This is a genomic window from Pseudomonas sp. McL0111, assembly GCF_052567255.1.
On sequence record NZ_CP199585.1, the window covers coordinates 2,095,221 to 2,152,281 of the forward strand.

At 59.9% G+C, this 57,061-nt stretch carries 50 protein-coding genes (1 of these 50 running past the window's edge); 27 read left to right on the forward strand and 23 right to left on the reverse strand.

Annotation, left to right across the window (positions count from 1 at the left end):
• From ACTWLJ_RS09475 to fdhA, 8 genes are all read left to right on the forward strand, one after another.
• Positions 1-253, forward strand: the end of a protein-coding gene (locus tag ACTWLJ_RS09475; RefSeq protein WP_445180656.1) for a TraX family protein. 464 nt of this gene lie to the left of the window's left edge; only the last 253 of its 717 coding nucleotides appear in the window; its start codon lies off the left edge, out of view; the stop codon is at positions 251-253.
• Between the two features lie 315 nt (positions 254-568).
• Entirely contained in the window at positions 569-1,822 is a 1,254-nt protein-coding gene (locus ACTWLJ_RS09480; protein WP_445180657.1) for a serine hydroxymethyltransferase, read from the forward strand.
• A 23-nt stretch (positions 1,823-1,845) separates the two neighbouring features.
• Positions 1,846-3,096, forward strand: coding sequence for a sarcosine oxidase subunit beta (locus tag ACTWLJ_RS09485; RefSeq protein WP_191489561.1), 1,251 nt, complete (start codon positions 1,846-1,848; stop codon positions 3,094-3,096).
• Between the two features lie 14 nt (positions 3,097-3,110).
• The gene (locus ACTWLJ_RS09490; protein WP_401216491.1) at positions 3,111-3,440 is read left to right on the forward strand and encodes a sarcosine oxidase subunit delta; all 330 of its coding nucleotides are present in this window, start codon (positions 3,111-3,113) and stop codon (positions 3,438-3,440) included.
• Positions 3,437-6,454 carry a sarcosine oxidase subunit alpha gene (locus tag ACTWLJ_RS09495; RefSeq protein WP_445180658.1) on the forward strand — a complete coding sequence of 1,006 codons (3,018 nt, stop codon included), beginning with the start codon at positions 3,437-3,439 and terminating at the stop codon, positions 6,452-6,454. The genes ACTWLJ_RS09490 and ACTWLJ_RS09495 overlap by 4 nt, the downstream gene beginning before the upstream one ends.
• 144 nt (positions 6,455-6,598) lie before the next feature.
• On the forward strand, positions 6,599-7,231 hold the full coding sequence (locus ACTWLJ_RS09500; protein ID WP_445180659.1) for a sarcosine oxidase subunit gamma: 633 nt from the start codon (positions 6,599-6,601) through the stop codon (positions 7,229-7,231).
• Between the two features lie 202 nt (positions 7,232-7,433).
• Positions 7,434-8,291: a formyltetrahydrofolate deformylase gene (gene purU / locus ACTWLJ_RS09505; RefSeq protein ID WP_401216488.1), complete on the forward strand. Its 858-nt coding sequence runs from the start codon at positions 7,434-7,436 to the stop codon at positions 8,289-8,291.
• Positions 8,292-8,464: 173 nt separating this feature from the next.
• The gene (gene fdhA / locus ACTWLJ_RS09510) at positions 8,465-9,664 is read left to right on the forward strand and encodes a formaldehyde dehydrogenase, glutathione-independent (RefSeq protein ID WP_401216487.1); all 1,200 of its coding nucleotides are present in this window, start codon (positions 8,465-8,467) and stop codon (positions 9,662-9,664) included.
• 61 nt (positions 9,665-9,725) lie between these two features.
• Here fdhA and ACTWLJ_RS09515 read toward each other — a convergent pair whose 3' ends face one another.
• The 3 genes from ACTWLJ_RS09515 to ACTWLJ_RS09525 all read right to left on the reverse strand — a co-directional run bounded on the left by ACTWLJ_RS09515 (position 9,726) and on the right by ACTWLJ_RS09525 (position 11,647).
• Positions 9,726-10,025, reverse strand: a complete 300-nt coding sequence (locus ACTWLJ_RS09515; RefSeq protein WP_445180660.1) for a hypothetical protein — start codon at positions 10,023-10,025, stop codon at positions 9,726-9,728.
• 315 nt (positions 10,026-10,340) lie between these two features.
• Positions 10,341-11,015, reverse strand: a complete 675-nt coding sequence (locus ACTWLJ_RS09520; RefSeq protein ID WP_401216486.1) for an anti-sigma factor — start codon at positions 11,013-11,015, stop codon at positions 10,341-10,343.
• Positions 11,012-11,647, reverse strand: a complete 636-nt coding sequence (locus ACTWLJ_RS09525; RefSeq protein ID WP_445180661.1) for a sigma-70 family RNA polymerase sigma factor — start codon at positions 11,645-11,647, stop codon at positions 11,012-11,014. Before ACTWLJ_RS09525 ends, ACTWLJ_RS09520 begins: the two co-directional genes overlap by 4 nt.
• Before the next feature lie 148 nt (positions 11,648-11,795).
• On the opposite strand from ACTWLJ_RS09525, the gene ACTWLJ_RS09530 reads away from it, so the two are divergent.
• Entirely contained in the window at positions 11,796-12,347 is a 552-nt protein-coding gene (locus ACTWLJ_RS09530) for a DUF2780 domain-containing protein (RefSeq protein WP_445180662.1), read from the forward strand.
• A gap of 14 nt (positions 12,348-12,361) precedes the next feature.
• Here the strand turns inward: ACTWLJ_RS09530 and ACTWLJ_RS09535 are convergent, their stop codons facing one another.
• Entirely contained in the window at positions 12,362-13,249 is an 888-nt protein-coding gene (locus tag ACTWLJ_RS09535; protein ID WP_445180663.1) for an acyltransferase, read from the reverse strand.
• 308 nt (positions 13,250-13,557) lie between these two features.
• On the opposite strand from ACTWLJ_RS09535, the gene rloA2 reads away from it, so the two are divergent.
• From rloA2 to creD, 4 genes are all read left to right on the forward strand, one after another.
• A complete protein-coding gene (rloA2, locus tag ACTWLJ_RS09540; RefSeq protein WP_401216482.1) occupies positions 13,558-14,064 on the forward strand; it encodes a retropepsin-like aspartic peptidase RloA2 in 507 nt (168 codons plus the stop codon).
• A gap of 72 nt (positions 14,065-14,136) precedes the next feature.
• Positions 14,137-14,817 (forward strand): two-component system response regulator CreB, encoded by a 681-nt coding sequence (gene creB / locus ACTWLJ_RS09545; RefSeq protein ID WP_445180664.1) that lies wholly within the window; start codon positions 14,137-14,139, stop codon positions 14,815-14,817.
• On the forward strand, positions 14,817-16,235 hold the full coding sequence (gene creC / locus ACTWLJ_RS09550) for a two-component system sensor histidine kinase CreC (protein ID WP_445180665.1): 1,419 nt from the start codon (positions 14,817-14,819) through the stop codon (positions 16,233-16,235). Before creB ends, creC begins: the two co-directional genes overlap by 1 nt.
• Positions 16,236-16,435: 200 nt before the next feature.
• Positions 16,436-17,806 (forward strand): cell envelope integrity protein CreD, encoded by a 1,371-nt coding sequence (gene creD, locus ACTWLJ_RS09555; RefSeq protein WP_445180666.1) that lies wholly within the window; start codon positions 16,436-16,438, stop codon positions 17,804-17,806.
• A gap of 263 nt (positions 17,807-18,069) precedes the next feature.
• Here creD and ACTWLJ_RS09560 read toward each other — a convergent pair whose 3' ends face one another.
• From ACTWLJ_RS09560 to ACTWLJ_RS09595, 8 genes are all read right to left on the reverse strand, one after another.
• Positions 18,070-18,699, reverse strand: coding sequence for a glutathione S-transferase (locus ACTWLJ_RS09560; RefSeq protein WP_445180667.1), 630 nt, complete (start codon positions 18,697-18,699; stop codon positions 18,070-18,072).
• 186 nt (positions 18,700-18,885) lie between these two features.
• Positions 18,886-19,065, reverse strand: a complete 180-nt coding sequence (locus tag ACTWLJ_RS09565; RefSeq protein WP_445180668.1) for a hypothetical protein — start codon at positions 19,063-19,065, stop codon at positions 18,886-18,888.
• Positions 19,062-20,192: a PepSY-associated TM helix domain-containing protein gene (locus ACTWLJ_RS09570; RefSeq protein WP_445180669.1), complete on the reverse strand. Its 1,131-nt coding sequence runs from the start codon at positions 20,190-20,192 to the stop codon at positions 19,062-19,064. The genes ACTWLJ_RS09565 and ACTWLJ_RS09570 overlap by 4 nt, the downstream gene beginning before the upstream one ends.
• A gap of 74 nt (positions 20,193-20,266) precedes the next feature.
• On the reverse strand, positions 20,267-22,705 hold the full coding sequence (locus tag ACTWLJ_RS09575) for a TonB-dependent siderophore receptor (RefSeq protein ID WP_445180670.1): 2,439 nt from the start codon (positions 22,703-22,705) through the stop codon (positions 20,267-20,269).
• 266 nt (positions 22,706-22,971) lie between these two features.
• Positions 22,972-23,946 (reverse strand): FecR domain-containing protein, encoded by a 975-nt coding sequence (locus ACTWLJ_RS09580; protein ID WP_445180671.1) that lies wholly within the window; start codon positions 23,944-23,946, stop codon positions 22,972-22,974.
• The gene (locus tag ACTWLJ_RS09585; protein ID WP_401216473.1) at positions 23,943-24,461 is read right to left on the reverse strand and encodes an RNA polymerase sigma factor; all 519 of its coding nucleotides are present in this window, start codon (positions 24,459-24,461) and stop codon (positions 23,943-23,945) included. Before ACTWLJ_RS09585 ends, ACTWLJ_RS09580 begins: the two co-directional genes overlap by 4 nt.
• Positions 24,462-24,686: 225 nt before the next feature.
• Entirely contained in the window at positions 24,687-25,394 is a 708-nt protein-coding gene (locus ACTWLJ_RS09590) for a 3'-5' exonuclease (RefSeq protein ID WP_445180672.1), read from the reverse strand.
• Positions 25,391-27,325, reverse strand: coding sequence for a DUF294 nucleotidyltransferase-like domain-containing protein (locus ACTWLJ_RS09595; protein ID WP_445180673.1), 1,935 nt, complete (start codon positions 27,323-27,325; stop codon positions 25,391-25,393). The genes ACTWLJ_RS09590 and ACTWLJ_RS09595 overlap by 4 nt, the downstream gene beginning before the upstream one ends.
• 259 nt (positions 27,326-27,584) lie before the next feature.
• On the opposite strand from ACTWLJ_RS09595, the gene ACTWLJ_RS09600 reads away from it, so the two are divergent.
• Positions 27,585-28,031, forward strand: a complete 447-nt coding sequence (locus ACTWLJ_RS09600; protein WP_401216470.1) for a response regulator — start codon at positions 27,585-27,587, stop codon at positions 28,029-28,031.
• A gap of 155 nt (positions 28,032-28,186) precedes the next feature.
• Here ACTWLJ_RS09600 and ACTWLJ_RS09605 read toward each other — a convergent pair whose 3' ends face one another.
• Complete coding sequence (locus ACTWLJ_RS09605) at positions 28,187-30,364, reverse strand: malate synthase G (protein ID WP_445180674.1); 2,178 nt, start codon at positions 30,362-30,364, stop codon at positions 28,187-28,189.
• A gap of 499 nt (positions 30,365-30,863) precedes the next feature.
• Here ACTWLJ_RS09605 and ACTWLJ_RS09610 point away from each other — a divergent pair, with 499 nt between their 5' ends.
• Complete coding sequence (locus tag ACTWLJ_RS09610) at positions 30,864-31,382, forward strand: glycine cleavage system protein R (protein WP_401216467.1); 519 nt, start codon at positions 30,864-30,866, stop codon at positions 31,380-31,382.
• A 103-nt stretch (positions 31,383-31,485) separates the two neighbouring features.
• On the opposite strand, the gene rarD is transcribed toward ACTWLJ_RS09610, so the two are convergent.
• The 5 genes from rarD to ACTWLJ_RS09635 all read right to left on the reverse strand — a co-directional run bounded on the left by rarD (position 31,486) and on the right by ACTWLJ_RS09635 (position 37,288).
• Positions 31,486-32,373, reverse strand: a complete 888-nt coding sequence (gene rarD / locus ACTWLJ_RS09615; RefSeq protein WP_445180675.1) for an EamA family transporter RarD — start codon at positions 32,371-32,373, stop codon at positions 31,486-31,488.
• A 203-nt stretch (positions 32,374-32,576) separates the two neighbouring features.
• Complete coding sequence (locus ACTWLJ_RS09620; protein WP_445180676.1) at positions 32,577-33,551, reverse strand: serine/threonine protein kinase; 975 nt, start codon at positions 33,549-33,551, stop codon at positions 32,577-32,579.
• A 166-nt stretch (positions 33,552-33,717) separates the two neighbouring features.
• On the reverse strand, positions 33,718-35,619 hold the full coding sequence (locus ACTWLJ_RS09625) for a PhoX family protein (RefSeq protein WP_445180677.1): 1,902 nt from the start codon (positions 35,617-35,619) through the stop codon (positions 33,718-33,720).
• 72 nt (positions 35,620-35,691) lie between these two features.
• On the reverse strand, positions 35,692-36,456 hold the full coding sequence (locus tag ACTWLJ_RS09630; protein WP_401216463.1) for a TOBE domain-containing protein: 765 nt from the start codon (positions 36,454-36,456) through the stop codon (positions 35,692-35,694).
• Positions 36,457-36,553: 97 nt separating this feature from the next.
• Positions 36,554-37,288 carry a ComF family protein gene (locus ACTWLJ_RS09635; protein ID WP_445180678.1) on the reverse strand — a complete coding sequence of 245 codons (735 nt, stop codon included), beginning with the start codon at positions 37,286-37,288 and terminating at the stop codon, positions 36,554-36,556.
• A 91-nt stretch (positions 37,289-37,379) separates the two neighbouring features.
• Here ACTWLJ_RS09635 and bioB point away from each other — a divergent pair, with 91 nt between their 5' ends.
• The 10 genes from bioB (at position 37,380) to ACTWLJ_RS09685 (ending at position 49,927) form a co-directional block, all read left to right on the forward strand.
• On the forward strand, positions 37,380-38,435 hold the full coding sequence (bioB, locus tag ACTWLJ_RS09640) for a biotin synthase BioB (RefSeq protein WP_401216461.1): 1,056 nt from the start codon (positions 37,380-37,382) through the stop codon (positions 38,433-38,435).
• 171 nt (positions 38,436-38,606) lie between these two features.
• Positions 38,607-39,785, forward strand: a complete 1,179-nt coding sequence (gene bioF / locus ACTWLJ_RS09645) for an 8-amino-7-oxononanoate synthase (RefSeq protein WP_445180679.1) — start codon at positions 38,607-38,609, stop codon at positions 39,783-39,785.
• Positions 39,778-40,509, forward strand: coding sequence for an alpha/beta fold hydrolase (locus ACTWLJ_RS09650; protein WP_445180680.1), 732 nt, complete (start codon positions 39,778-39,780; stop codon positions 40,507-40,509). The genes bioF and ACTWLJ_RS09650 overlap by 8 nt, the downstream gene beginning before the upstream one ends.
• Entirely contained in the window at positions 40,502-41,314 is an 813-nt protein-coding gene (bioC, locus tag ACTWLJ_RS09655; protein ID WP_445180681.1) for a malonyl-ACP O-methyltransferase BioC, read from the forward strand. Before ACTWLJ_RS09650 ends, bioC begins: the two co-directional genes overlap by 8 nt.
• Positions 41,311-41,991: a dethiobiotin synthase gene (gene bioD / locus ACTWLJ_RS09660; protein WP_445180682.1), complete on the forward strand. Its 681-nt coding sequence runs from the start codon at positions 41,311-41,313 to the stop codon at positions 41,989-41,991. Before bioC ends, bioD begins: the two co-directional genes overlap by 4 nt.
• A 106-nt stretch (positions 41,992-42,097) precedes the next feature.
• Positions 42,098-42,394 carry a pyrroloquinoline quinone biosynthesis protein PqqE gene (locus tag ACTWLJ_RS09665; protein ID WP_129395789.1) on the forward strand — a complete coding sequence of 99 codons (297 nt, stop codon included), beginning with the start codon at positions 42,098-42,100 and terminating at the stop codon, positions 42,392-42,394.
• A 277-nt stretch (positions 42,395-42,671) separates the two neighbouring features.
• Positions 42,672-44,477, forward strand: a complete 1,806-nt coding sequence (locus tag ACTWLJ_RS09670; RefSeq protein WP_445180683.1) for a phenylacyl-CoA dehydrogenase — start codon at positions 42,672-42,674, stop codon at positions 44,475-44,477.
• Positions 44,478-44,701: 224 nt separating this feature from the next.
• Positions 44,702-45,991, forward strand: coding sequence for a GGDEF domain-containing protein (locus ACTWLJ_RS09675; RefSeq protein ID WP_445180684.1), 1,290 nt, complete (start codon positions 44,702-44,704; stop codon positions 45,989-45,991).
• Between the two features lie 89 nt (positions 45,992-46,080).
• The gene (locus ACTWLJ_RS09680) at positions 46,081-47,877 is read left to right on the forward strand and encodes an acyl-CoA dehydrogenase C-terminal domain-containing protein (RefSeq protein ID WP_445180685.1); all 1,797 of its coding nucleotides are present in this window, start codon (positions 46,081-46,083) and stop codon (positions 47,875-47,877) included.
• 271 nt (positions 47,878-48,148) lie between these two features.
• Complete coding sequence (locus tag ACTWLJ_RS09685; protein WP_445180686.1) at positions 48,149-49,927, forward strand: acyl-CoA dehydrogenase C-terminal domain-containing protein; 1,779 nt, start codon at positions 48,149-48,151, stop codon at positions 49,925-49,927.
• Between the two features lie 227 nt (positions 49,928-50,154).
• Here ACTWLJ_RS09685 and ACTWLJ_RS09690 read toward each other — a convergent pair whose 3' ends face one another.
• Entirely contained in the window at positions 50,155-51,084 is a 930-nt protein-coding gene (locus ACTWLJ_RS09690) for a LysR family transcriptional regulator (RefSeq protein ID WP_401216452.1), read from the reverse strand.
• 169 nt (positions 51,085-51,253) lie between these two features.
• Between ACTWLJ_RS09690 and ACTWLJ_RS09695 the strand changes: the two genes are divergently transcribed.
• Together ACTWLJ_RS09695 and ACTWLJ_RS09700 are read left to right on the forward strand one after the other, a co-directional pair.
• Entirely contained in the window at positions 51,254-52,537 is a 1,284-nt protein-coding gene (locus ACTWLJ_RS09695; RefSeq protein WP_445180687.1) for an aspartate aminotransferase family protein, read from the forward strand.
• A 203-nt stretch (positions 52,538-52,740) separates the two neighbouring features.
• Entirely contained in the window at positions 52,741-52,899 is a 159-nt protein-coding gene (locus tag ACTWLJ_RS09700; protein ID WP_003228885.1) for a YqaE/Pmp3 family membrane protein, read from the forward strand.
• Positions 52,900-53,050: 151 nt separating this feature from the next.
• Here the strand turns inward: ACTWLJ_RS09700 and ACTWLJ_RS09705 are convergent, their stop codons facing one another.
• Genes ACTWLJ_RS09705 through pqqC form a run of 4 tightly spaced genes read right to left on the reverse strand, consistent with a single transcriptional unit; the run spans position 53,051 to position 56,996 of the window.
• Positions 53,051-54,862, reverse strand: coding sequence for a prolyl oligopeptidase family serine peptidase (locus tag ACTWLJ_RS09705; RefSeq protein ID WP_445180688.1), 1,812 nt, complete (start codon positions 54,860-54,862; stop codon positions 53,051-53,053).
• Positions 54,828-55,964 carry a pyrroloquinoline quinone biosynthesis protein PqqE gene (pqqE, locus tag ACTWLJ_RS09710; protein WP_401216492.1) on the reverse strand — a complete coding sequence of 379 codons (1,137 nt, stop codon included), beginning with the start codon at positions 55,962-55,964 and terminating at the stop codon, positions 54,828-54,830. The genes ACTWLJ_RS09705 and pqqE overlap by 35 nt, the downstream gene beginning before the upstream one ends.
• 7 nt (positions 55,965-55,971) lie before the next feature.
• Positions 55,972-56,247: a pyrroloquinoline quinone biosynthesis peptide chaperone PqqD gene (gene pqqD, locus ACTWLJ_RS09715; RefSeq protein WP_401216449.1), complete on the reverse strand. Its 276-nt coding sequence runs from the start codon at positions 56,245-56,247 to the stop codon at positions 55,972-55,974.
• A complete protein-coding gene (gene pqqC / locus ACTWLJ_RS09720; RefSeq protein ID WP_445180689.1) occupies positions 56,244-56,996 on the reverse strand; it encodes a pyrroloquinoline-quinone synthase PqqC in 753 nt (250 codons plus the stop codon). The genes pqqD and pqqC overlap by 4 nt, the downstream gene beginning before the upstream one ends.
• Between the last annotated feature and the right edge of the window lie 65 nt (positions 56,997-57,061).

Consider the following 57,061-nt stretch of genomic DNA (forward strand, 5'->3'; position numbering starts at 1 on the left):
GTGGTATTTCGGCCTGTTGCCGGGAATGCTGTGTCTGGCAGCCAATCAATGGCAGGTGCTGTTTGACTCGGCACGGTTCGGTAACAGCGTTGCCATTCTCGGCATTGCGACATGCCTGTTTGCGCCATTGCTCGGAATGTTCCTGTTGCGACATGCCAAATCCCTCCATCCCCCTGCGATGCGCCGCTGGGCGTACGCCCTCTATCCCGCGCATTTCCTCCTCCTTCTCGCCCTCCGTCATCTGATCAGCTGACACTTTCTCTGTGGCGAGGGAGCTTGCTCCCGCTGGGCTGCGCAGCAGCCCTAAGTCCTGAGAATGTGGTTTGTCAGGCATACCGTATGTAGAGGTTTTGCGACGGCTGCGCCGCCGAGCGGGAGCAAGCTCCCTCGCCACAGAGGACATTGTGTGCCTGAGCTTTTCAAACCATGTCGTAAACGCACCTTTGCGTGGCGTCCGTAGGCATTTGAGCTGTCTGCGCCGGTCATACCATCGCATCAAAGGGCACTGTCGCAAGACCGCTGCCTGACCAAGACAAAATGGCGCACCGCCGCCGCTGGGAGAGACGCGATGTTCAGCAAGCAAGACCAGATCCAGGGTTACGACGATGCACTGCTGGCGGCGATGAATGCCGAGGAGCAACGTCAGGAAGATCACATCGAGCTGATCGCGTCAGAGAACTACACCAGCAAACGCGTGATGCAAGCGCAAGGCAGCGGCCTGACCAACAAATACGCCGAAGGTTATCCGGGCAAGCGCTACTACGGTGGCTGCGAGCACGTAGATAAAGTCGAAGCGCTGGCCATCGAACGCGCCAAGCAACTGTTCGGCGCCGATTACGCCAACGTCCAGCCGCACTCCGGCTCTTCCGCCAACAGCGCGGTGTACCTGGCGCTGATCAATGCGGGCGACACCATTCTCGGCATGAGCCTGGCCCACGGCGGTCACCTGACCCACGGCGCCAAAGTGTCGTCCTCGGGCAAGCTGTACAACGCCGTGCAGTACGGCATCGACACCAGGACCGGGCTGATCGATTACGACGAAGTCGAGCGTCTGGCCGTCGAGTGCCAGCCAAAAATGATCGTCGCCGGTTTCTCGGCCTACTCCAAGACCCTCGACTTCCCGCGTTTCCGCCAGATCGCCGACAAGGTCGGTGCGCTGCTGTTCGTCGACATGGCCCACGTCGCCGGTCTGGTCGCCGCCGGTCTGTACCCGAACCCACTGCCGTACGCCGACGTGGTCACCACCACCACGCACAAAACCCTGCGCGGACCGCGTGGCGGGCTGATCCTGGCCAAGTCCAACGAAGAGATCGAAAAGAAGCTCAACTCCGCAGTGTTCCCCGGCGCTCAGGGCGGCCCGCTGATGCACGTCATCGCCGGTAAAGCCGTGTGCTTCAAGGAAGCACTGGAACCTGGCTTCAAGGTTTATCAACAACAAGTGATCGACAACGCCCAGGCGATGGCGAGCGTGTTTATCAAACGTGGCTACGATGTAGTGTCCGGCGGCACCGACAACCACCTGTTCCTGGTCAGCCTGATCCGTCAGGGCCTCACCGGCAAAGACGCCGACGCCGCCCTTGGCCGTGCGCACATTACCGTCAACAAGAACGCCGTACCGAACGACCCGCAGTCGCCATTCGTGACCTCCGGTCTGCGCATCGGCACCCCGGCAGTGACCACGCGCGGCTTCAAGGTTACCCAGTGCGTGACGCTGGCCGGCTGGATCTGCGACATCCTCGATAACCTCGGCGATGCCGATGTCGAGGCGAATGTCGCTCAGCAGGTTTCGGCTCTGTGCGCAGATTTCCCGGTTTATCGCTGAGTGCGGTTTTGGAGTAAATGACTATGCAACGCTATTCGGGCTTCGGCCTCTTCAAACACTCCCTCAGCCATCACGAAAACTGGCAGAAAATGTGGCGCACGCCGACCCCGAAAAAGGTCTACGACGTGGTCATCGTCGGCGGCGGCGGGCACGGTCTGGCGACGGCTTATTACCTGGCGAAAGAGCACGGCATCACCAACGTCGCAGTGGTCGAGAAGGGCTGGCTGGGCGGCGGTAACACCGCACGCAACACCACCATCGTCCGCTCCAACTACCTGTGGGACGAGTCGGCGCACCTGTATGAACACGCGATGAAATTGTGGGAAGGCCTGTCGCAGGATCTGAACTACAACGTGATGTTCTCCCAGCGTGGCGTCTACAACCTGTGCCACACCTTGCAGGACATCCGTGATTCCGAGCGTCGGGTCAGCGCCAACCGCCTCAACGGCGTCGATGGCGAGTTGCTCAACGCTCAACAAGTGGCCGACGAGATTCCGTACCTCGACTGCTCGAAAAACACCCGCTACCCGGTAATGGGCGCAACCGTTCAGCGTCGTGGTGGCGTCGCTCGTCACGATGCCGTGGCCTGGGGCTTCGCGCGTGCCGCCGACGCCCTCGGTGTGGACTTGATCCAGCAGACCGAAGTGATCGGTTTCCGCAAGGAAAACGGCGTGTGCATCGGTGTTGAAACCAACAAGGGCTTCATCGGCGCCAAGCGCGTCGGTGTGGTGACTGCCGGTAACTCCGGGCACATGGCCAAACTGGCCGGTTTCCGTCTGCCGATCGAATCCCACCCGCTGCAAGCGCTGGTGTCCGAGCCGATCAAACCGATTATCGACAGCGTGATCATGTCCAACGCCGTGCACGGTTACATCAGCCAGTCCGACAAGGGCGACCTGGTGATCGGTGCCGGTATCGACGGTTACAACGGCTACGGCCAGCGCGGTTCATACCCGGTGATCGAACACACCATCCAGGCCATCGTCGAGATGTTCCCGGTGCTGTCGCGAGTGCGCATGAACCGGCAATGGGGCGGCATCGTCGACACCACGCCGGACGCTTGCCCGATCATTTCGAAAACCCCGGTACCGAACATGTTCTTCAACTGCGGTTGGGGCACCGGCGGCTTCAAGGCTACACCGGGCTCGGGCAACGTGTTTGCCGCGAGTCTGGCCAAGGGTGAAATGCACCCATTGGCCGCACCTTTCTCCATCGACCGTTTCCACAACGGTGCGTTGATCGATGAACACGGCGCTGCTGCGGTTGCCCACTAACAGGAGAAATCCCCATGTTGCATATCTTCTGTCCTCACTGCGGCGAACTGCGCTCCGAAGAGGAATTCCATGCATCCGGCCAAGCGCACATCCCGCGCCCGCTGGACCCCAACGCTTGCACTGATGAAGAGTGGGGCGACTACATGTTTTTCCGCGATAACCCGCGCGGTCTGCACCACGAGTTGTGGGACCACGTCGCCGGTTGCCGCCAGTACTTCAACGTCACCCGCGACACCGTGACGTACGAGATTCTCGAAAGCTACAAGATCGGCGCCAAGCCACAATTCACCGACAAGACCGACAGCCCGAAAGCGGCCGCCACGGCTCTGGGAGAGAAGGTATGAGCCAGATCAATCGCCTGTCCAACGGCGGACGGATCGACCGCAACAAAGTGCTGAGCTTCACCTTCAACGGTCAGAGCTATAAAGGTTTTGAAGGCGACTCGCTGGCCGCCGCATTGCTGGCCAACGGTGTCGACATCATCGGTCGCAGCTTCAAGTATTCGCGTCCACGCGGCATCTTTGCTGCCGGTGCCGAAGAGCCGAACGCGGTGCTGCAGATTGGCGCCACCGAAGCCACGCAAATCCCTAACGTGCGCGCCACGCAACAGGCGTTGTATCAAGGTCTGGTCGCGACCAGCACCAACGGCTGGCCGAGCGTCAACAACGACATGATGGGGATTCTCGGCAAGGTCGGCGGCAAACTGATGCCACCGGGTTTCTACTACAAAACCTTCATGTATCCGCAGTCGTTCTGGATGACTTACGAGAAGTACATTCGTAAGGCAGCCGGCCTGGGTCGCTCGCCGACCGAGAACGATCCGGACACCTACGATTACATGAACCAGCACTGCGACGTGCTGATCGTCGGCGGCGGCCCTGCCGGTCTGGCGGCGGCACTGGCGGCTGCGCGCAGCGGCGCCCGGGTGATTCTCGCCGATGAGCAGGAAGAGTTCGGCGGCAGCCTGCTGGACTCCCGCGAAAGCCTCGACGGCAAGCCTGCCGTGGAATGGGTCGCCAGCGTCATCGCTGAATTGAAGAACACCCCGGACGTATTGCTGCTGCCACGCGCCACGGTCAACGGCTACCACGACCACAACTTCCTGACCATTCACGAACGTCTCACCGACCACCTCGGTGACCGTGCGCCAATCGGCCAGGTGCGTCAGCGCATTCACCGGGTTCGCGCCAAACGTGTGGTGCTGGCGACCGGCGCCCACGAGCGTCCACTGGTCTATGGCAACAACGACGTGCCGGGCAACATGCTCGCCGGTGCAGTCTCGACTTACGTGCGCCGCTACGGTGTCGCGCCGGGCAAAAAGCTTGTCCTCAGCACCAACAACGATCACGCCTACCGCGTGGCGCTGGACTGGCTCGACGCCAGTCTGCAAGTGGTGGCCATCGCCGACGCCCGCAGCAATCCGCGTGGAGCATTGGTGGAAGAGGCGCGTGCCAAAGGCATTCGCATCCTCACCGGCAGCGCGGTGATCGAAGCCCGTGGCAGCAAGCACGTGACCGCTGCCCGCGTCGCCGCGATTGACGTCAAGGCGCATAAAGTCACCAGCCCGGGCGAATGGCTCGACTGCGACCTGATCGCCAGTTCCGGCGGTTACAGCCCGGTGGTTCACCTGGCTTCGCACTTGGGCGGCAAGCCGATCTGGCGTGAAGACATCCTCGGTTTCGTACCGGGCGAAGCACCGCAGAAGCGCGTGTGCGTCGGCGGCATCAATGGCGTCTACGGTCTCGGTGATTCGCTGGCCGATGGTTTTGAAGGTGGCGCCCGCGCTGCCAGCGAAGCCGGTTTCGGTGTGGTCGAAGGCACGCTGCCCAAAGCCCTCAGCCGTCTCGAAGAAGCCACGCTGGCGCTGTTCCAGGTGCCGCACGAAAAAGCCACTGCACGGGCGCCGAAGCAATTCGTCGACCTGCAAAACGACGTGACCGCCGCCGCCATCGAACTGGCGACCCGCGAAGGTTTCGAGTCGGTTGAACACGTCAAACGCTACACCGCGCTGGGCTTCGGCACCGATCAGGGCAAGCTCGGCAACGTCAACGGTCTGGCCATCGCCGCCCGTTCGCTGAACGTGACCATCCCGCAGATGGGCACCACGATGTTCCGTCCGAACTACACGCCGGTGACTTTCGGCGCCGTGGCCGGCCGTCACTGTGGGCACATCTTCGAGCCGGTGCGTTACACCGCGCTGCATCAATGGCACCTGAAAAACGGCGCCGAATTTGAAGATGTCGGTCAGTGGAAACGTCCGTGGTACTTCCCGAAAAACGGTGAAGATCTGCACGCCGCCGTTAAGCGCGAATGCCAGGCGGTGCGCGACAGCGTCGGTCTGCTTGACGCCTCGACGCTGGGCAAGATCGACATTCAAGGCCCGGATGCCCGCGAGTTTCTCAACCGTGTGTACACCAACGCCTGGACCAAGCTCGACGTGGGCAAGGCTCGTTACGGCCTGATGTGCAAAGAAGACGGCATGGTCTTCGACGACGGTGTGACGGCGTGTCTGGCCGACAACCATTTCGTCATGACCACCACCACCGGCGGGGCGGCTCGCGTTCTGCAATGGCTGGAGCTGTACCACCAGACCGAATGGCCGGACATGAAGGTCTACTTCACGTCCGTAACCGACCACTGGGCGACCATGACCCTGTCCGGGCCGAACAGCCGCAAGCTGCTCAGCGAAGTCACCGACATCGATCTGGACAAGGATGGCTTCCCGTTCATGACCTGGAAAGAAGGTCTGGTCGGCGGCGTGCCGGCGCGGGTGTTCCGCATCTCGTTTACCGGTGAGCTGTCGTACGAAGTCAACGTCCAGGCTGACTACGCGATGGGCGTGCTGGAAAAAATCGTCGAGGCCGGCAAGCAATACAACCTGACCCCGTACGGCACTGAAACCATGCACGTTTTGCGGGCCGAGAAGGGTTTCATCATCGTCGGCCAGGACACCGACAGCTCGATGACCCCGGACGACCTGAACATGGGCTGGTGCGTCGGTCGCACCAAACCGTTCTCGTGGATCGGCCAGCGTGGCATGAACCGTGAAGACACCCTGCGTGATCAGCGCAAACAACTGGTCGGCCTGAAGCCTATCGATCCGAATGTATGGCTGCCGGAAGGTGCGCAGTTGGTGTTCAACACCAAGCAGGCGATCCCGATGACCATGGTTGGCCACGTGACCTCCAGTTACGCGCACAACTCACTCGGTTATTCGTTTGCCATGGCCGTGGTCAAGGGCGGTCTGAAGCGCATGGGCGAGCGGGTGTTTGCACCGCTGGCGGATGGCCGCGTGATCGAGGCGGAAATTGTTTCTTCGGTGTTCTTCGATCCGAAGGGTGATCGCCAGAACATTTGATGGTCTCGAGTCCTGTGTGGGGGCTACCAATCGCTAGCAGGCTAGCTCCCACAGAGAAACCCGGTCGAATGTGGGAGCTAGCCTGCTAGCGATGGCGTTAGCTCAGCCACTACAGGACCCAACAGAATTCAGCAAAGGTGCTTTATGACCACAGCCAATGTTTACCAACAACGCCCGACCACCGGGGCCAAGGCCGAGTCGTCGCTGCACCATGCCGACCTCGCCAGCCTGGTCGGCAAGGGTCGCAAGAACGCCGGCGTGATCGTGCGTGAGAAAAAACTCCTCGGCCACCTGACCATCCGTGGCGATGGCCACGATGCCGCGTTCGCCGCTGGCGTACACAAGGCGCTGGGCATCGAACTGCCGGGCGCGTTGAGCGTGATCGTCAAAGGCGAAGCCAGTCTGCAATGGATGGGCCCGGACGAATGGCTGCTGATCGTGCCAGGTGGTGAAGAACTCGCCGCCGAGCAGAAACTGCGTGAAGCGCTGGGTGATCTTCATATCGCCATCGTCAACGTCAGTGGCGGCCAGCAAGTGCTCGAACTGAGCGGCCCGAACGTGCGTCAGGTGCTGATGAAATCCACCAGCTACGACGTCCATCCGGACAACTTCCCGGTCGGCAAGGCCGTGGGCACGGTGTTCGCCAAGTCGCAGCTGATGATCCGCCATACCGCTGAAGACACCTGGGAACTGCTGATCCGCCGCAGCTTCTCGGATTACTGGTGGCTGTGGTTGCAGGATGCATCTGCCGAGTACGGCCTTAGCGTTCAGGCCTGATGCAGTTTCGTGTTGCGACTGCATTTGTGGCGAGGGAGCTTGCTCCCGCTCGGCTGCGAAGCAGCCGTAAAACCTCAATCCGCGTTACTCCTGAAAAGATGCGGTCGCTGATTTTGGGGTCGCTTCGCAACCCAGCGGGAGCAAGCTCCCTCGCCACAGAGTTACCTCTGCTCACCGTTGTTGAAACAGGAGTCACCGCACCATGAGCCGCGCCCCAGACACATGGATTCTGACCGCCGATTGCCCAAGCGTCCTCGGCACCGTGGACGCGGTGACGCGTTTTCTGTTCGAGCAGGGTTGCTACGTCACCGAGCATCACTCGTTCGATGACCGGCTCTCGGGCCGTTTCTTCATTCGTGTGGAATTCCGTCAGCCCGACGGTTTCGACGAACAGTCCTTCCGCGCCGGCCTCGCCGAGCGTGGTCAATCGTTCGGCATGATCTTCGAGCTGACCGCGCCGAATTACCGGCCAAAAGTGGTGATCATGGTCTCTAAGGCCGATCACTGCCTGAATGACTTGCTCTACCGCCAGCGCATCGGCCAGTTGTCGATGGACGTGGCGGCGGTGGTGTCGAATCACCCGGATCTCAAACCGCTGGCCGACTGGCACCAGATTCCCTACTACCACTTCCCCCTCGACCCCAACGACAAACCGTCGCAGGAGCGTCAGGTGTGGCAGGTGATCGAGGAATCCGGCGCCGAACTGGTGATCCTCGCCCGCTACATGCAGGTGCTGTCGCCAGAGTTGTGCCGCAAGCTCGATGGCAAGGCGATCAACATTCATCACTCGCTGCTGCCGGGCTTCAAGGGCGCCAAGCCATATCACCAGGCCTACAACAAAGGCGTGAAACTGGTCGGAGCAACGGCGCATTACATCAATAACGATCTGGACGAAGGGCCGATCATTGCCCAGGGCGTCGAGGCGGTGGATCACAGTCATTACCCGGAAGATCTGATCGCCAAGGGGCGGGATATCGAGGGGCTGACTCTGGCTCGTGCCGTTGGGTATCACATCGAAAGAAGGGTGTTTTTGAACGCCAATCGCACGGTCGTTCTTTAGATCGCTTTCGCGAGCAAGCTGGCTCCCACATTGGAACGCATACCCCTGTGGGAGCGAGCTTGCTCGCGAAGAGGCCTTAACAGGCAATACATAAACAGCATCTGTACCCGAGCACTTAACGCGCTGCCTGCCTGGGCAACGCGGTTCCATAAAAACAACAGCGAGGTGAAAGCATGTCTGGCAATCGTGGTGTGGTGTATCTCGGCGCTGGCAAGGTCGAAGTACAGAAAATCGACTATCCGAAAATGCAGGACCCGCGCGGCAGGAAGATTGAACACGGTGTCATCCTGCGTGTGGTTTCCACCAACATCTGTGGTTCCGATCAGCATATGGTGCGCGGTCGTACCACGGCTCAGACCGGTCTGGTGTTGGGTCATGAAATCACCGGCGAGGTGATCGAAAAAGGCTCCGACGTCGAGAACCTGAAAATCGGCGATCTGGTTTCCGTACCGTTCAACGTGGCTTGCGGGCGCTGCCGTTCCTGCAAGGAGCAACACACCGGCGTCTGCCTGACCGTCAACCCGGCCCGTGCCGGTGGCGCTTACGGTTACGTCGACATGGGCGACTGGACCGGCGGCCAGGCCGAATACGTGCTGGTGCCATACGCCGACTTCAACCTGCTGAAACTGCCGGATCGCGACAAGGCCATGGAGAAAATCCGCGACCTGACCTGCCTCTCCGACATTCTGCCGACCGGTTACCACGGCGCCGTTACCGCTGGCGTTGGCCCGGGTAGCACCGTGTATATCGCGGGTGCCGGTCCGGTCGGTCTGGCCGCTGCCGCCTCGGCGCGTCTGCTGGGCGCTGCGGTGGTGATCATCGGCGACGTCAACACCATCCGCCTGGCGCACGCCAAGGCGCAGGGTTTTGAGATCGTCGACCTGTCGAAAGACGCTCCTTTGCACGAACAGATCGCCGCGTTGTTGGGCGAACCGGAAGTCGACTGCGCGGTGGACTGCGTCGGTTTCGAAGCCCGTGGTCATGGCCATGACGGGGCTAAATCGGAAGCACCGGCCACCGTGCTCAACTCACTGATGGGCGTGGTGCGCGTGGCGGGCAAAATCGGTATTCCAGGTCTGTACGTAACCGAAGATCCGGGTGCAGTGGACGCTGCGGCGAAAATGGGCAGCCTGAGCATTCGTTTCGGTCTGGGCTGGGCCAAATCCCACAGCTTCCACACTGGGCAAACTCCAGTGATGAAATACAACCGCGCACTGATGCAAGCGATCATGTGGGATCGCATCAACATCGCTGAAGTGGTGGGCGTGCAAGTCATCAGCCTCGATCAGGCGCCGGAAGGTTATGGCGAGTTCGATGCGGGCGTGCCGAAGAAGTTTGTGATCGACCCGCACCGGTTGTTCAGCGCTGCGTAAGTTTCATCCTAAAAAATGGCAACCTGTCGGGTTGCCATTTTTCATTCGTGAGTCAGACCAATTATTTAAATGCGCACTTGCTGGCGTCACCGTCATTGGTTGCGCAGTCATCGCCTTTCCAATTGCTTCCAGTGGCTTTTACCGGAACTTCAAGCCTTAATCCGGAAGACGCGCCCAGGTCGCCCTTGCCTTCATAGCGGCAGATTACGACCGAATTGGTGCTGTCTTTATCTTGAAGGCGTGCAGAGGTGAACTTGAAGCTTTCAGAGTTAACAGTGAGAGTCGGGCAGGTTGCTGCATACGCAGTGCTCATCATTGCCAGGGTGACCAAGGCTCCAGTGATAATTTTCAGCTTCATCATTTGTACTCCGTTACGTAATGGGAGTAAGAATGTTCGCTGTGTTGTGTGGATGCGCCAACTGTCAGATCTGACAGGTTGTTAGGCTTTTCCGCGATAAATAATTTTTTTCTAATAAGCTCAGCGGCGACCTCAGTGGCGCCGTTTTTCATTGGTGGAACGGAGAACTGTGGCGAGGGGATTTATCCCCGATGGGTGGCGAAGCCGCCCTAAATTAATCCGGCGCGACCTGCCAGATAGAACACGGTTGAAGGTTTTGCGACTGCTACGCAGCCGATCGGGGATAAATCCCCTCGCCACAAAAGCGTGCTGCCTGTATCAGAGGGCAGCCAATGCGCCTTGATAGAGAACCGGACCAGTCGGCTGTCCGGTCGGCGAACCGCCCTTCGGTTCAAGGCTGACAGCCAGTGCAATCGGTTTACCGATCAGCGCTTTCTGCGCCTCGTTCAGCTCAACCTTGCCTTTGCCTCCGGCCGGAATCACGCCGAGGGAAATCGGTTTGCCATCCGCCGGAATCGCCCACAGTTCCAGACTACGCCCCGGATCGACGGCGGCCAGGGTCAGTGGTTCGACTTGCAGGTAATCGTCGTGCGCTTCGACTTTGAGTGCCGGTTGCGCGTCGGCTGTTTGCAGGGTTGCGCGGTAGCGTGCGTCGTCGCGGTTGTAGAGCGAGCCGAGGAAGACGATTACCAGCACCGAACACAGCGCAGCAGTAGCGCGCAGCCAGTTCCAGAACGGACGTTTCTCAGGAACATGCAGCACTTGCGGCTCGATGCGGGCGGTGATGCCTTGCCACACGCGATCCGGCACCGGATGTTCCGGCAGCGCCTCGGTGAGGCTGACGAGGCTTTCCTGCCATTGCGCCAGTTCCGTACGCAATGCGGCGTCATCCAGCAGTAATTGTTCGAAGCGTCGGCGCGCAGGTGCAGACATCAAGCCGATGGCGTAATCGGCGGCGAGGGCGCGGCGCAGGGCGGGGGTCTGGTAGTTCATGATTCAAGGCACCTGCGCAGGCGCTCCATGCCTCGGCGAATCCACGATTTGACCGAGCCCAGCGGCGCCGCCAGATGTTCGGCCAGTTCCGAGCAGGACAAACCCTGAAAGTAGGCCACGGTAATCGACTGGCGCTGCATGCCTTCGAGGGTTTCCAGGCAGCGGTTCAGCGCGCGGGCTTCGCGGGCGCTGCTCAACTGGTCATGCGCCGAAGGACTTTCGTCGGGCAGGGTGTCCTGTTCGATATCGGTCAGCGGCCGGTCATGATTTTTACGTAACTGGTCGATGGCCTGGTTGCGGGTGATGTTGATCATCCAGGTCATCGGCGCCGACAGATGTGCTTGATAGCGTGAGGCGTTGTTCCAGATCCGTACAAAGCTTTCCTGCAACACTTCTTCGGCCAGATCCGGACGCCCCATGAAACGCAGGGCCACACCGTGCAGGCGCGGGCCGACGCTGCGGTACAGCGTTTCGAATGCGCGGCGGTCACCCAGTGAACACTGGGCAAGCAATTGTCTGAGCTGATCGGGATCGGCGATGGAAATGACGACTCTCCAGGCAAAAGTACGGCGACGAGCGGTGGTCTCGGGTTGCTCACAGGCTAGTTCAGCAACAGCAGTTGTGCCATTCATCGCGGCAATTCCAGGGTTTCACGTTCTCTATACGTGGCTATGATGAAAATGGATGCACTGGCGAGGAACATGCTGGTACGAGGCCGGTCAAATCGGCAGTTTTGCCATCCATTGATGGATGGTTACCACAGCGCATGAGGATGTCTGAATGAAGATTTCACGCGGTATTGCCCTGGCTTCGCTGATGACCCTTGCGGCGAGTCCGGTGTTTGCAGGTTTCAGCCTGGACGACGTGACCAAGGCCGCTTCAAGCATGCAGGGCGGCAACGCGGCCACTGCCGCCGCCCCGACATCGGAAACCGCCGGTCTGTTGCAAGCCGTCACGGGGCTGGGTGTTACGCCGCAACAAGCCGTGGGCGGCACCAGTGCGATGTTCGGACTGGCGAAGAACAAGCTCAGCGGCAGCGATTATTCCGAGCTGGCCAAGAGCGTGCCGGGCCTCGACAAACTCTCGGGCGGAGCCGGTCAGTTGGGCGCGCTGAGCAGCGTGCTGGGTTCTTCCGGCAAGTCGGCCGGTCTGGATAACGCGCTGGGTAATGTGAAAAACACCAGTGATCTGGACAGCGCGTTCGGCGCGTTGGGCATGAACGACGGCATGGTCGGCCAGTTCGCGCCGGTGATCCTCAAGTATCTGGGTGATCAGGGCGTTGGCGGTTCGCTGCTGAAAACACTCGGCGGTGTCTGGGGCGTCGGTAGCTAACCCACGCCTGCCAGTCAACGGCGCTCGCTGCGCAGTTCAGCGATGCGCCGGTCCTTCTCGTTCCAGAGTTGGTTGACCCAGTTCTGGACGCTCTCGCGAAACAGCGGATCATTTTCGTAATCGCCCTGCGACAGCGCCGGGTCGAGTTCACGAGTCTGGATATCGATGATCACGCGCGGCACGCTGCCATTGATCAAGTCCCAGAATCCCGGAATCTTGTCCTGTGGATAAACCACGGTGACGTCGAGCATCGCATCCAGTTGTTCACCCATCGCCGCCAGAACAAACGCCACGCCGCCAGCCTTGGGCTTGAGCAGGTGATTGAACGGTGACTTCTGCTGCGCGCTTTTTTCAGCGGTGTAGCGGGTGCCTTCCAGATAATTCACCACGGTCACCGGCTGACGCTTGAACAGCTCGCAGGCCTGTTTGGTGATTTCCAGATCCTTGCCCGCCAACTCCGGGTGTTTGGCCAGAAAAGCCTTGGAGTAGCGCTTCATGAACGGGTAATCCAATGCCCACCACGCCAGCCCGAGAAACGGCACCCAGATCAGTTCTTTCTTGAGGAAGAACTTGAAGAACGGCGTGCGGCGGTTGAGGGTCTGGATCAGCGCGGGGATATCAACCCACGACTGGTGGTTGCTGACGACCAGATATGACGTATCGACCCGCAGGTTTTCACCGCCGCGAATGTCCCATTGGGTGGGGATGCACAGACGAAAGATCAGCTTGTCGATTTCGGCCCAGGTCTCGGCGATCCACATCACCGCCCACGAGGCATAATCGCGCCAGCGCCCGGGCGCGACCAGTTTGAGCAGGGCAAACACCATCAATGGCCCGATCAGGATCAGGGTGTTGAGCAACAGCAGAAGGGTGACGAAACAGCCGGTGAGCAGGCGGCGCATAAGCAACTCTATGAATTTGAATAGGCGCGCCATGATAAGCAGCTTCGCGCGACAGGCCAAATTTGCACTGACAAATGTTTCACTTTTGGCTGGTTATGCTGCAGGTTAAATGTGCATTGACTGTGCTGGCCTCATCGCTGGCAAGCCAGCTCCCACAGGTTTTTCTGGTGCGTGCACGATCTATGTTCACTGAAGCTCCCTGTGGGAGCTGGCTTGCCAGCGATGCGATTTCAGTAGCGAACCAATTGTGTGCAAGCTGTCTAAAATCTCGCGTCTGCCGCCCCCATTTTTTCAAGGAAGCCCTTTACGTGAAATCTCTCCTTGCACTGTTTGCCCTCGTCGCGCTGCCGGTCATGGCCGCCGAGCCGACCCTGTACGGGCGTTACGAATACATCGCGCTGCCGGAAATCGGCGGTGAAGTGCTCAAGGCCAAAATGGATACCGGCGCGCTGACTGCCTCGCTGTCGGCCAAGGACATCGAAACCTTCACCCGCGATGGCGAGGACTGGGTGCGTTTCCGTCTCGGCACCAAAGATGCGGACAACAAAGTCTATGAACACAAGGTCGCGCGGATCAGCAAGATCAAGAGTCGCTCCGACGAGGACGACGAGGAGCGCCCGGCCACCGAAGTCGCGAAACGGCCAGTGGTCGATCTGGAGCTGTGCCTGGGCAACGTCAAGCGTACCGTGGAGGTCAACCTGACCGACCGCAGCAACTTCAACTATCCGTTGCTGATCGGTGCCAAGGCCTTGCGCGAGTTTGGCGCAGCGGTAAACCCGGCCCGGCGCTTCACCGCCGACAAACCGGACTGCTGAGCCAAGTGGTCTCATTGACGTAACGCGAGGCTTGGGGCACCGTTCGCGCACTCAACCACGGGCTCGGACGCCATGCCTCATATTCTGATTGTCGAAGACGAAGCGGCAATTGCCGACACGCTGATATTTGCCTTGCAGGGCGAGGGGTTCGGAACCACGTGGCTGAGCCTCGGCGAGGCTGCGCTTGAGCATCAACGGCAGACGCCGGCCGACCTGATCATTCTCGACATCGGTCTGCCGGACATCAGCGGTTTTGAAACCTGCAAACAGCTGCGGCGTTTCAGCGAAGTGCCGGTGTTGTTCCTCAGTGCACGGGATGCCGAGATCGACCGCGTCGTAGGCCTGGAGATCGGCGCCGACAATTACGTGGTCAAGCCGTTCAGCCCCCGGGAAGTCGCGGCGCGAGTGCGGGCGATCCTCAAGCGCATGGCCCCGCGCCCGCAGATTGAGGCAACTTCGGCGCTGTTTCGCATCGATCCCGAGCGCGTGCAGATCATCTATCGTGGCCAGCCCTTGAGCCTGACTCGTCACGAATTCCGCCTGTTGCAATGCTTGCTCGAACAACCCGAGCGGGTTTTCAGTCGCGAGCAATTGCTCGATGCGCTGGGTATCGCCGCCGATGCCGGGTACGAGCGCAGCATCGACAGCCATATCAAAAGCGTGCGTGCAAAATTGCGTCTGGTGCGCGCCGAGGCCGAGCCGATCCAGACCCATCGCGGCCTCGGTTACAGCTACAGCCCGGGGCATAGCTGATGTCCTTGGGGCTGCGGATTTTTTTTGTGTATGTGCTGTTTGTCGGCCTGACCGGTTATTTCGTACTCAATACGGTGATGGAAGAAATCCGTCCCGGAGTACGCCAGTCCACCGAAGAAACCCTGGTCGACACCGCTAATCTGATGGCGGAAATACTTCGTGACGATTTCAAGGCCGGCACCCTCAGCGAGAACCGCTGGCCCGAATTGCTTCGCGCCTATGGTGATCGCCAGCCAAAAGCGACGATCTGGGGTTTGCCGAAAAATCAGGTCAACCATCGCATCTACGTCACTGACGCCAAAGGCATCGTCGTGCTGGATTCCAGCGGTGTCGCGGTTGGTCAGGACTATTCGCGCTGGAACGACGTCTACCTGACCCTGCGCGGCGAGTACGGCGCGCGCTCCACGCGCAGCGATCCGAATAACGCGAGTTCGTCGGTGATGCACGTTGGCGCACCGATCCGCGATAACGGCCAGATCATCGGCGTGGTCACCGTGGCCAAGCCTAATAGCTCATTGCAGCCTTACGTTGATCGCACTGAACGGCGATTGCTGTTTTACGGCGCCGGACTGATCGGCCTCGGCTTGTTGTTCGGCGCATTGTTGTCGTGGTGGCTGAGTCGTGCGCTGCATCGCCTGACCGGTTACGCCCAAGCCGTGAGTGAAGGGCGCCGCGTGGAGGTGCCGCATTATCGCGGCGGCGAGTTGGAGCAACTGGCGACAGCCGTGGAACAGATGCGCACTCAGCTCGAAGGCAAGGCCTACGTCGAGCGTTACGTGCACACGTTGACCCATGAACTGAAGAGCCCGCTGGCGGCAATTCGTGGGGCGGCGGAGTTGCTGCACAGCGATATGTCGCCGGAGCAGCGTTCGCGGTTCGTCGGCAACATCGACAGCGAAAGTGCGCGGATGCAGCAATTGATCGAACGGCTGCTGAATCTGGCGCAAGTCGAGCAACGTCAGGGGTTGGAGGAGCGGGTTGCGGTGCCACTGGCGGCGTTGGTCGATGAGTTGTTGCAGGCGCAGGCGGCGCGGATTGAAGGCCGGCAACTGCGGATCGAACAGGCGATTGCGGCGGATTTGGCGCTGGTTGGTGAGCCGTTTCTGCTGCGCCAAGCGTTGGGTAATCTGCTGGAAAATGCGCTGGATTTCACCCCGCTGCAGGGCTGGTTGCGCTTCAGTGCCGAGCGGGTGGGTGAGTTGATCGAGTTTCGGCTGTTCAATGAAACGGCGTCAATTCCCGACTATGCGTTGCCGCGTCTCACCGAGCGCTTTTACTCCTTGCCGCGCCCGGACAGCGGGCGCAAAAGCACCGGGTTGGGGCTGAACTTTGTTGAAGAGGTGGTGAAGTTGCATGGCGGGTCGATGAGCATCGGCAATATTGAGGGCGGCGTGGAAGTGACATTGCGCCTGCCTTGAAACCGAGTCGCGGCCTTCGCGGGCAAGCCCGCTTCCACAGGTTTTTGCGTCGGATGCAAACATTGGGTACATCCAAATCACTGTGGGAGCTGGCTTGCCAGCGATGAGGCCAGAACAGTCTCCACACAATCTCCACATTCCCCCCACAAAGCCCCCATACCCGCAAACCAGACTCTGCCCATCAAAACAGGGAGAGTCCCATGAACAAGAATCTGACGATGAAACTCGGGGCCATTGCCCTGCTGATCCTGCTGTTGCTGGTGCCGTTGCTGATGATCGACGGGGTTATCGATGATCGCCAGCAACTGCGCGACGGCGTGCTTGAAGACATCGCCCGCAGTTCCAGTTACAGCCAGCAGGTGAGCGGACCGGTGATGGTGGTGCCGTATCGCAAAGTTATCCACAACTGGAAAATCAACGACAAAACCAACCAGCGTTATGACGAGCCTAGTGAAGAACGTGGGCGTCTGTACTTCCTGCCGGAGCGTTTCGAACTCGATGGCCAGGTGCAGACCGAATTGCGCGCACGGGGCATTTACGAGGCGCGGCTGTTCCACGCTGACAATCGCATCAGCGGGAATTTTTCGTTGCCGGCGCAGTTGGGAATTCAGGAGGACTTCAGCGATTACCGGTTTGACGCGCCATTTCTCGCAGTCGGTATCAGCGACATTCGCGGGATCGAAAATGCCCTGAAACTGGAACTCGATGGCCAACGTCTGGACTTCGTTCCGGGCACCCAAGTCGGCTGGCTGGGCGAGGGGGTGCGGGTGACGTTACCGTTGCTGGACACCAGCAAAACCACGCAACTGGCATTCGGTTTTGACCTGCGCCTGCAAGGCACCGGTTCGTTGCAGGTGCTGCCGGTGGGCAAGTCCAGCAGCGTGAGCCTGACTGCCAACTGGCCGCATCCTAGTTTTGTCGGCAACTTCCTGCCGGCCAAGCGCGAAATCAGCGATGCCGGTTTCAGTGCCGATTGGCAGACCACGTTCTTCTCGACCAACCTGCAAGACGCCATGAGCCGTTGCGTCAACAGCAACGATTGCGATGCGTTCAATGGCCGCAGCTTTGGGGTGAGTTTCATCGATCCGGTGGATCAGTACCTTAAGAGTGATCGGGCGATCAAATACGCCTTGCTGTTCATCGTGCTGACGTTTGCCGGATTCTTCCTGTTCGAAGTGCTCAAGAGTCTGGCGGTACACCCGGTGCAATACGCATTGGTCGGTGTGGCGCTGGCGTTCTTTTATCTGTTGCTGCTGTCGCTGTCGGAACACATCGGCTTTACCTTGGCGTATCTGTTGTCGGCGAGTGGTTGTGTGTTGTTGATCGGGTTTTATGTCTGCCATGTGTTGCGCAGCGTGCGCCATGGTTTGAGTTTCTCGGCGGGATTGGCGGCGTTGTATGGCTTGCTGTATGGCTTGTTGAGTGCCGAGGATTACGCGCTGCTGATGGGCTCGTTGCTGCTGTTCGGTTTGCTGGGTGTGTTCATGGTGCTGACGCGCAAACTCGACTGGTACGGGATCGGGCAGAAGCCGGGCAAGCCGTTGGAGTTTGATGTGGGGACGATGCAATGAGCGGGTTGCGTGAGGACCAGCGGGAGGTGGAGGTGTTGGTGACGCTGATTTTTGCGTCACTGCCGCCGGAGCCGAGGTGGTGCAATCGCTGGCAAGCCAGCTCCCACAGGATTTGTGTCGATTCAGAACATTCCAATCCAACCCACAACCAACATGGGGTGCAGCTCCCAAGGGATTTGTGCTGAATCAGATCTCTCTGTCTTACCCAATTCCAATGTGGGAGCTGGCTTGCCAGCGATGAGGCCGGAGCAGGCGCCGACTATTTAAGGCTTGGGCATAGTCGCGACCATGGACGGTCGCTGGCTTACCTCAAAGAACCAGTTGGCCAGTTGTGGATTGGCCGTGCGCCAGTCCAGGTCCGCGTGGCGTAGATCGATATAACCCAAGGCGCAGGCAACGCTGATCGCGGCTACATCGAAATGGCTGGTCAGCTCGGCAATCGCCTCGGCTTCCAGCACGGCGAGGGCACGACGGATTTTGTCGCGCTGGGCGTCGAGCCATTCGTCCCAATGTTTTTCCGGGGCGCGCAGGACCAGTTCGTAACGCACCATCACCGAGGCGTCCATGATCCCGTCGGCCATCGAGGCCAGGGTAAGGCGCCGCCAGCGGGCCGGGCCTTCGCGGGGGATCAGCGGGTTTCCGACGTGTTGACTGTCGAGGTATTCGAGGATAACCCGGCTGTCATGGATGACGTTGCCGTCGGCCAGACGCAAGGCCGGGATCTTGCCCAACGGGTTGTCCGCATTCAGCGCCGGATCAGGATTGACCGGGGTGAGGACGCAGTCCTGCAACGCGACGCGATCCTGTTGGCCGGTCTCGTAAAGCAGCACCATCACTTTGCGCACGAATGGCGAGAGGGTGTTGTGGAACAGGGTCATGCTGGGGGCGGACATTGGCAAACCTCGGTGGTCATCGAAGAGCCGTTAGCCTAGACAGATCCTGGGTGGCTGGCGAGGAATTGATGGTGTTGATGAGATCGCCTTCGCTGGCAAGCCAGCTCCCACAGGACTCTCGGGTGAACCGGTCATATGTGTTCACCACAAAAAACTGTGGGAGCTGGCTTGCCAGCGAAGAGGCCATCACCCGCGCCGCAGTAATCCCTTCAATGCCAGATAAGCCGGCACACCCAGTCCGACCCAGCCCAGACTGTCCCAGATCCCATCCCCCAACAACGCGGCAAACAACCCCGCCGCAGTCAGTAGCGCAATCACCAGCGGTGTGCTGAAGACCTTCCAGAAATTCGACTGACGCGGCTTCATGCAGAGGCCTCCGCCGTTTCCAGCACAGGTTTCGCCGCTTTGCGCCGCACCAGCCACAGATACACGCCACTGCCGAGGACGATGATGGTCAGCACATCGAGCGTGGCCCAGAGGATTTTCATCGGCATGCCGCCGTAGTCCCCGAAGTGCAGCGGTTGCGACATGCCCATGACGTCCATGTACCACGGACGCTCAGCCACGGCGGTGACTTGCAGCGTGCTGGCGTCGATCAATACCGGCGTCAGCAGATGCGAAGTCAGATGCGTGCCGCCCTTCATGAATACCGAGTAATGGTGCTCGCTGGAAAAGCGCGTACCGGGAAAGGCAATGAAATCCGGGTTCATACCCGGTGCGACTTCTCGGGCGATGTCCAGCAGGCGAGTGGCCGGGGCCAGTTGCGTCAGCGGTGGCGCATCGCGGTACGGCTCGACCATCGCGGTCAGGGTGTCGCTGCGCCATGCGGCGATGATCAAGTCGGCGCAGGCGCTGATCACGCCGGTCACGCCGACCGTCAGCGCCCAGGCCAGGGTGACCACGCCGATCAGGTTGTGCAGATCGAGCCAACGCAGGCGGGTGGATTTGTCCTGGCGCACGGTGCCGAATTTCAACCGGCGCATGAACGGCAGGTACAGCACCGTCCCGGAAACAATCGCGACCACAAACAGCAAACCCATGAACGCCAGCAGCAACTTGCCGGGCAATCCGGCAAACATATCGACATGCATGCGCAGGATGAACAGCATCACGCCGCCATTGGCTGAAGGCGTTTCCAGCGCTTCACCGGTGCGCGCATCGAGCATGAAGGTGTGCGAGGAATTCGGTTCGGTGCCGGCGGTTTTTGCCATGATTGTCAGCACGGCGTTGGGCTCGTCGTCCTCGAAACCGAAGTACTGCACGACTTCGTCGGGGCGGTGTTTTTCTGCGGCTTGCACCAGTTGCGCCAGATTCAGGCGCGGCGTGTCGGCCGGCATCTCGCGCACCTGCGGCGCATCGCCGAGCAGATGGTCGATCTCGTGATGGAAAATCAGCGGCAAACCGGTCAATGCCAGCATCAGCAAAAACACGGTGCAGATCAGGCTGGTCCAGGTGTGGATGAACGACCAGCGACGAATTGTTTTACTTTTCATTTCATGACCTTCAAAAACACCAAAGCCGTCCACGAGGGACGGCCTGGTTACAGGGCCTGTTTCAGCTCTGTCGCTTACCACTTGTAGGTGGCGCTGGCGATGACGCTGCGCTGGTCGCCGTAGTAGCAATAGAAACCGTCGCAGGTGGAAATGTAGTCCTTGTCGAACAGGTTGGTCGCGTTGAGTGCCAGCGACGCGCCTTTGAGACTGTTGTCCAGACGACCGAGGTCGTAATGCACGGCAGCGTCGAACACGGTGTAAGCGTCAGCCTTGCCCAGCCAGGTGTTGGCCTTGTCACCGTAGGTGTTGCCGGTGTAACGCACACCGCCGCCGATGCCGAAGCCGTCGAGTACGCCGGCATGCCAGGTGTAGTCGGTCCACAGCGAGGCTTGCTGGTTGGGCATCAGTTGCAGGCGATTGCCCTTGTCGACGCCGTTCTGCACTTCAGATTTGGCCAAGGTGTAGGCGGCGATGACTTTCAGGTTATCGGTAACGTCCGAGACCGCTTCCAGTTCCAGGCCTTTGACTTTCACTTCGCCGGTCTGGCTGGTGATCGATATGCCATCGACGAAGGTGTTGACCGAGACGTTCTTCTGGGTGAGGTCATACACGGCGGCGCTCAACAGGGTCTTGCTGCCCGGTGGCTGGTACTTGATGCCCAGTTCCCACTGCTTGCCTTCGGTTGGTTTGAGCGAACCGGTGGAGGTGGCATCGGCACCGCTGGTTGGCTGGAAGGATTCGGCATACGACAGGTATGGCACGAAACCTGAATCAAACACGTAGCTGATGGCCGCATTACCGCTGAACGCCTTGTCGCGCTGGGTATTGGTGGCGTCGCCCTTGTTGAGGAACCGGGTGCTGGTGTGTACCCAGTCTTCACGGCCACCCAAGGTCAGGCGCCACTGATCGAGGGCCATTTGATCTTGAACATACAGACCGGTCTGGTAGGTCTTCTGATCGTAGTCATAGTAGGCGGATGAGCGTGAAGGACGGGTGATCGGCTGACCATAAACCGGGTTGTTAACGTTGATGTCCGGCGCGGTACCGAAGATCGACGTGTAATTGTTGTTGCTGCGTTGGTGATCCAGACCGAGCAGCAGCGTGTGGCGGATGTCACCGGTAGCGAAGTCGGCCTGGAAGTTGTTGTCCACCGCGAACTGGCTGATGTCCTCGTCGACATTGGTGGTGCCTCGCCCGACGTTGCCTGCATCGTCAACGGTGAAACCGGCATAGGCCGGGTTGTAGCTGTTGACGGTCACGGTCTGGAACGACAGATCCGACTTGGTGTAACGCAGGTTCTGCTTGAACTGCCACACGTCGTTGAGGCGATGTTCGAAGGCATAACCGAGCGCGTAGTAGGTGCGGTCGTAGTAGTCGTAGTCAGGATCGCCCAGGTTTTTGTGGTGGGAGATTTTACCGAACGGCATGTCGATCTTGGTGCCCTGGATCGGATAGAACTGACTGGTGACCCCGGTATCGTCGCGGGTGAATTGCGATAGCAGGGTGAGTTTGGTGTCGTCGTCGATGTTCCACGTCAGGCTCGGCGCAATGTTGTAGCGCTTGTCGTCGATGTGGTCGATCTGGGTACCACCGTCACGGATTACACCGCTGATACCGTAGAGAAACTCGCCGGCATCGTCGATCTTGCCGGTGCTGGCGAAGTTGATCTGACGGTGATTGTCGCTGCCGTATTGCAACTGGACTTCACTGCTGGCGACGTCGCTCGGACGGCGGCTGACCATATCCAGCAAACCGCCTGGCGGGGTCTGGCCGTAAACCGACGAGGCCGGGCCACGCAGCAGGGCGAGGCGGTCGAGGTTCCAGGTTTCCTGTTTCGGGTTGGCGTACACGCCTTTTGGCAGCGGCAGACCGTCGAGGAACTGAGTCGGCTCGAAACCGCGCACGCGCAACCAGTCGGCGCGGGTGTCGCTGCCGTAGCTGCTGGCGGTGATGCCGGGCATGTAACGCACCGCGTCATCGAGGCTGTGTACGCCGCGATCTTCCATTTGCTGGCGAGTGGCGATCGAGATCGAACGCGGCGCTTCAACCAGTGCGGTGTCGGTCTTGGTGCCGGCGGCGGTGCGGGTGGCGGTGTAGCCTTCAACCGGGCCCCAGGCGCTTTCAGCGTTTTCCACGCCGATGACCGAAGTTTCCGGCAGGGCCATTACGCCTTCCGGCACGGCGACGAGGGTGTAAGTGCCGGTGCTGCTTTGTTCCAGCTGAAGACCGGTGCCGCGCAGCGCTGCACGCAGCGCGCCGGCCGCATCATATTGGCCGCTTACCGGCGCCGAGGTCTTGCCCGCTGCGAGCGCAGGGCTCAGCGACAGAGCGAGGCCGCCCTGGCTGGCGATCTGATTCAGGGTGGTCGCCAATGGTGCAGCCGGCAGGTTGTAGGCGCGAACGCTGGACGCTTGTTCAGCGGCGAGCAACGGGCTGCTGATCAGCGGGGCGCTGAGGGCAATTGCGACGGCCAGCAGACTGGGGCGCAACAAGGTGTCTAGCGAACGGGACATACGGCGGCTCATGAATGAAAATATTTCTCAATTGCCTGTCTGCCGCACGAGAATCAAAAAGTGATAGGGCTAGATGAAAATAATTTCGATTAACTTGGAAATGAGGGCTGCTGAGTCCTGAGGAATAGCCTATTTGTGGTGTGGGCCACTGGCCCCATCGCTGGCAAGCCAGCTCCCACAGTTTTCAGTGTTGTTCACAAAATTAATGTCACCGCAGATTCCTGTGGGAGCTGGCTTGCCAGCGATGAGGGCTATCAGGCTCCACATTAGTCAGGTTTGATATCAGCCTTGGCCACGGTCACCCAATACGGTGTGTGCTGCTCGATCTGCACCGGCAGGGTCGGCAGCAGAGCGCTCAAGGCTTTGTCGGTGTCGTGCAGCGGGAAGCTGCCGGTGATGCGCAAGTCAGCCACTTCCGGGGCCACGGCCAGATAGCCACGACGATAGCGACCCAGCTCATGCACCAGATCCCCCAGCCGGGCGTTATCCACCACCAGCATCCCGCGAGTCCACGCATCGGCGCCGGGGTTGAGCGCCAGAATCGGGTCCAGCCCGTCGCTGCGCATCAGCACCTGCTGGCCTTCACGGAGGATTTGCTCTTCAGGATTGGATTCTGCGTGCGCGGCCACCGCCGACTGCAACACACTCAAGCGTGTGCCTTGTTCCTCGCGTTTGACCAGGAACCGTGTGACCAGCGCGCGCATGCTGCCTTCGCGGGTCTCGACAATGAACGGACGCGCATCGCCGTGACCGGTTTCGACAAGGATTTCGCCTTCCTGCAAGACGATCAGCCGTCGCTTGTCATCGAAACGCACATCCACCGCGCTGTGGGTATTGAGGTTGAGCACAGTGCCGTCGGCCAGACGCAAGGTGCGTTGCTCGCCAGTGGCGGTGCGTTGATCGGCGAGCCAGTAATCCACTGGCAAATAACGATCACCGGCGAACAACGCCAGACCCATCACCGCAACCACGCTGGCCACTCCGCTGCCAAGTTTGCGCACCCGACGGCGGATGCCTTCGCGTGATTGCAGCAGGGCACTGCGGGCCGGGCCATTGGCGACGCTGAAACGTTGATCGAGCATGCCCAACTGACGCCAGGCGCGGGCATGTTCTTCATTGGCCGCGTGCCACTTGGTGAACTCTTCGCGCTCCAGCGGGCTGCTGGAATCCAGCGTCAGTTGCCAGGCAATCGCGGCGTCCAGCACATGGGCGGAGACCGGGCGGGAGCTGGCCGGACTCATGTCGGTTCACCGTACAGGGCGACGTAGCACTGGCGAATACCCTGGGCCAGATACTGCCGAACCCGTGGCACCGATACGCCGAGTTTGCTGGCGATCTCGGCATGGCCGAGGCCGTCGAGGCGGTTATAAAGGAAAGCGGCGCGGGCCTTGGTCGACAGTTTACCGAGCAAGCGGTCGATAGCCTTGAGGTCTTCGAGAATCAGTTGTTGCTCTTCCACCGACGGCTGTTCGCCTTCGGGGATCAGCATCAATTCGGTGAGGTAAGCCTGTTCCAGCGCAGCGCGGCGGAAGTAATCGAACAGCAGACCCTTGGCGATGGCCACCAGAAACGCCCGTGGCTCGCGGGGTGACAGCAGTTCTTCGCGGCCGAGCAGGCGCACGAAAGTGTCCTGGCTCAGATCTTCGGCGCGCTGCGGGCAGGCCACGTTGCGTCGCAGCCACGTCAGCAGCCAACCGCGATGGTCGCGATACAACGCACCGACGAGCTCACTGTGAGGGCTTGGGACTGACGACACCGGGTCACCGATTGGGAAAGGTTAACTAACGAGAATTGATCGCGATTCTCGCAGAGGTGAGAATGCTTAGCAATTGGCCACCGGTCGGGTGGTATCAGCGAGACCGCGTTATCGTTCTTCGCGGGCAAGCCACGCTCCCACAGGTTTTGCACTGATTTTGGGAGTAGCGCATGACCTGTGGGAGCGTGGCTTGCCCGCGAAGAGGCCGGAACTGACGCCGATAATCTAAAAGGACGGCGCCTGCTGCCGGCGTTTCCACTGGCTCAGGCGTTGTTGAAGATTCAGCGGGCTATGGATTTGCTGCGCCCGAGCGCGACTGAACAGGATCAACGCCAATTCTGCCGTCGCCAGCGCGTCGGCACTCGCGTTGTGTCGTTCGAACACTTCCAGCCGGAACCAGTCGACCCACTCATCCAGCCCGGCCTCACGAATATTCGCCTGCGGACACAGCAGCGGCGCCATCTCGGCGACGTCGAGAAAAACATGCTGCAATTTGTAACCCAGGTGCTCCTTGAGCGCCCGGCCGAGCATGTGCTGATCGAACGGCGCATGAAACGCCAGTAACGGACTGTCGCCGACAAACTCCATGAACTCCAGCAATGCCTCGCTCGGCTCGCTACCGGCGGCAATCGCGCTGGGCCCCAAACCGTGAATCAATACGCTGGGGCTGAGCTTGAGTTCGCGGCATTGCAGGGTGCGTTCGAACTGCTGGCTGAAATCGATGGCGCCGTCCTCGATCACCACCGCGCCAATCGACAGCACCCGATCCTTGTTCAGGTTGAGCCCGGTGGTTTCCAGATCCAGCACCACCCAGCGTTGTTCGCGCAGGCTGCATTCGCTCAGTTCGCTACCCGTTGGCAAACTCGACAGCCGTTGCTGCACATCCTCCTGCAACACCGGACTGGCCGGGCGCAGCCACGAAAACAGACTCATAGCTGATACCGCAAGGTCAGGCTGCTTTGCAGGCGTTGGGCCTGACGCAGGGACTCACGCAGGATGCGCCGGTCCAGATGATTGAGGCTGTCGGGATCAACCCGGTTCGAATACGGCAGATTCTCCCGGGTCTGCAACTGATGCTGCTGCATACGCGTTTGCTGAATGAAGTGGTACGCCTCTTCATAGGCCGCACCGTCGAGCCGCTCGATGACTTGTTTTTCCACCAGTTGGCGGAAGCGCTCCAGAGTGTTGTTGGTATCGATGCCGTTGGCCAGCGCCAGCAGACGTGCACCATCGACAAAGGGTGTGAGGCCCTGGACTTTCAGGTCCAGCGTGGCTTTCTCGCCGTTCTTGCGCGCCAGCACAAAATCGCGGAAACGCCCCACGGGCGGACGATTGCGCAGGGCGTTGTCGGCCATCATGCGCTGGAACAATCGGTTGTCGCCGACCTGATCGAGAATGCCCCGGCGCAATTGTTCGCAAGCCTGTTCATCGCCCCAGACCACACGCAAGTCGAAATAGATGCTCGACCCCAACAGATTCTCCGGCGTCGCCTCGCGGATAAACGCCGCAAACCGCCGCGCCCACTCCGCCCGGGACAGGCACAGTTCGGGATTGCCGGCCATGATGTTGCCTTTGCACAGGGTGAAGCCGCACTGCGCCAGGCTCTGGTTGATTTGCTGCGCAATCGGCAGCAGCTTGCCGCGAATCTCCGCTGCATGTGCCGCGTCCCGCGCTTCGAACAGAATGCCGTTGTCCTGATCGGTGTGCAGCGTCTGCTCGCGCCGGCCTTCGCTGCCGAAACACAGCCAACTGAACGGCACGCCGGGATCGCCGCGTTCGGCGAGGGTCAGTTCGATTACCCGGCACACGGTGTGGTCGTTGAGCAACGTAATAATGTGGGTGATCTGCGTGGACGATGCGCCGTGCGCCAGCATGCGCTCGACCAGTTGGCCGATCTCGCCACGCAGGGTCACCAGTTGTTCGACCCGTTGTGCGCTGCGGATCGTGCGCGCCAGATGCACCAGATCGACTCGTTGCAGCGAGAACAGATCACGCTCCGAGACCACGCCGCACAGGCGTTGATCCTTGAACAGACAGACGTGGGCGATGTGCCGTTCGGTCATGGCAATCGCCGCATCAAAAGCGCTGTGATCCGGCGAAAGGTAGAACGGCGAGCAGGTCATGTGGCGCTCGATGGCTTCGCTGAAATCGGCGACGCCTTCAGCCACCACATGGCGTAAATCACGCAGGGTGAAAATCCCCAGCGGCGCCTTGTGTTCATCCACCGCGACGATGCTGCCGACTTGCTGCTCGTGCATCAACTTCACCGCTTCACGCAACGGCGTGTCTGGCGTGCAGGTTACCGGGTGGCGCATGGCCAATTCGCCGAGGCGGGTGTTGAGCGAATATTGGGTGCCAAGGGTTTCCACGGCTTTCTGCTGGACTTGCTGGTTGACCTGATCCAGCAGGCTGCTGACCCCGCGCAAGGCGAAATCGCGAAAGGCATTGGAGAGGGCGAACAGTTTGATGAACGCCAGTTTGTTCAGTTGCAGGCAGAAGGTGTCTTCGCCAGCCAGGTGCTCGGTGCGGGTCGCCCGTTCGCCGAGCAGTGCGGCGAGGGGAAAGCACTCGCCGGTGGTGATTTCAAACGTGGTTTCGGTCCCGGGTTTGGTGATGTGCTGACGCTCGCCGACTACCCGGCCCTGTTTGACGATGTAGAAGTGTTCGACCGGGCCGTCGGCGGGTTTGATGATGCTCTCGCCCTGGCCGTAAAAACGCAGTTGGCATTGCTCCACCAGATACGCCAGGTGGGCATGTTCCATTTGATTGAAGGGCGGGAAGCGCTGGAGGAATTGCAGGGTGCCCTGAATGTTCTGCAATACCGCGGTTTTCCCTGCCTGGGTGAAGGCGTCCGCTTTACTCATAACCATTACCGCAGTCTTTTTCGAATTGTTGTTGTCGGATCGTTGCAGCCATGGTCGGCCCCATCGCGCAGGGTGCCCATTGGACGTAAGTCTAGGTTTGACGACCGTTGGCGAGTTTTCGGACATGCCCTACGCAAACAGTCGGAAATTCTCTTTGTTCACCTCTTGGAAAAAAATCCGACGAAGTGCACATTGAAGCTCTGCTTAGCGATGTCTGACCACTGTGCTAGGGGATTGATTTGAGAATGTAGAGAAAGCCATGTCCGACCACGATATTTTGAGCGACGCCGAGCGGGAAGCGCTCAGCGCTGTGATGCTCGAACCCGATCTGCCACCGCAGCGTGTATTGATCGTTGATGACGACAAGGACGCCCGGGAACTGTTGTCGGAGATTCTGGCGCTCGACGGCATCCGCTGCATGACCGCCGCCAGCGGTGAAACCGCGCTCAGGATGCTGGAAGACAAACCTTCGATTGGTCTGGTGATCACAGATCTGCGCATGGGCAATGTCGGTGGCCTGGATCTGGTCCGTCAGGTGCGTGAATCAGTACGGGCGGCGATGCCGATCATCATTGTTTCCGGCGATGCCGATGTGAAAGACGCGATTGCAGCAATGCATTTGAGCGTGGTGGATTTCCTGCTCAAGCCGATTGATACCAACAAGCTGCTGGCGTTGGTCAAACACGAGCTTGGGATGGAACCGTGACCTGTTGAAGATCAAAAGATCGCAGCCTTCGGCAGCTCCTACATGAGCTCAACTGTAGGAGCTGCCGAAGGCTGCGATCTTTTGATTGTGCGCCAACAAAAAAGCCCTGATCCAAAAAGGATCAGGGCTTTTTCACATCCGGCATCTACGCAAGATTACAGGCCGTTGGCAGCCTTGAACTCGCGACGACGACGGTGCAGCACCGGCTCGGTGTAGCCGTTCGGCTGTTTAGTGCCTTCGATCACCAGTTCGACCGCCGCCTGGAAGGCGATGTTGCTGTCGAAGTTCGGTGCCAGCGGACGGTACAGCGCGTCGTTGGCGTTCTGACGATCCACCACCGGCGCCATGCGCTTGAGGCTTTCCATCACTTGCGCTTCGGTGACGACACCGTGGCGCAGCCAGTTGGCGATGTGCTGGCTGGAGATACGCAGCGTTGCGCGGTCTTCCATCAGGCCGACGTCATTGATGTCCGGCACTTTCGAGCAACCGACGCCCTGGTCGATCCAGCGCACCACGTAACCGAGAATGCCCTGGGAGTTGTTGTCCAGTTCGTTCTTGATCTGCTCTGGCGTCCAGTTCGGGTTGACCGCCAGCGGGATGGTCAGAATGTCGTCCACCGAAGCGCGAGCACGTTTGGCCAGTTCGGCCTGACGGGCGAACACGTCAACCTTGTGGTAATGCAGCGCGTGCAGTGCAGCCGCGGTTGGCGACGGCACCCAGGCGGTATTGGCACCGGCCAGCGGGTGAGCAATTTTCTGTTCAAGCATCGCGGCCATCAGATCGGGCATGGCCCACATGCCTTTACCGATCTGGGCGCGACCTTGCAGGCCAGTGCTCAGACCGATATCGACGTTCCAGTTCTCGTAGGCGCCGATCCACTTCTCAGCCTTCATGTCGGCCTTGCGCACCATTGGGCCGGCTTCCATGGAGGTGTGGATTTCGTCGCCGGTACGGTCGAGGAAACCGGTGTTGATGAACACCACGCGCTCGCTGGCTGCCTTGATGCACGCCTTGAGGTTGACCGTGGTACGGCGCTCCTCGTCCATGATCCCGACTTTCAGCGTGTTGCGTTTCAAGTCCAGCACGTCTTCGATGCGACCGAACAACTCATTGGTGAACGCGGCTTCTTCCGGACCGTGCATCTTCGGTTTAACGATGTAGACCGAACCGGTGCGGGTGTTTTTGCGCGAGGTGTTGCCGTTCAGGTTGTGCATCGCCGCAAGGCAAGTGACCAGACCGTCGAGGATGCCTTCCGGCACTTCGTTACCGTCTTTGTCGAGGATCGCGTCGATGGTCATCAAGTGGCCAACGTTGCGCACGAACAACAGCGAACGACCGTGCAGGGTCACTTCACCACCGTTGACCGTGGTGTAGGTGCGGTCAGGGTTCATGGTGCGAGTGAAGGTCTGGCCGCCCTTGGAAACGGATTCCGACAGGTCGCCCTTCATCAGGCCGAGCCAGTTGCGGTAGATCACCACTTTGTCGTCGGCATCGACGGCAGCCACGGAGTCTTCGCAGTCCATGATGGTGGTCAGTGCCGCTTCCATCAGGACGTCTTTGACGCCGGCAGCGTCGGTCTGGCCGACAGGGGTTGTGGCGTCGATCTGGATTTCGAAATGCAGACCGTTGTGTTTCAGCAGGATCGCGATTGGCGCGCTGGCCTCGCCCTGGAAACCGATCAGTTGCGCATCGTCACGCAGGCCGGTGTTGCTGCCACCCTTGAGGGTGACCTGCAATTTGCCGTCGGTGATGGTGTATTTGGTGGAATCGACGTGCGAGCCAGCAGCCAACGGCGCGGCTTCGTCGAGGAATGCACGGGCGAAGGCGATGACTTTGTCGCCACGCGCCTTGTTGTAGCCTTTGCCTTTCTCTGCGCCACCGGCATCGCTGATCGCGTCGGTGCCGTAGAGGGCGTCATACAGCGAACCCCAGCGGGCGTTCGAAGCATTGAGAGCGAAGCGGGCGTTCATCACCGGAACCACGAGTTGCGGGCCGGCGGTACGGGCGATTTCGTCATCGACGTTTTGCGTCGTTGCCTGGAAATCAGCCGCTTCTGGCAGCAGATAACCGATTTCTTGCAGGAAGGCTTTATAGGCCACGGCGTCATGTGCCTGGCCGGCGCGTTCCTGATGCCAGGCATCAACGCGCGCCTGGAAGTCATCGCGTTTGGCGAGTAGGGCTTTGTTCTTCGGCGCCAGGTCGTGAATGACCTTGTCGGCACCTTCCCAGAATTTTTCGGCGGTGAGGCCGGTACCGGGAATGGCTTCGTTGTTCACGAAGTCGAACAGGACTTTGGCGACCTGCAGGCCACCGACTTGAACGTGTTCAGTCATTGCTTGCCTCACTCTGCTCAGCTATTTCGCTTTTCAGCTCTTCAAATTGACAATGAAGCCTCTGGCCATTTAAACCACAAACCCCTCAACCAGTGCATGCCATTTCTGGCGGCTGGGTTGGGACCAATCAACGGCTTGGGGCCTTGCTGACGGGGCTTTCAGGGTTGCGAACATGCCTTGGGCAGACATCGATTCAGCGTTATGTAGTGCGCGCAGCGGCATACTACATGATGAATTGCGCTTGTGAAAATCAGACTAATTACGTCGATCTGCGACCCCATGACGCATTGCGGTCACGACGCGGCACGGGATGTTCTCAAAAAACTATTGGATTGTTCCAGCTAAATATCAAAAGTTGTACACATAAATACTATGTGCCTGCTATGGGCCCTCCTTTCCTGTGGCCATAAATGGTTGCCATAAGTGTTGGGATGCTGAATCAGGTCCCTTGCCTATACTTGCCCTTCTATAACAAAAGTCATGACAAGAGGGCTGCGCCATGGACCATCTCGTACTCACCGTCTTCGCCCCGGACAAGCCCGGGCAGGTCGAGCGCATTGCCCAATGCATCGCCGAGCACGGCGGCAACTGGCTGGAAAGCCGCATGTCACGGATGGCCGGGCAGTTCGCGGGGATTCTTCGGGTGGGCGTGCCAGCGGAGGCTTACGACGAATTAGTCGATGCCTTACAGGCATTGTCGGCACATGGCATTCGTGTGTTGATCGCCGAAAGCGGTATCGAGCAATCCTGCACCTGGAAACCGATCGCCATGGAGCTGGTGGGCAACGACCGCCCGGGGATCGTGCGCGACATCACCCGATTGCTCAGCGAGCAGGGCGTCAATCTGGAACGGCTGGTGACCGAAGTGCGACCGGCACCGATGAGCAGTGAGCCGCTGTTCCACGCCGAGGCGATTCTTGCGGTACCGCTGACCTTGTCGCTGGACGTGCTGCAATCGCGCCTGGAAACCCTGGCGGACGATCTGATGGTGGAGTTGGTTCTGCGCACCGATCCCTGATCAGGTTATCCAGTTTTTATATGCACCTGCTTGTGGATAACCTTGGGAAGGAACGTTGCAGGCCACGAGAACTGTGGCCTGCGAAGCTTAGTACGTTTTTTGATCAGGCGCGGCGACGCAAACTTATCCACGCATCGACGCTGTACACCGCCAGACCTGCCCAGATAAACATGAACGCTATCAGCGTGCTGGATGACAACTGCTCACCGAACAGCAGCACTGCCTGCAACAACACCAGCGTTGGTGCGATGTATTGCAGGAAACCGATGGTGGTGTAGGGCAAGTGGCGCGTGGCCGCGTTGAAGCACACCAGCGGCACCAACGTTACCGGGCCGGCCGCGATCAGCCACCAGGCTTGAGAAGTCGTCCAGAACTCGGGTTGAGCGCTGGTTGCGGTCTGATTGAACAGCAACCATGCAAAGGCAATCGGTACCAGCATCCAGGTTTCTACTACCAGCCCCGGCAACGCCTTGACCGGCGCCTGTTTACGGATCAACCCGTAGAACCCAAAGGTCAGCGCCAGCACCAGCGACACCCACGGCAGACTGCCGACCTGCCACACCTGCTGCGCCACACCGACTGCCGCCAGCCCGACCGCAACCCACTGCATGCGGCGCAAGCGTTCGCCAAGAATCAGCATCCCCAGCAGCACGTTGACCAGCGGGTTGATGTAGTAACCGAGGCTCGCTTCGAGCATCCGCCCGTTATTCACCGACCACACATAGGTCAGCCAGTTGGCCGCGATCAGCGTGCCGCTCAATGCCAGAATTGCCAGACGCTTGGGGTTGTCGAGCAGCTCGCGCAACCAGCCCGTATGTTTCCAGACCATCAGCAGCAATGCGCCGAACAGTGCCGACCAGAGCACCCGATGGATGATGATTTCGACTGCCGGAACCTCGGCAATGGCTTTGAAGTAGATCGGGAACAGGCCCCAGATGATGTAGGCGGTCAGGCCCAGAATGTACCCGCGACGCGGGTTGGCGGCTTGCATGCAGAATCCTTGCGTGGGCAGCTGGCAAAGGAGGGATTGTAAGGAGATTTGTCGGCGGATGTCCGAGCTGATTAGTCAGAAAATTGTGAACACAGATCCATGTGGGAGCTAGCCTGCTAGCGATTGCGCTGGTTCAGTCAACGCGATGTTGAATGTCAGTCCGCTTTCGCTAGCAGGCTAGCTCCCACAAGGTTTGTGGTGAATCAGAATAACTTCAGCGGTTCTTCCTGGAGCGCCGAGAGTTGCTCACGCAGCGCCAACACCTGATCGCCCCAATAGCGTTCAGTGCCGAACCACGGAAAACTGTGCGGGAACGCCGGGTCATCCCAGCGCCGTGCCAGCCAGGCGCTGTAGTGCATCAGGCGCAACGCTCGCAATGGTTCGATCAGTGCCAGTTCACGCGGATCAAAGTCGTGAAACTCGTTGTAGCCGTCCATCAATTCCGACAGTTGCCCAAGGCATTCCTGACGGTCGCCGGCCAGCATCATCCAGATGTCCTGCACTGCCGGGCCCATGCGGCAGTCGTCAAGGTCGACGATGTGGAACATCTCATCACGGCACATCATGTTGCCGGGGTGGCAGTCGCCGTGCATACGGATGTTCTGATGCGGGGTGGCGGCGTAGGCGTCTTCCACCCGCTTGAGCAGATCGCGGGCCACGGACTCGTAAGCCGGCAGCAAGCTCTTGGGAATGAAGTTGCCTTCGAGCAGGGTGTTCAGCGAGGCGTGGCCGAAGTTCTGCACGGCGAGGGCTTCACGGTGTTCGAACGGCTTGGTCGCGCCGACCGCATGAATCCGCCCGAGCAACTGGCCGAGGCGATACAGCTGATCGAGATTGCCCGGCTCCGGCGCCCGGCCACCACGACGGGGAAACAGGGTGAAGCGGAATCCGGCGTGTTCGTGCAGGGTTTCGCCGTTGTGGATCAATGGCGCAACCACCGGGATTTCTACGTCAGCCAGTTCGAAGGTGAACTTGTGTTCTTCGAGGATGGCTTCGTTGGTCCAGCGCTGCGGACGATAGAACTTGGCGATCAGCGGTTCGGAGTCTTCGATGCCAACCTGATAGACACGGTTTTCGTAGCTGTTGAGCGCCAGAATGCGCGCATCGCTCAAGAAGCCGATGCTTTCGACAGCATCGAGTACGAGGTCTGGGGTGAGGGTTTCAAACGGGTGGGCCATGCTGACTCCTGCGCGCAGCAGGCTGCCGCGTCCGGCCCGGCATGGTAGCGCAGATGACAGGGAGGAAGGGGGTTAGTGTCCAAACCGACGCCATCGCGAGCAGGCTCACTCCTACATTTGGAATGCATTTCACTGTAAGAGTGAGCCTGCTCGCGATAAGGGCCTGTCAGGCGCCGACGATTCCGCCGTCCTCACGGGAGATCGCCATCACCGACGAGCGCGGCTTGCCGTTCGGCAGATGCTCAGGGAAGGTCGAACCACCGTTCTCGCCCGGATGCTGAATCCCGACAAACAGGGTTTTCTGATCCGGCGAGAAGCTGATCCCGGTCACTTCGCAACCAATCGGCCCGACCATGAACCGGCGAATTTCACCCGTCGCCGGATCGGCGCAGAGCATCTGGTTGTTGCCCATGCCGGCGAAGTCCCCGGCATTGCTCGAATCGCCGTCAGTCAGAATCCACAGACGCCCGGCCTTGTCGAAGCCCAGGCCATCCGGGCTGTTGAACATGTTCTGCGGGGTGATGTTCTTCGATCCGCCCTTCGGCGTGCCGGCATGCACGCCCGGGTTGCCGGCGACCACAAACAGATCCCAGGCGAAAGTTTTCGCCGCGTGATCGTCGCGGTCGGTGCGCCAGCGCAGGATCTGCCCGTAGACGTTCTTCTCGCGAGGGTTCGGGCCACCCACTGGTTGACCGTCTTCACCGCGCTTGGCGTTGTTGGTCAGGGTGCAATAGACCTGGCCGTCTTTCGGGCTGACGACAATCCATTCCGGGCGGTCCATGCGCGTGGCGCCGACGACGCTGGCGGCCAGTCGTGCGTGGATCAGCACTTCGGCCTGATCGGCAAAACCGCTGCTGGCGTCGATGCCGTTTTTGCCGTGGGTCAGTTCGATCCACTGGCCTTGGCCTTTCGGGTGATCCGGGTTGCCGTCGCCGGCATCGAACTTGGCCACGTACAAAGTGCCGTGATCGAGGATGTCGCGGTTGGCTTTCGGGTTGCGATGGTTGATGCGCTCGCGGCTGACGAATTTGTAGATGAACTCGCCACGCTCGTCATCGCCCATGTACACCACGACGCGCCCGTCGTCGGTTTCGGCGAGTGCGGCGTTCTCATGCTTGAAGCGGCCCAGCGCGGTGCGTTTGACCGGCGTCGATTGCGGATCGAACGGGTCGATCTCGACCACCCAGCCGTGACGGTTGAGTTCGTTGGGGTTCTTGGCCAGATCGAAGCGTGGGTCGAACGGGTGCCAGTTGATTTCCCGGCTGGTAACCGATGCGCCGTAGCGCTTCTGCGCCGGGTCGAATTGTTGTTGCGCGTTGCTGCTACCGAAGCAATCGGTGAAGTTCTCTTCGCAGGTCAGGTACGTGCCCCACGGCGTCATGCCGTTGGCGCAGTTCTGGAACGTGCCGAGGACTTTCTTGCCGCGCTTGTCGGCGCTGGTTTTCATCAGCTCGTGACCGGCGGCCGGGCCGCTGATGCGCAGCGGCGAGTTGCCGTGGATACGGCGGTTGTAGCGCGAGCCCTGAACGAACTGCCACTGGCCGTTCTTGCGCTGCACTTCGATCACTGAAACGCCTTCGCAGGCCAGCGCCTTGCGCACGTCTTCGGCCGATTGCGGGATGCCGCCGTGCGGGTAGAGGTAGCGGTAGTTGGTGTATTCGTTGTTGATCGCCATCAACGCGCGGTTCTTGTCGTCGGGAAAGGCGAACAGGCTCATGCCGTCGTTGTTATCGCCGAACTGCACTTCCTGTGCAGCGGCGGTGCCATTGCCGCTTGGGTCGAAGGCCGGGCCGTTTTTTTGCAGCGGCTGGCCCCAACTGATCAGTACCGAAGACTTGTAGCCCTTGGGCAGACTGATGACGTCGGTGGTCGCGGCGGCAATGCTGTCGAAGCCGAGCAGGCGGCTGTTGCCGGCGCTGACACCGGTGGCCAGCGCACTGCGGCTCAACAGGCTACCGCCGAGGAACATCGCTGCGCCGCACAGGGCGCCGGCGCTGATGAAACCGCGCCGGCTCAGGCCGACCATTTTTTCCAGATCGGTGGATTGGTTTTCTTCTAACAGGCTCATCTCAGGCTCCCTGCATGGTTTTTGCAGCCACCTTAATGAGGGTCGATGACGCTTTTGTTGCAGGGCGCCGAGCTAGAGCGGTGTGCCGATCAGCACATTGGAAGGGGAGAACTGCACACGGACCGGTTGCTCGACACTCAGGCCATGGGTGCGCAAGTGCAGCGGCTCAGCCAGGGCGCAGAGGGTCTGGCCATTGGGCAGGGCGATGCGAACTTCGCTGGGACCGTCCTCGGCATCGAGAATCGCCTCGATGGTGCCGTTTAGAAGATTGTGACCGGATGTTGCAGGTTGTTCGCTGGACAGCAGTTCGAGCCAGCCGGCCTTGATCAGCGCCACCACTTCGGTGCCCGCGTGCAGTTCCAGATGCACAGTGCTGTCGTGGGTGATCTGCGCGTCGATCCATAGCCCTTCGGCCAGTTCCAGGCGAATCAGGTCATTGCGCCCCTGGCTCTCGATTGCCACGACTTTGCCGTGCAACTGATTGCGGGCGCTGGTGCGCAGCATCAAGCGGCCAAGCAAGTCGAGGTCGCTGGCATCTTCGGCGGCCTCCAGCACTTGTGCCTGCAAGGCTTGCAGTTTTTGATAAAGACGCAGGACACGTTCGCCTTCGCTGGACAGTTTGGCGCCACCGCCACCCTTGCCACCGACCGCGCGTTCCACCAGCGGTTTCTGCGCGAGGTTGTTCAGCTCATCAATGGCATCCCATGCCGCTTTGTAACTCAGGCCGGCGCTTTTCGCGGCGCGGGTGATCGAGCCCTGTTCGGCGATGTGTTGCAGCAGGGCGATGCGCTGCGGGCGACGGACGATGTGCTGGGACAACAGGGTTGGCAGGGACATAGATGAGCGCTTTGTGCTGTGACGATGGGGGTTGAAGTTGGCGGCTCGGGACCCGAGAGTCAAGCCCGACGCTAATCCCTTTATAGGAGTGGTTTGCTCAAGTACCCGGTTTTGGCGTGCGTGCCAGGCAATAGACATCGACCCTTGCGGCGCCTGCGTCGATTAACAGTCGCGCCAGTGCCTGAGCGGTGGCTCCAGTGGTCAGCACATCATCGACCAACGCCAGATGTCGGCCTGCTACTTGCGCGTCGGGTGTGAGCACAAAAGCATTGCGCAGATTGAGTTGGCGCGCCTTGGCGTCGAGGTCCTGCTGGGCGCTGGTATCGAGAATTCGTTGCAGCAGATTCTCTTCGCAGGGCAGATCGAGGTGTTGACCTAACCAGCGCGCCAGCATGCTGGCCTGATTGAAACCGCGCTGGCGCAATCGCTTGGTGGCGAGCGGCACCGGCAATAACGCATGTGGGCGTGGCAAGTCTTCTTCGAAGCGATGTTGCAGGAATTGCCCGAGAACTTCGGCGAGCAGGTGGCCAAACGGCCAATTGGCGCTATGTTTGAAGCGAGTGATCAAACTGTCCACCGGAAACCCGTAAACCCACGGCACGGCAACCTGTTCGAAAGCCGGCGGCTCATGCAGGCAACCACCGCAAGTCATGCCGGGCGCGAGTAGCGGTAGCGCGCAAGTCAGGCATTGATCACCCAGCCAGGGTAGTTCGGTTTCGCAGGCCATACAGAGCGGCGTTTGAGCATCCGCAGGCTCATTGCATAACAAACAGAGTTGTACGTTTTTTAAACAGATGTAAACCTGACCTTCGTACTGTGGTTGACAGCGCATTGCTCTTCCTTAAATATGCCGAACATCCGTGTCGCGTCTGTGGGTATTCCGTTCCCGCAGCCGCCAGCCAAGCATAACCAAGGAAACACCCATGAGCGCGAGCACCACTGCCACCCTGCGTCACGACTGGTCTTTGGCCGAAGTCAAAGCTCTGTTCGTACAGCCTTTCAACGACTTGCTGTTCCAGGCGCAGACGGTGCACCGCGCGCATTTCAACGCCAACCGGGTTCAAGTTTCCACGCTGCTGTCGATCAAGACGGGCGCCTGCCCGGAAGATTGCAAGTACTGTCCGCAGTCCGGTCACTACAACACCGGTCTGGAAAAAGAAAAACTGATGGAAGTGCAGAAAGTCCTCGAAGAGGCTGCCCGCGCCAAGTCCATCGGCTCGACGCGTTTCTGCATGGGCGCGGCGTGGAAGCATCCATCGGCCAAAGACATGCCGTACGTGCTGCAGATGGTTGAAGGCGTGAAAGCCTTGGGTCTGGAAACCTGCATGACCCTCGGTCGCCTCGATCAGGACCAGACCGAAGCGCTGGCCAAGGCCGGCCTCGACTACTACAACCACAACCTCGACACCTCGCCGGAGTTCTACGGCAGCATCATCACCACCCGCACTTACAGCGAACGCTTGCAGACGCTGGCCTACGTGCGTGAGTCGGGGATGAAGATCTGCTCCGGTGGCATCCTCGGTATGGGCGAGTCGCTCGATGACCGCGCCAATCTGCTGATCCAGTTGGCCAACCTGCCAGAGCATCCGGAGTCGGTGCCGATCAACATGCTGGTGAAGGTTGCCGGTACGCCGCTGGAAAACGCCGAAGACATCGACCCGTTCGATTTCATTCGCATGCTCGCCGTGGCACGCATCCTGATGCCGCAATCCCACGTGCGCCTGTCCGCCGGCCGCGAAGCGATGAACGAACAGATGCAGGCCCTGGCGTTCTTCGCCGGTGCCAACTCGATTTTCTACGGCGACAAACTGCTGACCACCGCCAACCCGCAGGCCGACAAGGACATGCAGTTGTTTGCTCGCTTGGGTATCCAGCCGGAAGCTCGCGAAGAGCATTCGGACGAGGTTCACCAGGCCGCGATCGAACAGGCCCTGGTTGAGCAGAAGAGCACCGAGCAGTTCTATAACGCTGCGGTTTAACAGCTGCGCGGATTCCTCTGAAGGAATGCAAACCCTTGTGGGAGCGAGCTTGCTCGCGAAAGCGGTATTTCAGTCGACATTGATGTCGGATGTGAAGGCGTCTTCGCGAGCAAGCTCGCTCCCACAGGGAATCGCGTTCACTTTGATATTTGTGATCTCACCGAGGCCTGCATGTCTTTCGATCTCGCCGCACGCCTTGCTGCCCGTCGTGCCGAAAATCTCTATCGCCAGCGCCCGCTGCTTGAAACCCCACAGGGGCCACAAGTGGTGGTCGATGGTCAGCCATTATTGGCGTTCTGCAACAACGACTATTTAGGCCTGGCCAATCACCCGCAGGTGATCGAAGCCTGGCGCGCTGGCGCCGAGCGCTGGGGCGTTGGCGGCGGGGCGTCGCATCTGGTGATCGGCCACAGCACCCCGCATCACGCGCTGGAAGAAGCCTTGGCTGACCTGACCGGTCGCCCGCGCGCGTTGCTGTTCACTACCGGCTACATGGCTAACCTGGGCGCCGTCACGGCGCTGGTCGGGCAGGGCGACACGGTGCTCGAAGACCGGCTCAATCATGCCTCGCTGCTGGATGCCGGTTTGTTGTCCGGGGCGCGCTTCAATCGCTATCTGCACAACGACGCCGTGAGTCTGGCCAAGCGCCTGGAGAAAGCCACCGGTAACACGCTGGTGGTCACCGATGGCGTGTTCAGCATGGACGGCGATATCGCCGATCTGCCGGCGCTGGCCCGCGAAGCCAAGGCCAAAGGTGCGTGGCTGATGGTCGACGATGCCCACGGTTTTGGGCCGCTGGGCGCCAACGGTGGCGGAATCGTCGAGCATTTCGGTTTGAGTCAGAACGATGTGCCGGTGCTGGTCGGCACCCTCGGCAAAGCATTCGGCACTGCTGGTGCGTTCGTCGCTGGCAGTGAAGAGCTGATCGAAAGTCTGATCCAGTTCGCTCGCCCATACATTTACACCACCAGCCAGCCGCCGGCGCTGGCCTGTGCGACGCTGAAAAGCCTTGAACTGCTGCGCAGCGAGCATTGGCGGCGTGAACATTTACAGACGTTGATTCGCCAGTTCCGCCATGGCGCTGAACAGATCGGGCTGGAACTGATGGACAGCTTCACCCCGATCCAGCCGATCATGATTGGCGATGCCGGCCGTGCGGTGCGCTTGTCGCAGATGCTGCGCGAGCGCGGCTTGATGGTCACCGCGATTCGCCCCCCCACCGTGCCCGCTGGCAGTGCGCGGTTGCGGGTGACGTTGACCGCCGCCCACAGCGAGGCGCAGGTGCAGCTATTGTTAGAGGGTCTCGCCGATTGCTTTGCCCAACTGTCGTCGGAGCCAAGCCATGCGTAACCGACTGATCCTGCTGCCCGGCTGGGGCCTCGGCATTTCGCCGCTGGAACCTTTGGCTGCCGCATTGCAGGGACTCGACGAACATCTGCATGTCGAGATCGAGCCGCTGCCGGAACTCGATTCCGGTGACCTGCAAGACTGGCTCGACGAACTCGATGAGCGAATTCCTCAGGATGTCTGGCTTGGCGGCTGGTCGCTGGGTGGCATGCTCGCTTCTGAACTGGCGGCGCGTCGGGGTGAGCATTGCTGCGGTCTGCTGACGCTGGCGAGTAATCCTTCTTTTGTTGCCCACGAACAGTGGCCGAGCGCGATGCCGACCGAGACCTTTGATGCTTTTCTCGCCGGTTGCGCTGCTGATCCGAAAACCACCCTCAAACGTTTCTCGCTGCTGTGCGCACAAGGCGCTCAGGACCCGCGTGGCTTGTCGCGGCTGTTGCTGACCGCGGCGCCGACTGCTTCGCCCGCAGCGCTGATGGCAGGTCTGGAATTGCTTGCGCAGATAGACACTCGCGCAGCCGTGCAGGCGTTTCGCGGCCCGCAGTTACATTTGTTTGCCGGACAGGACGGTCTGGTGCCCGCCGAGGCAGCAGGGGAGTTGTTCGCGTTGTTGCCGGATGTCGAAATTGGCCTGATCGAACAGGCCAGCCATGCGTTTCTGCTGGAGGACCCCCACGGAGTGGCGGGTGCGATCCAGGCGTTTTTACATGAGTGCGGTGATGACTGATTTATCTCTAGCGGCGTTGCCCGGTGGCTTGCCTGACAAACGTCGGGTGGCGGCGTCTTTTTCCCGTGCAGCGGCCAGCTACGACAGCGTGGCTGAGTTGCAGCGCGATGTCGGTTCGCAGTTGTTGCAGCGTTTGCCCGCAGACTTTGTTCCGGCGCGTTGGCTGGATCTGGGCTGCGGCACTGGTTATTTCACTCGGGCGCTGGCCGAACGTTTCGACGCAAGCAACGGGCTGGCGCTGGATATCGCTGAAGGCATGCTCAATCACGCCCGTCCGTTGGGCGGTGCTCAGCATTTCATCGCCGGTGATGCCGAACGGCTGCCGTTGCAGGACTCCAGCTGTGATTTGATCTTCTCCAGCCTTGCGGTGCAGTGGTGCGCGGATTTCGATTCGGTGCTCAGCGAAGCCTTTCGCGTGCTCAAGCCGGGGGGGATTTTCGCGTTTGCTAGTCTTTGTGTAGGGACGCTGTACGAATTGCGCGATAGCTGGCGGCAGGTCGATGGCCTGGTACACGTCAACCGCTTCCGCGAGTTCGCTCGTTACGAGCAGTTGTGTGCGGCCAGCGGTTTGCGCACCGTCAGTCTGGAAAACCAGCCGCATGTGCTGCATTACCCGGATGTGCGCAGTTTGACCCACGAACTGAAGGCGCTCGGCGCGCATAATCTGAATCCGGGCAGGCCCGGCGGTTTGACCGGGCGGGCGCGGATTCTCGGTCTGGTGGATGCTTACGAGCAGTTCCGTGAGGCGTCGGGATTGCCGGCGACTTATCAGGTGGTCTACGCCGTGTTGGAGAAACCCTTATGAGCGCAGCGTATTTCATCACCGGAACTGACACCGACGTCGGCAAGACCACCGTGGCTGCCGGATTGCTGCATGCGGCGCGCTCGGCGGGATTGAGTACGGCGGCGGGCAAACCGGTAGCTTCCGGTTGCGAGGTGACCACCAAGGGTTTGCGCAACAGCGATGCACTGGCGCTGTTGGCTGAGTGTTCATTGCCGCTGACTTATCAACAGGTCAATCCGGTGGCGTTCGAACCGGCCATCGCCCCGCATCTGGCGGCGCGGGAGGCTGGTGTGGCGCTGACGGTGCAATCGCTGCTGGCACCGATGCGCTCGATTCTCGCGATGAATGCCGATTTCACCCTGATCGAGGGCGCGGGCGGCTGGCGTGTGCCGTTGGCGGATCAGGACAATCTTTCCGATTTGGCTATCGCCTTGAAGCTGCCGGTGATTCTGGTGGTTGGCGTGCGATTGGGTTGTATCAGTCATGCGCTGCTGACGGCCGAGGCGATTGCTCGCGATGGTCTGCAACTGGCGGGCTGGGTGGCGAATATCATTGATCCGAAGACCTCACGGCTGGAGGAAAACCTGGCGACGCTGGCCGAGCGGATTCCCGCGCCGTGTCTTGGTCGGGTACCGAAACTCAAGTCAATCAGTGCCGAGGCGGTGGCGGAACATCTGCAATTGGATCTGCTCGACTGATTTTGCCTATGAGCAGGCACTGTGCCATTAGTGTTTTTGACGGGTGTTTTTCTGACGCCTCTGGTTCAATGGCTTGTATTGATCCTTCCCAAGGACGAGAGCTCCCATGGAAATCTCCGGTAACACAGCTTTTTATGCGGGTTTGAGCACGATTCAGACCGGGCAGAACCGTGTCGATCAGGCGGCCAGCCAGATCGCCAACAACACCATTGAGCGTTCGGTTACCAGCCAGTCTTCGGAAGCGCAGATCGATCGTTTGCGCGGTGTGGATCGCAGCCAGCAAATGGATCTGGGCAGCGACATGGTGCAGATGGCTCAAGGCAAGTTCCAGGTAGAACTGGGCGCCAAAGTCGCCAAGGCATCCGATGAAGTGCTCGGTACGATCATCGACACTTTTGCCTGATTTGCAGCATTTCATGTTTCGCTAACGCCGCGCCTGTTCGCGGCGTTTTTCGTTGTAAGTCCTTCTCTCTCAACTAATCTTTGTTTGATTGTCCGTGGCTCGGTCGAGCGCATGGCGTTCTGTCGTGGCCGGCGTTTGGAAACTGTGATGACGAACGGCAAAAGATCGATGCTTGACAAGATTTCGGCGTAAACGTATGTTTCAAACAACTGTTTGACCGTCACAACAAATCAACGCGGTCGTTCATTCCCGGTTACATCAGCAGAGGTTTATCGCTATGCCTGACTACAAGGCCCCCTTGCGTGATATTCGCTTCGTTCGTGACGAGCTGCTCGGCTACGAAGCGCACTATCAGAGCCTTCCGGCTTGCGCAGACGCAACTCCGGACATGGTTGACGCCATTCTCGAAGAAGGCGCCAAGTTTTGTGAGCAGGTACTGGCTCCGCTGAACCGTGTGGGCGACATCGAAGGTTGCACCTGGAGCGAGTCCGGCGTGAAAACCCCGACTGGCTTCAAAGAGGCTTACAAGCAATTCGTCGAAGGCGGCTGGCCGAGCCTGGCGCACGACGTCGAGCACGGTGGTCAGGGTCTGCCTGAGTCGCTGGGTCTGGCTGTCAGCGAAATGGTTGGCGAGGCCAACTGGTCGTGGGGCATGTACCCGGGCCTGTCGCACGGCGCGATGAACACCATCTCCGAGCACGGCACCCCTGAGCAGCAGGACGCCTACCTGACCAAACTGGTTTCCGGCGAATGGACCGGCACCATGTGCTTGACCGAACCGCACTGCGGCACCGACCTGGGCATGCTGCGCACCAAGGCCGAACCTCAGGCTGACGGTTCCTACAAAGTCTCCGGCACCAAGATCTTCATCTCGGCCGGTGAACACGACATGGCCGACAACATCGTCCACATCGTACTGGCCCGCCTGCCGGATGCACCGGCTGGCACCAAAGGCATCTCCCTGTTTATCGTTCCAAAGTTCATGCCGAATGCTGATGGCACCATCGGTGCACGCAACGCTGTGACCTGCGGTTCGCTGGAACACAAGATGGGCATCCACGGCAACGCCACTTGCGTGATGAACTTTGACGGCGCGACCGGTTTCCTGATCGGCCCGGCCAACAAAGGCCTGAACTGCATGTTCACCTTCATGAATACCGCTCGTCTGGGTACCGCGCTGCAAGGCCTGGCCCACGCCGAAATCGGTTTCCAGGGTGGCCTGAAATACGCTCGTGACCGTCTGCAAATGCGTTCCCTGACTGGCCCGAAAGCGCCGGAAAAAGCCGCTGACCCGATCATCGTGCACCCAGACGTACGCCGCATGCTGTTGACCATGAAGGCATTCGCCGAAGGCAACCGTGCGATGGTGTACTTCACCGCCAAACAGGTCGACATCGTCAAATACGGCGTGGACGAAGAAGAGAAGAAGAAAGCCGACGCACTGCTGGCTTTCATGACTCCAATCGCCAAAGCCTTCATGACCGAAGTCGGTTTTGAATCCGCCAACCACGGCGTGCAGATCTACGGCGGCCACGGCTTCATCGCCGAGTGGGGCATGGAGCAGAACGTTCGCGACAGCCGCATTTCGATGCTGTACGAGGGCACCACCGGTATCCAGGCACTCGACCTGCTGGGCCGTAAAGTGCTGATGACTCAAGGCGAGGCTCTGAAAGGCTTCACCAAGATCGTCCACAAGTTCTGCCAGACCAACGAAGGCAACGAAGCCGTTCAGGAATTCGTCACTCCGCTGGCTGCACTGAACAAAGAGTGGGGCGAGTTGACCATGAAGGTCGGTATGGCTGCCATGAAAGACCGCGAAGAAGTTGGCGCGGCTTCCGTGGACTACCTGATGTACTCCGGTTATGCCTGCCTGGCTTACTTCTGGGCCGACATGGCGCGTCTGGCAGCCGAGAAGCTGGCAGAAGGCACCAGCGACGCGGCGTTCTACACCGCCAAGCTGCAAACCGCGCGCTTCTACTTCCAGCGCATCCTGCCGCGTACCCGTACACACGTGGCCACCATGCTGTCGGGCGCCAATAACCTGATGGACATGAAAGAAGAAGACTTCGCACTGGGCTACTAAGTCTCAGGGCAAGTTTCACGGCCGCTGCTCCCTCCGGGGACAGCGGCTTTTTTTATGCCTCATGAATAATTGTTTAACCGCGGCAAATTCCCCACTAAAAGGCTAAGAAAAGCTGATTTCCTGCCGTTAAAGAGGCTTCGATGTGACGCAGGTCACACTGCATGTGCTTAACTGCTCAAAATGCAGGCACAATGCCATCTTTTGCCGGGTCGGAGTTCAACCCCTTGCCGCGTTCTTCCGCTGTACGTTTTAGCCATTTTTTACCATCACTGCTGTTGTTACTCGCGGGGTTGTCGGCTGCGTACGTCAAAGACCTCAACGTGTTCTTCACTTCACTGTTCAACGTATTGCCGACTCTGGTGCTGCTGTTGGGTGGTGCTTACTGTGCGGTTTACCGACGTCAGCGCGAACTGTTTCTGATGCTCACGGTGTACATCGCCTACTTCCTGCTCGACACCCAGACCGACTATTACCGCGACAACGGCAAAGTGCGTGAAGACGCTGCGGTGGTGTTCCATCTGGTGTGCCTGCTGCTGCCGCTGTTGTTCGGCCTGTTCGCGGCGTGGCAGGAACGTACGCACCTGTTTCAGGACATGGTGGCGCGATTCGCCGTATTGCTTGCCTTCGGCAGCGTCGCCCTCGGGCTTGAGCAAAGTTACCCGCAAGCGCTGCTGATGTGGCTTTCGGAGATCCGCTGGCCAGCGCTGCATGGCGCGTGGATGAGTCTGATCCAGTTGTCGTATCCAGTGTTCGTCTCGGCGTTCGTGCTGTTGGCCTGGCAATACTGGCGCAACCCGCGACCGCTGCACGCGGCGCAACTGGTGGGCTTGCTGGGTGTGTTCTGGATGCTGCCGAAAACCTTCATCCTGCCGTTCACCCTGAACATCATGTGCAGCCAGGTGATGCTGATGATCGCTGCCGCCGTTGCGCATGAAGCCTATCAAATGGCCTTCCGCGACGAACTCACCGGCCTGCCGGGGCGCCGCGCACTCAACGAACGCATGCAGCGTTTGGGTCGCAACTATGTGCTGGCGATGAGCGACGTCGACCACTTCAAGAAATTCAACGATACCCACGGCCACGATGTCGGTGACCAGGTTCTGCGTCTGGTTGCCAGCAAGCTGTCGAAGATCAGCGGCGGCGGTAGGGCGTATCGCTATGGTGGCGAGGAATTTGCCCTGGTATTCGCCGGAAAGACCCTCGAAGAGTGCATGCCGCACCTGGAAGTGATCCGCGAGTCGATCGCGTCTTACAGCATTCAACTGCGCAATCAGGAAAACCGCCCGAATGACGATCAGCAAGGTCGTCAGCGTCGCGCCGGCTCCGGTGCGTCCAGTGTCTCGGTCACCGTCAGTATCGGTGTCGCCGAACGGCTGGAGCAGCGCAACCCGGAACAAGTCCTGAAGTCCGCCGACGAGGCGCTCTATGCAGCCAAGGGCGCCGGGCGTAACTGCGTGGTGGCGTACGGGCAGAACCGCCGTGGCGCGGTGCGCATGGACGCTGCTGCGGGTTGAGTGATGACGGCGCATTCAGCGTCTGGACAGTGATTGTGAGGCGTGGTGGCCGGCAGTAGGTTGAAGAAATCTGCTGACGGAGAAGCACCATGCCTGAATACAAAGCCCCCCTGCGCGACATGCGCTTTCTGATCGACAACGTCTTCGACTTCCACGCCAACTACGCAGCTCTGGGTGCCGACGACGCCAGCCCGGACATGATCAGCGCGATCCTTGAGGAAGGCGCGAAGTTCTGCGAGAACGTGCTGGCGCCGCTCAATCGCAGCGGTGACGAAGAGGGCTGCCATTTCGACAATGGCGTGGTAACAACGCCTACAGGCTTCAAGCAAGCCTTCGCACAATATGTCGAGGGCGGCTGGCACGGTCTGGCGGCAGATCCGGCTTACGGCGGCCAAGGCTTGCCGAGTTCGCTGGGGCTGGTGATCAGCGAGATGGTTGGCTCCAGCAACACGTCCTGGGGCATGTATCCGGGGCTGACCCACGGCGCGATGTCGGCAATCCATGCTCACGGCACCGAAGAGCAGAAGAACACTTACCTGAGCAAACTCACCGCTGGCCAGTGGACCGGCACCATGTGCCTGACCGAAGCCCACTGCGGCACTGACTTGGGCATCATCAAGACCCGCGCCGTGCCTCAGGCCGACGGTAGCTACGCGATTAGCGGCAGCAAGATTTTCATCTCTGCCGGCGAGCACGACATGAGCGACAACATCATCCATCTGGTGTTGGCCAAGTTGCCTGACGCACCGGCCGGCACCAAGGGTATTTCGCTGTTCATCGTGCCGAAATTCCTCCCGGACACGACCGGCGAAGCGGGGCAGCGCAACGGCGTTTCTTGCGGTTCGATCGAACACAAGATGGGCATCAAGGCGTCCGCCACTTGCGTGCTGAACTTCGACGAGGCCAAAGGCTTTTTGATCGGCGAGCCGAACAAGGGCCTCAACTGCATGTTCACCATGATGAACCACGCACGGCTCGGCACCGGGATGCAGGGACTGTGTCTGGGTGAGGCGAGTTTTCAGGGTGCGATCAAATACGCCAACGACCGCTTGCAGATGCGCTCGCTGACCGGCGCCAAAGCCCCGGACAAACCGGCTGACCCGATCATCGTCCACCCGGACGTGCGGCGCATGCTGCTGACCATGAAAGCCTTCAACGAAGGCAATCGTGCGCTGACCTACTTCACCGCGCAGTTACTCGATAACGCGCATCTGAGCGCTGAGGCCGAGGCACGTCAGGAGGCCGAAGACCTGTTGGCCTTCCTCACGCCGATCTGCAAAGCGTTCATGACCGACACCGGACTGGAAGTGACCAACCTCGGGATGCAGATCTTCGGCGGCCACGGATTTATCCGTGAGTGGGGCATGGAGCAGCTTGTTCGCGATTGCCGGATCGCGCCGATCTACGAAGGCACCAACGGCATTCAGGCGCTCGATCTGCTGGGGCGCAAGGTGCTTGGCAGTCAGGGCAAGTTGCTGCGCGGCTTCACCAAAATCGTCCACAAATTATGTGCTGCGAATGCCGGGCATCCGCAGTTGGGGGATTTCGTCACGCAGCTTGATCAGCTCAATCAGCAATGGGGCGAGCTGACCATGAAGGTCGGTATGGCGGCGATGAAGAACCCGGACGAAGTCGGTGCCGCGTCGGTGGATTATCTGATGTACAGCGGTTACATCATCCTCGGCTACCTGTGGCTGCGCATGGCGCTGGTGGCGCAGGTGCAGTTGGATGCCGGCGAAGGGGAGGCGGATTATCTGCGTGGCAAGTTGGCGACGTGCGAGTTTTACTTCAAGCGCTTGTTGCCGAGAACGGCGGCGCATCGAGCGGCTATCGAAGCGGGCAGTGATTGCCTGATGAAACTGCCGGCGGAGCTGTTTGCACTGTAAACCGCTTCTGTGGCGAGCGAGCTTGCTCGCGCTGGGCTGCGTAGCGGCCCCTGATCGGCGAGTCCGATGAGTGAGTGCTGCGCACTCAAGCGGGAGCAAGCTCCCTCGCCACAGGTTTCTCCAGAGATCAAAAACAATTTCCGGCTGGTGACTAAAAATAACAAATCAGTCACCGGTTGACCCTATGTGTCGCAAAAGTTGTTGGGGTACACTCGGCCCCAACGAAAACACCATTCCACGAATCACCTGTTTAGATCTTGCGAGGTTTGCCATGGCTGACTACAAAGCGCCGCTGCGCGATATGCGCTTCGTCCTCAACGAAGTATTCGAGGTCGCCAAACTCTGGGCCGAACTGCCTGCATTGGCCGAGACCGTCGATGCGGAAACCGTTGAAGCCATTCTCGAAGAAGCCGGCAAGGTCACCAGCAAAAGCATCGCGCCCCTGAGCCGTGCCGCTGACGAAGAAGGTTGCCACTGGGCGGACGGTGCCGTCACCACGCCAGCCGGTTTCCCCCAGGCTTACCAGACTTATGCCGAAGGCGGCTGGGTCGGCGTTGGCGGTGATCCGGCCTACGGCGGCATGGGCATGCCCAAAGCCGTGTCGGCCCAGGTCGAAGAAATGGTCAATTCCGCCAGCCTGTCGTTCGGTCTGTACCCAATGCTGACGGCCGGCGCTTGTCTGTCGATCAACGCCCACGCCAGCGAAGAGCTGAAAGCCGCGTACCTGCCGAACATGTACGCCGGGATTTGGGCCGGTTCGATGTGCCTGACCGAGCCGCATGCCGGCACCGATCTGGGGATCATCCGTACCAAGGCCGAACCTCAGGCCGACGGTTCCTACAAGGTCAGCGGCACCAAGATCTTCATCACCGGTGGCGAACACGACCTCACCGAAAACATCATCCATCTGGTACTGGCAAAACTGCCGGACGCACCAGCAGGCCCGAAAGGCATTTCGCTGTTCCTGGTGCCTAAGTTCATGGTCAATGCCGACGGCAGCCTGGGCGCACGCAACCCGGCGAGCTGCGGTTCGATTGAACACAAGATGGGCATTCAGGCGTCCGCGACCTGCGTGATGAACTTCGACGAAGCTGTGGGTTATCTGGTCGGCGAGCCGAACAAAGGCCTGAACGCGATGTTCACCATGATGAACTACGAGCGTCTGGGCGTGGGTATTCAAGGTCTGGCCACTGGCGAGCGCTCTTATCAGAACGCTGTTGAGTACGCCCGTGATCGTCTGCAAAGCCGCTCGCCAACCGGCGCTCAAAACAAAGACAAAGTCGCTGACCCGATCATCGTCCACCCGGACGTGCGTCGCATGCTGCTGACCATGAAAGCCTCGAACGAAGGTGGCCGTGCGTTTTCCACCTACGTGGCGATGCAACTCGACACCGCCAAGTTCAGCGAAGACGCAACCACTCGCAAGCGTGCCGAGGATCTCGTTGCACTGCTGACACCAGTGGCCAAGGCGTTCCTGACCGATCTCGGTCTGGAAACCACGATTCACGGCCAGCAGATCTTTGGCGGCCACGGCTACATCCGCGAGTGGGGTCAGGAGCAACTGGTGCGCGATGTGCGCATCACCCAGATCTACGAAGGCACCAACGGTATTCAGGCGCTGGACTTGGTCGGTCGCAAGATCGTCGGTAACGGCGGCGCGTTCTACAAGCTGTTCGCTGACGAGATTCGCCACTTCACCGCAACCGCCAATGCCGATCTGGCCGAATTCACCAAGCCACTGAACGATGCCGTCGATACCCTCGACGAACTGACAGCGTGGCTGCTGGATCGGGCGAAAAACAACCCGAACGAAATCGGCGCGGCCTCAGTTGAATATCTGCAAGCGTTTGGCTATGTGGCATACGCCTACATGTGGGCACTGATGGCCAAGGCTGCGCTGGGCAAAGAAACTCAGGAAGATTTCTACGCCAGCAAGCTCGGCACTGCGCGCTTCTACTTCGCCCGTCTGCTGCCGCGTATCCACTCGTTGAGCGCATCGGTGAAGGCTGGCAGCGAGTCGTTGTTCCTGCTGGACGCCGCGCAATTCTGATCCAAAACGTTATGTAAGCAATCTCTTACATAACGTGCTGCTGTTCTCCCATATGCGCCAATTGGATCCACGGCTAATCTACATTTCATGGACGTCGAGCAGGAAGCTCAAAGCAACAACACGGACACGTAGGATTCTGCCAGGGTGGCGGAGTGAAATGGATGTCAGGGAAACAGTCTGCAAAGCCCCGCTTCGGCGGGGTTTTCTTTTGCCTGAAGAAAAGTGCCTCAGCTCAGATCATCCAGTGATGGCGTGCCTTTCAGCGGTTTCCCTTCGCGCTGCATCACTTCCTCCAGCAACGTTCGCAACAGCGCCAAAGAGGCTTGTTGGCGTTGCACATCGCGACATACCAGCCCGACTTTCAGCGGCACCCGTGGTTCGCTCAGCGGTTTCCACAGCAGATCCTGATCGCCATATTCCTTTTGCGAACGCCCCGGCAGCACTGTCGCCAGACGGGTATGCGGCAAACTGTCGAGAATCCCCACCATATTGTTCAGCTCTGCCTGCACCTGCGGACGACGCCCGAGGCTGGCCAGTTGCGCCTGCCAGATCTGACGAATCTGAAACTCTTCGCCCAGCAGCAACATCGGCAGCTCGGCGGCCTGCTTCATCGAGACCTTCTTGAATTCGCGCAGAGGATGATCCGCCGGGATCACCAGCGTCAGTTCATCTTCGTAGAGCATCACGCCATGCAGACCGGGCTGACGCGGTGGCAGATAACTGATGCCGATGTCCAGCGAACCGTTGAGCAGGCGCCTTTCGATTTCCAGTCCGGTCAGTTCGTAGATCTGCACCACCAGATGCGGCTGGGCCTTGCGCACCCGCTCAAGCATTTGCGGCACCAGACTGGTGTGCACGGTTTGCAGCACGCCGATTGCCAGAGTGCGCAGCGCCTGACCCTTGAAGTTGCCCAGCGCTTCCCGCGCCCGTTGCAATCCATCCAGCAACGGCAGGGCATGGTTGTACAACGTGTGGGCGGCGAGGGTCGGCAGCAGGCGTTTGCTGCTGCGTTCGAACAGGCTGACATCGAGGTTCTGTTCGAGCTGGCGGATCTGCTGCGACAAGGCTGGCTGGGAGATCGACAGGCGCTCGGCGGCACGGCCGACATGACCTTCTTCGTAGACCGCGACGAAATAACGCAGTTGTTTGAAATCCATAAGTAATGCTTATCGAAAATGCTGGGAAATCGAAATGGCTCGGCGCCGTGAGTCGGCCTAGTCTAACCGCATTAACGGGGCTTACAGGGCCATAAAGCGCGATGAATAGCGTGAGTGTCAAAAGCGTTTACATAGGCAGTTCAAAAAACCTCAAAGGAGGTTTTTTTCAATGAATCTGTTCAGTTTGCGGCGTCAGGCGCCAAGCCTGGATGATCTGGCTCACGAGGCTGGCGAAACCGAGGCTGGTGATAGCCTGAATGCCGAGCGTTTGATGCCCAGCGTCGCGCGGCCGCTGCAGGTCTTCGTCCGGGGCCAGGGTTCTTGGTTGTGGGACAGCAATGACCGCGCTTACCTCGACTTCTCCCAGGCTGGCGGCGCCAATAGCCTCGGCCACAGCCCGTCGACGCTGGTCAAAGCCATCGCCAGTCAGGCGCAGTCGCTGATCAATCCCGGCTTCAATCTGCACAATCGCGGCATGCTCAGCCTCGCCGAACGGCTGTGTGCCAGCACTTCGAGCGATCAGGCCTACCTGCTCAACAGCGGCAGCGAGGCTTGTGAAGCGGCGATCAAACTGGCGCGCAAATGGGGGCAACTGTATCGCGGCGGTGCGTCTCGCATCATCGTTGCGAAACAAGGTTGTCACGGCCGTAGTCTGGCGACGATGTCGGCGTCGGACAGTTGCAATCTGCATAACCGTTTCGCACCGCTGCTGCCGGGCTTCGATCTGGTGCCGTTCAACGACCTGCCGGCGCTGCACGCCGCAGTCGATGCGCAAACGGTGGCGATCATGCTCGAACCGATCCAGAGCGATGCCGGGGTGATTCCCGCCACCGAGCATTACCTCAAAGGCGTCGAGCGTCTGTGCCGCGAACTGGGGATTCTGTTGATCCTCGACGAAGTGCAGACCGGTATCGGCCGCTGCGGCACCTTGCTCGCCGAACAGTCCTACGGCGTTCGTGCGGACATCGTCGTCCTCGGCAAAGGCCTTGGCGGAGGCGTGCCATTGGCGGCGCTGCTGGCGCGGGGCAAGGCCTGCTGTTTCGAACCCGGCGAACTGGGCGGCACCCACCATGGCAATGCCTTGATGACCGCTGCCGGCCTGGTTGTGCTCGACAGCGTGCAGGATCGCGCTTTCCTTGAGCAGGTCAACGACAACGGCCAACACCTGCGCGAAGGGCTCGCCCGTCTGGCGCATCGTTACGGCCAGGGTGAGTTGCGCGGACAGGGTCTGTTTTGGGGACTGAGCCTGTCAGATGATTCGGCAGAAGCCGTAGTCAGTGCCGCACTGCACGAAGGACTGCTGCTCAACGCCCCGCAAACCAACTGCCTGCGCTTCACCCCGGCGCTGACCGTCAGCAAAACCAACATCGACGAAATGCTCCTGCGCCTGGCCCGGGCCTTCTCCCGCGTACGCACCGCGCAACTGCAATGCCGCAAAGGGATTGCCGTCTGATCCGAACCGTACTGCCCGAATTCAAGAACCGTCTCGCGGTATAACGCACGCCTCACGCCTGATTCTTTTGGCGTGGGGCGTTTTTTTGTGTGGAGTAATGGCGAACAAATGGCCGGAGTCGGTGTTTGCACTGAACCCTGACGAACGGCGCGGGTCGATTAGCTTGTATGGCTCATTTGGGCCAACCCCTCAGGAGCACGCTCATGGACTTTATCCGCATCATCATCGCCATTCTGTTGCCACCGCTGGGTGTATTTCTGCAAGTCGGCTTCGGCGGGGCGTTCTGGCTGAATATTCTGCTGACGTTGTGCGGCTACATTCCCGGGATCGTGCATGCGGTGTACATCATCGCCAAGCGCTAAATACGGCGGCGTCTGATAGATCGCTTTTCGTGGGCAAGCCCGCTCCCACAGGTTCTATGGCGTACACAGAATTCGTGAACGACCGAGATGCTTGTGGGAGCGGGCTTGCCCGCGATTGTGGCGCCACGGTTCTGAAGGATGGACGTGGTTTTCAGTCCACCATCCCCATCACCCGCCGATAAAACTTCCACTCTTGCTCCAGCGCATGCGCCTGATTAACTGCCCGGCGAAAACCGTGGCGTTCATCGGCGTAGTAGTGCGCCTCCACCGGAATACCGTTGTACTCCAGCGCTGCGACCATGTCGCGGGTCTGTTGCGGCACGACTACCGCGTCCAGCTCACCTTGAAAGAAGATCACCGGAACGCGGATATTGCTGGCGTGTAGCAGCGGCGTGCGAGCGGCGTAGCGTTCTGCGTCTTCCAGCGGATCACCGATCAGCCAGTCGAGGTAATCGCCTTCGAACTTGTGCGTAGCCTTGCCCAGTGCGACCGGATCGCTGACCCCGTAGAGACTGGCACCGGCGCGGAATACTTGTTCAAACGCCAAGGCGCACAACACCGTATAGCCGCCAGCGCTGCCGCCACGGATAAAGGCGCGGTCGCCGTCGATCATGCCGCGCTCAGCCAGATAGGCCACCACCGCGCACGAGTCCTCGACATCCACTTCGCCCCAGCTCAGGTGCAGGGCCTGTCGGTACTCGCGGCCATAACCGCTGCTGCCGCGATAGTTGAGATCGGCGACAGCGAAGCCGCGCTGGGTCCAGTACTGAATGCGTGGATCAAGTATCGGATAGCAAGCCGAAGTCGGACCACCGTGAATAAACACCACCAGCGGCGGTCGGTTTTCGCCGCTCATGGCCGGATAAAAGAAACCGTGTGCTTCGCCAGTGCCGCTCGGATAACACAAGGTTTGCGGACGGCTGATGCGCTCTGCAGGCAACGGTGCCACGCCACCGGCCAATACCGTTACTTCACCAGACGCGCGATCAATGGCGATCACCGCCGAAGGGCTGATCGGCGAGGCCGCGATGCAATAGATAAACTGCTGATCCAGCGCCAGATGCCGGAAGCGACTGTAGGCGCCGGTGAAGTCTTCGCCACACAGGTCAAGACGACCGAAACCGCCCTCACTCCAGGTCGAAAGATGCCCGTCACCAATCGGCAGCCAAGTGCAGCCGCCCAGTTGCCACGGAGCCGGAGCGTGATCGGCCGCAGCAGCGGGCAGCGCGTTTAAGCCGTTCGATGACTCGGCCCACGGTTGCCAGAACCCGCCACGATCAGTCAGGCAATACAATCGACCGGCAGCATCGAATCGCGGTTGCTGGATCGACTCTTCGACCCCATCGCCCGCCACGCAACGCGGTGCCGAGAAAGCACCTTCGGCGGAACGCTCGGCCACCATCAATCGCGTAGAAGTCCACGGCTGATGCGGACGACTCCACTCGATCCAAGCCAGACGCTGGCCATCCAGACTGATGATCGGCGCAGCATAAAAGTCCGCCCCTTGCGCCAGCAAATGCCGCGCGCCGTCCGCCAGATCAATCGCTACCAAGCGATGCTGATCCTGGTTTTCTTCGACCGCCAGCACCTGATTCGTCGCAAAGTGCAGATCACCGTAACGACACTCACCTGAGGTCAGCGGTTGAGGCTCACCGCCGAGTGTCTGCCGGTACAGTTGCTGATCCGCCTCGTTGACGAACACGATCCCGTCAGGCGTCAGACAAAACGCTCCACCGCCATATTCGTACACCCGGCTACGCACGCTGAAACCCGCAGGCGTCAGACACGTCGCCACACCATCGCGCCAGTGCCAGATACGGCACGCAGCGTCCGCCGGGCGGTATTCATTCCAGAACAAACCGTTGGCACCGAGTTGCAGTTCGGCGAAATCCACACCGGCGGTGACGGCTTGAGTGGCGCTGAAAGGTTCAGCCTTTGGCGATGAGGCGCGAGTTTCGTTCATTACGGAAGGCCAGTTGTTCGATGGTCTGGGTGGCGTGCTCAGCTTCCTCGCGGGCCTTGAGAATCACACCGTGCTGTTCGGACTTGCTGCACACCGGGTCGGCGTTACTCGCGTCACCGGTCAGCATGAAAGCCTGGCAGCGGCAGCCACCGAAGTCCTTTTCTTTCTCGTCGCAGGAGCGGCACGGCTCTGGCATCCAGTCGTAACCGCGAAAGCGATTGAAACCGAACGAGTCGTACCAGATGTGCTGCATGCTGTGATCGCGCACATTGGGAAATTGCACCGGCAACTGCCGGGCGCCATGACAGGGCAGGGCGGTGCCGTCCGGCGTCACGGTCAAAAAGATACTGCCCCAGCCGTTCATGCAGGCTTTCGGGCGTTCTTCGTAGTAGTCCGGGGTGACGAAAATCAGCTTGCACGGATGCCCTTCGGCTTCGAGTTTGGCGCGGTATTCGTTGGTGATGCGCTCGGCACGCACCAGTTGTTCTTTGGTCGGCAGCAGGCCGACGCGGTTGAGCTGCGCCCAGCCGTAGAACTGGCAAGTGGCGAGTTCGACGAAGTCCGCTTCGAGGGCGATGCACAGCTCGATGATGCGGTCGATCTTGTCGATGTTGTGCCGATGGGTGACGAAGTTCAGCACCATCGGGTAGCCGTGAGCCTTCACCGCGCGGGCCATTTCCAGCTTCTGCGCGAATGCCTTCTTCGAGCCGGCGAGCAGGTTGTTCACTTGCTCGTCACTGGCTTGAAAACTGATCTGGATGTGATCGAGCCCGGCCTTCTTGAAGTCGCTGATTTTCTGCTCGGTCAGACCGATGCCGGAGGTGATCAGGTTGGTGTAGAAACCCAACTGCCGCGCCTCATGAATCAGCTCGGCCAGATCCTGACGCACCAGCGGCTCACCACCGGAGAAGCCCAATTGCGCCGCGCCCATTTCCCGCGCTTCGCGGAACACCTTGATCCACTGCTCAGTGCTCAGCTCTTTGCCCTGCTCGGCGAAATCCAGCGGATTGGAGCAGTACGGGCATTGCAGCGGGCAGCGATAAGTCAGCTCGGCGAGCAGCCACAGCGGCAGGCCGATTTCCGGTTTTGGCGGTACTTGCACCGATGACTCAGGCAAGTTCGATCCAGTGCTGCGCACGGGCAACCTCCATGAATTGCTCGATGTCTTCACCGAGTTCAGGCACGCCGGGGAATTGTTCATCGAGTTTGGCGATGATCGCTGCGACATCCCGTTCGCCATCGATCAAGCCGCCGATCAACGCGGCGGTTTCGTTGAGTTTGATCATGCCTTCCGGGTACAGCAGCACATGGCCTTTCTGCGCCGGTTCGTACTGAAAGCGATAGCCGGGACGCCAGGTCGGAGTCTTGCTGCGGTCGAAACTCATAAGGTGATTCCTTTATGCCAGACCCGTTCTGCTGTGACGCTATGATACGGCGGACGGTTCAGTTCGTAGGCCATGCTCATGGCATCGAGCATGCTCCAAAGGATGTCCAGTTTGAACTGGAGAATTTCCAGCATGCGCTCCTGGCCCTCGCGAGTTTTGTAGTGCTCAAGCGTGATCGCCAGACCATGCTCGACATCGCGCCGCGCCTGGCCGAGGCGGGTGCGGAAATACTCGTAGCCGGCCGGGTCGATCCACGGGTAATGCTGCGGCCAACTGTCGAGGCGCGACTGGTGAATCTGCGGCGCGAACAACTCGGTCAGTGAGCTGCTGGCGGCTTCCTGCCAACTGGCGCGACGGGCGAAGTTGACGTAGGCATCGACCGCAAAACGTACGCCAGGCAATACCAGTTCCTGTGAGCGCAGTTGATCCGGGTCGAGGCCGACCGCCTGACCGAGGCGCAACCAGGCCTCGATGCCGCCGTCTTCACCGGGGGCGCCGTCGTGGTCGAGCAGGCGCTGAATCCATTCGCGACGGATTTCACGGTCCGGGCAATTGGCGAGGATCGCCGCGTCTTTCAGGGGAATGTTCACCTGATAGTAGAAGCGGTTGGCGACCCAGCCCTGAATCTGCTCGCGGCTGGCGCGGCCTTCATACATCGCCACATGGTAGGGGTGATGGATGTGGTAGAAGGCGCCTTTGGCGCGTAGCGCGGTTTCGAATTCGGTGGGGGACATTGGCGTGTCGGTCATGTCTGTTCTCCGGGAACAACCGTTGGATTCTGTGGTGTCTGCTCAGGCCTCATCGCCAGCAGGCT

Bases quoted from the DNA above. Each gene is read 5' to 3' on its own strand.
- ACTWLJ_RS09515 (WP_445180660.1), bottom strand. From the start codon at position 10,025: ATGATGAAGCTGAAAATTATCACTGGAGCCTTGGTCACCCTGGCAATG.
- ACTWLJ_RS09685 (WP_445180686.1), top strand. From the start codon at position 48,149: ATGGCTGACTACAAAGCGCCGCTGCGCGATATGCGCTTCGTCCTCAAC.
- ACTWLJ_RS09500 (WP_445180659.1), top strand. From the start codon at position 6,599: ATGACCACAGCCAATGTTTACCAACAACGCCCGACCACCGGGGCCAAG.
- ACTWLJ_RS09565 (WP_445180668.1), bottom strand. From the start codon at position 19,065: ATGAAGCCGCGTCAGTCGAATTTCTGGAAGGTCTTCAGCACACCGCTG.
- ACTWLJ_RS09520 (WP_401216486.1), bottom strand. From the start codon at position 11,015: ATGAACTACCAGACCCCCGCCCTGCGCCGCGCCCTCGCCGCCGATTAC.
- ACTWLJ_RS09570 (WP_445180669.1), bottom strand. From the start codon at position 20,192: ATGAAAAGTAAAACAATTCGTCGCTGGTCGTTCATCCACACCTGGACC.
- creB (WP_445180664.1), top strand. From the start codon at position 14,137: ATGCCTCATATTCTGATTGTCGAAGACGAAGCGGCAATTGCCGACACG.
- ACTWLJ_RS09485 (WP_191489561.1), top strand. From the start codon at position 1,846: ATGCAACGCTATTCGGGCTTCGGCCTCTTCAAACACTCCCTCAGCCAT.
- ACTWLJ_RS09590 (WP_445180672.1), bottom strand. From the start codon at position 25,394: ATGAGTCTGTTTTCGTGGCTGCGCCCGGCCAGTCCGGTGTTGCAGGAG.
- ACTWLJ_RS09605 (WP_445180674.1), bottom strand. From the start codon at position 30,364: ATGACTGAACACGTTCAAGTCGGTGGCCTGCAGGTCGCCAAAGTCCTG.
- bioF (WP_445180679.1), top strand. From the start codon at position 38,607: ATGTCTTTCGATCTCGCCGCACGCCTTGCTGCCCGTCGTGCCGAAAAT.
- ACTWLJ_RS09700 (WP_003228885.1), top strand. From the start codon at position 52,741: ATGGACTTTATCCGCATCATCATCGCCATTCTGTTGCCACCGCTGGGT.
- ACTWLJ_RS09635 (WP_445180678.1), bottom strand. From the start codon at position 37,288: ATGCGCTGTCAACCACAGTACGAAGGTCAGGTTTACATCTGTTTAAAA.
- bioC (WP_445180681.1), top strand. From the start codon at position 40,502: ATGACTGATTTATCTCTAGCGGCGTTGCCCGGTGGCTTGCCTGACAAA.
- ACTWLJ_RS09525 (WP_445180661.1), bottom strand. From the start codon at position 11,647: ATGAATGGCACAACTGCTGTTGCTGAACTAGCCTGTGAGCAACCCGAG.
- ACTWLJ_RS09530 (WP_445180662.1), top strand. From the start codon at position 11,796: ATGAAGATTTCACGCGGTATTGCCCTGGCTTCGCTGATGACCCTTGCG.
- bioD (WP_445180682.1), top strand. From the start codon at position 41,311: ATGAGCGCAGCGTATTTCATCACCGGAACTGACACCGACGTCGGCAAG.
- ACTWLJ_RS09575 (WP_445180670.1), bottom strand. From the start codon at position 22,705: ATGTCCCGTTCGCTAGACACCTTGTTGCGCCCCAGTCTGCTGGCCGTC.
- ACTWLJ_RS09665 (WP_129395789.1), top strand. From the start codon at position 42,098: ATGGAAATCTCCGGTAACACAGCTTTTTATGCGGGTTTGAGCACGATT.
- ACTWLJ_RS09695 (WP_445180687.1), top strand. From the start codon at position 51,254: ATGAATCTGTTCAGTTTGCGGCGTCAGGCGCCAAGCCTGGATGATCTG.
- ACTWLJ_RS09670 (WP_445180683.1), top strand. From the start codon at position 42,672: ATGCCTGACTACAAGGCCCCCTTGCGTGATATTCGCTTCGTTCGTGAC.
- ACTWLJ_RS09495 (WP_445180658.1), top strand. From the start codon at position 3,437: ATGAGCCAGATCAATCGCCTGTCCAACGGCGGACGGATCGACCGCAAC.
- ACTWLJ_RS09610 (WP_401216467.1), top strand. From the start codon at position 30,864: ATGGACCATCTCGTACTCACCGTCTTCGCCCCGGACAAGCCCGGGCAG.
- ACTWLJ_RS09595 (WP_445180673.1), bottom strand. From the start codon at position 27,325: ATGAGTAAAGCGGACGCCTTCACCCAGGCAGGGAAAACCGCGGTATTG.
- ACTWLJ_RS09625 (WP_445180677.1), bottom strand. From the start codon at position 35,619: ATGAGCCTGTTAGAAGAAAACCAATCCACCGATCTGGAAAAAATGGTC.
- bioB (WP_401216461.1), top strand. From the start codon at position 37,380: ATGAGCGCGAGCACCACTGCCACCCTGCGTCACGACTGGTCTTTGGCC.
- creC (WP_445180665.1), top strand. From the start codon at position 14,817: ATGTCCTTGGGGCTGCGGATTTTTTTTGTGTATGTGCTGTTTGTCGGC.
- fdhA (WP_401216487.1), top strand. From the start codon at position 8,465: ATGTCTGGCAATCGTGGTGTGGTGTATCTCGGCGCTGGCAAGGTCGAA.
- ACTWLJ_RS09690 (WP_401216452.1), bottom strand. From the start codon at position 51,084: ATGGATTTCAAACAACTGCGTTATTTCGTCGCGGTCTACGAAGAAGGT.
- ACTWLJ_RS09620 (WP_445180676.1), bottom strand. From the start codon at position 33,551: ATGGCCCACCCGTTTGAAACCCTCACCCCAGACCTCGTACTCGATGCT.
- rarD (WP_445180675.1), bottom strand. From the start codon at position 32,373: ATGCAAGCCGCCAACCCGCGTCGCGGGTACATTCTGGGCCTGACCGCC.
- pqqD (WP_401216449.1), bottom strand. From the start codon at position 56,247: ATGAGTTTCGACCGCAGCAAGACTCCGACCTGGCGTCCCGGCTATCGC.
- ACTWLJ_RS09650 (WP_445180680.1), top strand. From the start codon at position 39,778: ATGCGTAACCGACTGATCCTGCTGCCCGGCTGGGGCCTCGGCATTTCG.
- ACTWLJ_RS09480 (WP_445180657.1), top strand. From the start codon at position 569: ATGTTCAGCAAGCAAGACCAGATCCAGGGTTACGACGATGCACTGCTG.
- ACTWLJ_RS09535 (WP_445180663.1), bottom strand. From the start codon at position 13,249: ATGCGCCGCCTGCTCACCGGCTGTTTCGTCACCCTTCTGCTGTTGCTC.
- purU (WP_401216488.1), top strand. From the start codon at position 7,434: ATGAGCCGCGCCCCAGACACATGGATTCTGACCGCCGATTGCCCAAGC.
- ACTWLJ_RS09705 (WP_445180688.1), bottom strand. From the start codon at position 54,862: ATGAACGAAACTCGCGCCTCATCGCCAAAGGCTGAACCTTTCAGCGCC.
- creD (WP_445180666.1), top strand. From the start codon at position 16,436: ATGAACAAGAATCTGACGATGAAACTCGGGGCCATTGCCCTGCTGATC.
- ACTWLJ_RS09600 (WP_401216470.1), top strand. From the start codon at position 27,585: ATGTCCGACCACGATATTTTGAGCGACGCCGAGCGGGAAGCGCTCAGC.
- ACTWLJ_RS09630 (WP_401216463.1), bottom strand. From the start codon at position 36,456: ATGTCCCTGCCAACCCTGTTGTCCCAGCACATCGTCCGTCGCCCGCAG.
- ACTWLJ_RS09580 (WP_445180671.1), bottom strand. From the start codon at position 23,946: ATGAGTCCGGCCAGCTCCCGCCCGGTCTCCGCCCATGTGCTGGACGCC.
- ACTWLJ_RS09560 (WP_445180667.1), bottom strand. From the start codon at position 18,699: ATGTCCGCCCCCAGCATGACCCTGTTCCACAACACCCTCTCGCCATTC.
- ACTWLJ_RS09490 (WP_401216491.1), top strand. From the start codon at position 3,111: ATGTTGCATATCTTCTGTCCTCACTGCGGCGAACTGCGCTCCGAAGAG.
- ACTWLJ_RS09680 (WP_445180685.1), top strand. From the start codon at position 46,081: ATGCCTGAATACAAAGCCCCCCTGCGCGACATGCGCTTTCTGATCGAC.
- pqqC (WP_445180689.1), bottom strand. From the start codon at position 56,996: ATGACCGACACGCCAATGTCCCCCACCGAATTCGAAACCGCGCTACGC.